49 protein-coding genes, 1 tRNA gene and 2 rRNA genes (1 of these 52 running past the window's edge) are annotated in these 57,671 nt (G+C 71.0%); 17 read left to right on the top strand and 35 right to left on the bottom strand.

Annotated elements, in window-relative coordinates; translation table 11 throughout:
- The 4 genes from ACFZDA_RS00260 to miaA all read right to left on the bottom strand — a co-directional run.
- Positions 1–648, bottom strand: the start of a protein-coding gene (locus tag ACFZDA_RS00260; protein ID WP_391072600.1) for an HD domain-containing protein. 1,545 nt of this gene lie to the left of the window's left edge; the window shows 648 of its 2,193 coding nt (coding positions 1–648); the start codon lies at positions 646–648; its stop codon lies off the left edge, out of view.
- Positions 649–968: 320 nt separating this feature from the next.
- Entirely contained in the window at positions 969–1,841 is an 873-nt protein-coding gene (gene dapF, locus ACFZDA_RS00255; RefSeq protein ID WP_391072597.1) for a diaminopimelate epimerase, read from the bottom strand.
- A gap of 153 nt (positions 1,842–1,994) precedes the next feature.
- Entirely contained in the window at positions 1,995–2,561 is a 567-nt protein-coding gene (locus tag ACFZDA_RS00250; protein WP_391074512.1) for a hypothetical protein, read from the bottom strand.
- 108 nt (positions 2,562–2,669) lie between these two features.
- Entirely contained in the window at positions 2,670–3,608 is a 939-nt protein-coding gene (gene miaA, locus ACFZDA_RS00245; protein ID WP_391072594.1) for a tRNA (adenosine(37)-N6)-dimethylallyltransferase MiaA, read from the bottom strand.
- Positions 3,609–4,089: 481 nt separating this feature from the next.
- On the opposite strand from miaA, the gene ACFZDA_RS00240 reads away from it, so the two are divergent.
- On the top strand, positions 4,090–4,437 hold the full coding sequence (locus ACFZDA_RS00240) for an Rv0909 family putative TA system antitoxin (protein WP_391072591.1): 348 nt from the start codon (positions 4,090–4,092) through the stop codon (positions 4,435–4,437).
- 106 nt (positions 4,438–4,543) lie between these two features.
- Here the strand turns inward: ACFZDA_RS00240 and ACFZDA_RS00235 are convergent, their stop codons facing one another.
- From ACFZDA_RS00235 to ACFZDA_RS00205, 7 genes are all read right to left on the bottom strand, one after another.
- Positions 4,544–5,257: a class III extradiol dioxygenase subunit B-like domain-containing protein gene (locus ACFZDA_RS00235; protein ID WP_391072589.1), complete on the bottom strand. Its 714-nt coding sequence runs from the start codon at positions 5,255–5,257 to the stop codon at positions 4,544–4,546.
- 320 nt (positions 5,258–5,577) lie between these two features.
- Positions 5,578–7,110, bottom strand: a complete 1,533-nt coding sequence (gene miaB / locus ACFZDA_RS00230) for a tRNA (N6-isopentenyl adenosine(37)-C2)-methylthiotransferase MiaB (RefSeq protein WP_391072586.1) — start codon at positions 7,108–7,110, stop codon at positions 5,578–5,580.
- Between the two features lie 175 nt (positions 7,111–7,285).
- Positions 7,286–7,765, bottom strand: coding sequence for a MarR family transcriptional regulator (locus tag ACFZDA_RS00225; RefSeq protein WP_391072583.1), 480 nt, complete (start codon positions 7,763–7,765; stop codon positions 7,286–7,288).
- Positions 7,766–7,776: 11 nt separating this feature from the next.
- On the bottom strand, positions 7,777–8,838 hold the full coding sequence (locus ACFZDA_RS00220; RefSeq protein ID WP_391072580.1) for an alkene reductase: 1,062 nt from the start codon (positions 8,836–8,838) through the stop codon (positions 7,777–7,779).
- A 63-nt stretch (positions 8,839–8,901) separates the two neighbouring features.
- Entirely contained in the window at positions 8,902–9,807 is a 906-nt protein-coding gene (locus ACFZDA_RS00215) for an alcohol dehydrogenase catalytic domain-containing protein (RefSeq protein WP_391072577.1), read from the bottom strand.
- A 267-nt stretch (positions 9,808–10,074) separates the two neighbouring features.
- Positions 10,075–10,728, bottom strand: coding sequence for a response regulator (locus tag ACFZDA_RS00210; RefSeq protein WP_391072573.1), 654 nt, complete (start codon positions 10,726–10,728; stop codon positions 10,075–10,077).
- On the bottom strand, positions 10,728–11,675 hold the full coding sequence (locus ACFZDA_RS00205; protein WP_391072571.1) for a histidine kinase: 948 nt from the start codon (positions 11,673–11,675) through the stop codon (positions 10,728–10,730). The genes ACFZDA_RS00210 and ACFZDA_RS00205 overlap by 1 nt, the downstream gene beginning before the upstream one ends.
- A gap of 217 nt (positions 11,676–11,892) precedes the next feature.
- Here ACFZDA_RS00205 and ACFZDA_RS00200 point away from each other — a divergent pair, with 217 nt between their 5' ends.
- Positions 11,893–12,378, top strand: coding sequence for a TrkA C-terminal domain-containing protein (locus ACFZDA_RS00200; protein ID WP_391072568.1), 486 nt, complete (start codon positions 11,893–11,895; stop codon positions 12,376–12,378).
- Between the two features lie 4 nt (positions 12,379–12,382).
- Positions 12,383–13,609 (top strand): cation:proton antiporter, encoded by a 1,227-nt coding sequence (locus tag ACFZDA_RS00195; protein ID WP_391072565.1) that lies wholly within the window; start codon positions 12,383–12,385, stop codon positions 13,607–13,609.
- Between the two features lie 256 nt (positions 13,610–13,865).
- On the opposite strand, the gene ACFZDA_RS00190 is transcribed toward ACFZDA_RS00195, so the two are convergent.
- Positions 13,866–14,273, bottom strand: a complete 408-nt coding sequence (locus ACFZDA_RS00190) for a MazG nucleotide pyrophosphohydrolase domain-containing protein (RefSeq protein WP_391072562.1) — start codon at positions 14,271–14,273, stop codon at positions 13,866–13,868.
- 98 nt (positions 14,274–14,371) lie between these two features.
- On the opposite strand from ACFZDA_RS00190, the gene ACFZDA_RS00185 reads away from it, so the two are divergent.
- Positions 14,372–15,373, top strand: a complete 1,002-nt coding sequence (locus ACFZDA_RS00185) for a TAXI family TRAP transporter solute-binding subunit (protein ID WP_391072560.1) — start codon at positions 14,372–14,374, stop codon at positions 15,371–15,373.
- 34 nt (positions 15,374–15,407) lie between these two features.
- On the opposite strand, the gene ACFZDA_RS00180 is transcribed toward ACFZDA_RS00185, so the two are convergent.
- Together ACFZDA_RS00180 and ACFZDA_RS00175 are read right to left on the bottom strand one after the other, a co-directional pair.
- Entirely contained in the window at positions 15,408–16,811 is a 1,404-nt protein-coding gene (locus tag ACFZDA_RS00180) for an ATP-binding protein (protein WP_391072557.1), read from the bottom strand.
- A gap of 9 nt (positions 16,812–16,820) precedes the next feature.
- Positions 16,821–17,507, bottom strand: coding sequence for a response regulator transcription factor (locus tag ACFZDA_RS00175; RefSeq protein WP_307177814.1), 687 nt, complete (start codon positions 17,505–17,507; stop codon positions 16,821–16,823).
- Between the two features lie 290 nt (positions 17,508–17,797).
- On the opposite strand from ACFZDA_RS00175, the gene ACFZDA_RS00170 reads away from it, so the two are divergent.
- The 8 genes from ACFZDA_RS00170 (at position 17,798) to ACFZDA_RS00135 (ending at position 24,421) form a co-directional block, all read left to right on the top strand.
- Positions 17,798–18,574, top strand: a complete 777-nt coding sequence (locus tag ACFZDA_RS00170; protein ID WP_391072553.1) for an ATP-binding cassette domain-containing protein — start codon at positions 17,798–17,800, stop codon at positions 18,572–18,574.
- A 77-nt stretch (positions 18,575–18,651) separates the two neighbouring features.
- Positions 18,652–19,491: a transporter substrate-binding domain-containing protein gene (locus tag ACFZDA_RS00165; RefSeq protein WP_391072550.1), complete on the top strand. Its 840-nt coding sequence runs from the start codon at positions 18,652–18,654 to the stop codon at positions 19,489–19,491.
- 116 nt (positions 19,492–19,607) lie between these two features.
- Positions 19,608–20,273: an ABC transporter permease subunit gene (locus ACFZDA_RS00160; RefSeq protein ID WP_391072547.1), complete on the top strand. Its 666-nt coding sequence runs from the start codon at positions 19,608–19,610 to the stop codon at positions 20,271–20,273.
- Complete coding sequence (locus tag ACFZDA_RS00155; protein ID WP_391072544.1) at positions 20,270–21,151, top strand: ABC transporter permease subunit; 882 nt, start codon at positions 20,270–20,272, stop codon at positions 21,149–21,151. Before ACFZDA_RS00160 ends, ACFZDA_RS00155 begins: the two co-directional genes overlap by 4 nt.
- A gap of 306 nt (positions 21,152–21,457) precedes the next feature.
- Positions 21,458–23,065 carry an FAD-dependent monooxygenase gene (locus ACFZDA_RS00150; protein WP_391072541.1) on the top strand — a complete coding sequence of 536 codons (1,608 nt, stop codon included), beginning with the start codon at positions 21,458–21,460 and terminating at the stop codon, positions 23,063–23,065.
- Positions 23,043–23,246, top strand: coding sequence for a putative leader peptide (locus tag ACFZDA_RS00145; RefSeq protein ID WP_391072539.1), 204 nt, complete (start codon positions 23,043–23,045; stop codon positions 23,244–23,246). The genes ACFZDA_RS00150 and ACFZDA_RS00145 overlap by 23 nt, the downstream gene beginning before the upstream one ends.
- A 99-nt stretch (positions 23,247–23,345) precedes the next feature.
- Positions 23,346–23,945: a cysteine dioxygenase gene (locus tag ACFZDA_RS00140; protein ID WP_391072536.1), complete on the top strand. Its 600-nt coding sequence runs from the start codon at positions 23,346–23,348 to the stop codon at positions 23,943–23,945.
- Positions 23,946–24,052: 107 nt separating this feature from the next.
- Positions 24,053–24,421, top strand: a complete 369-nt coding sequence (locus ACFZDA_RS00135) for a rhodanese-like domain-containing protein (protein WP_391074509.1) — start codon at positions 24,053–24,055, stop codon at positions 24,419–24,421.
- Positions 24,422–24,495: 74 nt separating this feature from the next.
- On the opposite strand, the gene recX is transcribed toward ACFZDA_RS00135, so the two are convergent.
- From recX to ACFZDA_RS00115, 4 genes are all read right to left on the bottom strand, one after another.
- Entirely contained in the window at positions 24,496–25,398 is a 903-nt protein-coding gene (gene recX, locus ACFZDA_RS00130; RefSeq protein ID WP_391072533.1) for a recombination regulator RecX, read from the bottom strand.
- A 3-nt stretch (positions 25,399–25,401) separates the two neighbouring features.
- Positions 25,402–26,526: a recombinase RecA gene (gene recA, locus ACFZDA_RS00125; protein WP_391072530.1), complete on the bottom strand. Its 1,125-nt coding sequence runs from the start codon at positions 26,524–26,526 to the stop codon at positions 25,402–25,404.
- A 230-nt stretch (positions 26,527–26,756) separates the two neighbouring features.
- Positions 26,757–28,052, bottom strand: coding sequence for an AI-2E family transporter (locus tag ACFZDA_RS00120; protein WP_391072527.1), 1,296 nt, complete (start codon positions 28,050–28,052; stop codon positions 26,757–26,759).
- Positions 28,053–28,136: 84 nt separating this feature from the next.
- Positions 28,137–28,331: a DUF3046 domain-containing protein gene (locus ACFZDA_RS00115; RefSeq protein ID WP_391072524.1), complete on the bottom strand. Its 195-nt coding sequence runs from the start codon at positions 28,329–28,331 to the stop codon at positions 28,137–28,139.
- Positions 28,332–28,411: 80 nt separating this feature from the next.
- On the opposite strand from ACFZDA_RS00115, the gene ACFZDA_RS00110 reads away from it, so the two are divergent.
- Positions 28,412–29,356 carry a hypothetical protein gene (locus ACFZDA_RS00110; protein WP_391072521.1) on the top strand — a complete coding sequence of 315 codons (945 nt, stop codon included), beginning with the start codon at positions 28,412–28,414 and terminating at the stop codon, positions 29,354–29,356.
- On the opposite strand, the gene ACFZDA_RS00105 is transcribed toward ACFZDA_RS00110, so the two are convergent.
- Genes ACFZDA_RS00105 through ACFZDA_RS00095 form a run of 3 tightly spaced genes read right to left on the bottom strand, consistent with a single transcriptional unit; the run spans position 29,357 to position 31,238 of the window.
- Entirely contained in the window at positions 29,357–29,665 is a 309-nt protein-coding gene (locus ACFZDA_RS00105) for an AzlD domain-containing protein (protein WP_391072519.1), read from the bottom strand. It abuts the gene before it with no gap.
- Positions 29,662–30,384, bottom strand: coding sequence for an AzlC family ABC transporter permease (locus ACFZDA_RS00100; protein WP_391072516.1), 723 nt, complete (start codon positions 30,382–30,384; stop codon positions 29,662–29,664). Before ACFZDA_RS00100 ends, ACFZDA_RS00105 begins: the two co-directional genes overlap by 4 nt.
- 23 nt (positions 30,385–30,407) lie before the next feature.
- On the bottom strand, positions 30,408–31,238 hold the full coding sequence (locus tag ACFZDA_RS00095) for an AraC family ligand binding domain-containing protein (RefSeq protein WP_391072513.1): 831 nt from the start codon (positions 31,236–31,238) through the stop codon (positions 30,408–30,410).
- 173 nt (positions 31,239–31,411) lie between these two features.
- Here ACFZDA_RS00095 and ACFZDA_RS00090 point away from each other — a divergent pair, with 173 nt between their 5' ends.
- The 3 genes from ACFZDA_RS00090 (at position 31,412) to ACFZDA_RS00080 (ending at position 38,063) form a co-directional block, all read left to right on the top strand.
- Positions 31,412–36,376, top strand: a complete 4,965-nt coding sequence (locus ACFZDA_RS00090; protein ID WP_391072510.1) for an ATP-dependent helicase — start codon at positions 31,412–31,414, stop codon at positions 36,374–36,376.
- Positions 36,377–36,438: 62 nt separating this feature from the next.
- Positions 36,439–37,266: a DNA-formamidopyrimidine glycosylase family protein gene (locus ACFZDA_RS00085; RefSeq protein ID WP_391072507.1), complete on the top strand. Its 828-nt coding sequence runs from the start codon at positions 36,439–36,441 to the stop codon at positions 37,264–37,266.
- Between the two features lie 32 nt (positions 37,267–37,298).
- Complete coding sequence (locus ACFZDA_RS00080; RefSeq protein WP_391072504.1) at positions 37,299–38,063, top strand: SDR family oxidoreductase; 765 nt, start codon at positions 37,299–37,301, stop codon at positions 38,061–38,063.
- 92 nt (positions 38,064–38,155) lie between these two features.
- On the opposite strand, the gene ACFZDA_RS00075 is transcribed toward ACFZDA_RS00080, so the two are convergent.
- The 10 genes from ACFZDA_RS00075 to ACFZDA_RS00030 all read right to left on the bottom strand — a co-directional run bounded on the left by ACFZDA_RS00075 (position 38,156) and on the right by ACFZDA_RS00030 (position 53,274).
- Positions 38,156–38,410, bottom strand: a complete 255-nt coding sequence (locus ACFZDA_RS00075) for a hypothetical protein (protein WP_391072501.1) — start codon at positions 38,408–38,410, stop codon at positions 38,156–38,158.
- A 235-nt stretch (positions 38,411–38,645) separates the two neighbouring features.
- Positions 38,646–39,116: a Dps family protein gene (locus ACFZDA_RS00070; protein WP_086561915.1), complete on the bottom strand. Its 471-nt coding sequence runs from the start codon at positions 39,114–39,116 to the stop codon at positions 38,646–38,648.
- Positions 39,117–39,339: 223 nt separating this feature from the next.
- On the bottom strand, positions 39,340–39,720 hold the full coding sequence (locus ACFZDA_RS00065; protein WP_020276318.1) for a helix-turn-helix domain-containing protein: 381 nt from the start codon (positions 39,718–39,720) through the stop codon (positions 39,340–39,342).
- Between the two features lie 109 nt (positions 39,721–39,829).
- Positions 39,830–40,375 (bottom strand): nicotinamide-nucleotide amidohydrolase family protein, encoded by a 546-nt coding sequence (locus ACFZDA_RS00060; RefSeq protein WP_391072496.1) that lies wholly within the window; start codon positions 40,373–40,375, stop codon positions 39,830–39,832.
- Entirely contained in the window at positions 40,372–41,265 is an 894-nt protein-coding gene (gene pgsA, locus ACFZDA_RS00055; RefSeq protein WP_391072493.1) for a CDP-diacylglycerol--glycerol-3-phosphate 3-phosphatidyltransferase, read from the bottom strand. The genes ACFZDA_RS00060 and pgsA overlap by 4 nt, the downstream gene beginning before the upstream one ends.
- A complete protein-coding gene (rimO, locus tag ACFZDA_RS00050) occupies positions 41,262–42,743 on the bottom strand; it encodes a 30S ribosomal protein S12 methylthiotransferase RimO (RefSeq protein WP_391072491.1) in 1,482 nt (493 codons plus the stop codon). The genes pgsA and rimO overlap by 4 nt, the downstream gene beginning before the upstream one ends.
- Before the next feature lie 93 nt (positions 42,744–42,836).
- Positions 42,837–43,691, bottom strand: coding sequence for a RodZ domain-containing protein (locus ACFZDA_RS00045; RefSeq protein WP_391072488.1), 855 nt, complete (start codon positions 43,689–43,691; stop codon positions 42,837–42,839).
- A 260-nt stretch (positions 43,692–43,951) separates the two neighbouring features.
- Complete coding sequence (locus ACFZDA_RS00040; protein ID WP_391072485.1) at positions 43,952–46,687, bottom strand: DNA translocase FtsK; 2,736 nt, start codon at positions 46,685–46,687, stop codon at positions 43,952–43,954.
- Positions 46,688–46,814: 127 nt separating this feature from the next.
- Complete coding sequence (locus tag ACFZDA_RS00035; protein WP_391072482.1) at positions 46,815–47,495, bottom strand: response regulator; 681 nt, start codon at positions 47,493–47,495, stop codon at positions 46,815–46,817.
- 307 nt (positions 47,496–47,802) lie between these two features.
- On the bottom strand, positions 47,803–53,274 hold the full coding sequence (locus ACFZDA_RS00030; RefSeq protein ID WP_391072479.1) for a HAMP domain-containing protein: 5,472 nt from the start codon (positions 53,272–53,274) through the stop codon (positions 47,803–47,805).
- A gap of 378 nt (positions 53,275–53,652) precedes the next feature.
- Here ACFZDA_RS00030 and ACFZDA_RS00025 point away from each other — a divergent pair, with 378 nt between their 5' ends.
- Positions 53,653–56,406 (top strand): SpoIIE family protein phosphatase, encoded by a 2,754-nt coding sequence (locus tag ACFZDA_RS00025; RefSeq protein WP_391072476.1) that lies wholly within the window; start codon positions 53,653–53,655, stop codon positions 56,404–56,406.
- A 53-nt stretch (positions 56,407–56,459) separates the two neighbouring features.
- On the opposite strand, the gene ACFZDA_RS00020 is transcribed toward ACFZDA_RS00025, so the two are convergent.
- From ACFZDA_RS00020 to ACFZDA_RS00005, 4 genes are all read right to left on the bottom strand, one after another.
- Positions 56,460–56,535: transfer RNA gene (locus ACFZDA_RS00020), tRNA-Thr, on the bottom strand.
- A 74-nt stretch (positions 56,536–56,609) separates the two neighbouring features.
- Positions 56,610–57,272 (bottom strand): DegT/DnrJ/EryC1/StrS family aminotransferase, encoded by a 663-nt coding sequence (locus ACFZDA_RS00015; protein WP_391074507.1) that lies wholly within the window; start codon positions 57,270–57,272, stop codon positions 56,610–56,612.
- 114 nt (positions 57,273–57,386) lie between these two features.
- Positions 57,387–57,503 (bottom strand): 5S ribosomal RNA (gene rrf / locus ACFZDA_RS00010).
- A gap of 95 nt (positions 57,504–57,598) precedes the next feature.
- Positions 57,599–57,671 (bottom strand): 23S ribosomal RNA (locus ACFZDA_RS00005); the annotation flags it as partial.

The following is a 57,671-nucleotide window of genomic DNA, read 5'->3' as shown; positions in this document are numbered from 1 at the left end:
GTCACGCGTCACCTTCGCGATGCGCTCCTGCTTCTCGGGGCGCATGACGCCGAGGGTGCGCATGTTGTGCAGCCGGTCGGCGAGTTTGATCGACATGACGCGGACGTCGTTGCCGGTGGCGACGAGCATCTTGCGGAAGGTCTCGGGCTCGGCGGCGGCGCCGTAGTCGACCTTCTCCAGTTTGGTGACGCCGTCGACGAGGTAGCGGACCTCCTCGCCGAACTGCTCGCCGACCTGTTCGAGCGTCACGTCCGTGTCCTCGACGGTGTCGTGGAGCAGGGACGCGGTCAACGTCGTGGTCTCGGCGCCGAGTTCGGCGAGGATCAGGGTCACGGCGAGCGGGTGCGTGATGTACGGCTCGCCGCTCTTGCGCATCTGGCCGCGGTGTGAGGACTCGGCCAGGACGTAGGCACGGCGCAGGGGTTCGAGGTCCGCGTCGGGATGGTGGGCGCGGTGCGCGTCGACGACGTGGCTGATGGCGTCGGGCAGCCGGTCGCGGGCGGCGGGGCCGAGCAGCGCGGCACGGCCGAGGCGGCGCAGGTCGATCCGGGGGCGGGACTTTCTGCGCGGGGCTGTCGGCGTCACGGGCCCTGACACCGCGCCCGGCATCGGGCCTGGGGTCACGGAATTCGTGGCCTCCGCACTCATGGGCACCTCCGGCTGCGTGGACCGGCGGACGGGGTGCCCCAGGGCGGACACGGCTCAGGGGGTGGCTTCGGTCCCCCGTCCGGGCCGGTGCTTGATGCTACCGAGCCCACCATGCGTGGCTGACCGCCTCTCGCCGAGCGTGAAACTGATCACCCATTCGAGGGATGAATGTGAGGTTTGCACCCTCGTGCATCGCGACCATGACGGTTCCGTTCCCGCCAAGTGGCCGGTTCCATACGGTGTTTTCCGGTTCCTTACGGTGCTTTCGAGTCGCATGGCCGGCCGCGCGCGGCGATGTCCGGCCGGCCGACCGCGACCGCTCACGCGCGCGTGGCGGTCCCCAGCCACTCCGCGTCGATCTCGCCCTCGGCCACGATCACCGCAGGGCCCGTCATCTCGATCTCGCCGTCGGGCCGCTCGGTGATCACCAGGGTTCCGCCGGGCACGTCCACGGTGTACGTCGCCGGGGTGCCGGTGACCGTAGGGTCGGCGCCGTCGCGGCGGGCGGCGGCCACGGCGACCGCGCACGCGCCCGTGCCGCACGAGCGGGTCTCGCCGGCGCCGCGCTCGTGCACGCGCAGCGCGACGTGCCCGGGGCCGCGGTCGACCACGAACTCGACGTTCACGCCGTCCGGATACGCGGCGGCCGGACTGAAGGGCGGCGGCGAGAGCAGGTCACCGGCGTGGGACAGGTCGTCCACGAAGGCGACCGCGTGCGGGTTGCCCATGTTCACGTTCCGCGCGGGCCAGCTGCGCTCGCCGACGCTCACCGTGACGTCGCCCTCGGGGAGCAGCGCCTTGCCCATGCCCACGGTGACATCACCGTCCTTGGCGATGTGCACGGTCTTCACGCCCCCGCGCGTGGCGACGGCGAGGTCCCCTTCGGCGACATGTCCGGCGCGCTGGAGGTAGCGCGCGAACACCCGCACGCCGTTGCCGCACATCTCCGCGATCGAGCCGTCCCCGTTGCGGTAATCCATGAACCACTCCGCCTCGGACGCCATCGCCTTCGCCTCGGGGTGCGCCGCGGATCGCACCACGTGCAGCAGTCCGTCACCGCCGATGCCCGCGCGCCGGTCGCAGAGGACGGCGACGGCGGCCGGGGACAGGTCGAAGGCGTTCTCGGGGTCCGGGACGATCACGAAGTCGTTCTCGGTGCCGTGGCCCTTGAGGAAGGGGATCCGCGTGCTCATTCCTCGATCGTACGGGGCGCTCCGCGGGAAGGGCCGTGCGGATTGGCCACGGGTATGCGACTGCGTCGTGGTGTGCGGGTGCATCGTGGCTGGTCGCGCCCGTGCGGCGGAGCCGCACATCGACACAGCCCCGCGCACCTCATGGGGCGCGCTTCAGCGGAGCCGTGCCACGCGCCAGACCGCCAGTACGACCACTGCTGCCACCATCACCGTGTACGCGAGGACGACCCGCCAGTCCGGTCTGCGGCCCGAGCCCTTGGCGGGCAGGCCAGGCAGGGCGTAGCCCACGCGGCGGGCGGCCATCATGCCCCAGCCGGCCGCGCACGAGCAGATCAGCAGCCCGAGCATGGCGATCACGGCCCCGCTGTCGCCGAAGTCGAAGGCGAGCGGGAACGCGAACATCAGGGAGCCGAGCGCGGCCAGGCTCACGATGGGCGCGAGCTGCCAGATGCGCAGCCTGCGCTGCGGGCGCAGCTCGACCTCGACCTCGCCCGCGAACATCTCCTCGGGCTCGGGGCCGTCGTCCGTCACACCCTGCGTCTCGTCGGGTCCGTCGGAGCTGAGACGGTCCGCCTCCTGCTCCGGTCCGTCCCGGTGCTCCGGTGCGTCCCCGTGTTCCGGGTCATCCGGGCGCCCGGGTTCATCGCGGCGCTCGGCTTCATCCCGGTCGGCGGTGATGTGATCAGTGCCTTGTGCGGTGTCGCGAGGGCCGGCCTCCATCGCCACGCGCCCTCCCAACTAGGACTCAACTCGGTCGATCGAAGCTCGATGATGGCACGCCGCCGAAGGCCCGGATGACGGCCTGGGCGTCCCGATGCCATGACGTGATCAGGCTGTAACCGGTCGTTCGACCAAAGACAGCGCGAGCTGCGGAAGTTCTGTGAGATCGGCCGCAGCCCCACTCAACCAGTGCACTCGGGGATCGCGCCTGAACCATGAATCCTGACGGCGCGCGAAGCGCTTGGTGGCACGTACGGTCTCGGCCCGCGCGTCCTCCAGGGTGCACTCCCCGGCGAGCGCCGCGAGCACCTGCTGGTAGCCGAGCGCGCGAGAGGCGGTACGCCCCTCACGCAACCCTTGCGCCTCCAGTGCGCGCACCTCGTCCACGAGGCCGGCCTCCCACATCCGGTCGACCCGGCGCGCGATGCGCTCGTCCAGCTCGGGCCGGGCCACGTCGACGCCGATCTGGATCGTGTCGTACACGGAGTCGTGGCCGGGGAGGCTGGCGGTGAAGGGCCTGCCGGTGATCTCGATCACCTCAAGGGCCCGGACGACCCGGCGGCCGTTGCTCGGCAGGATCGCCCGCGCGGCCTGCGGGTCGGCGGCGGCCAGCCGGGCGTGCAGCGCGCCCGAGCCGCGCAGCGTGAGTTCCTGCTCCAGGCGGGCGCGGACCTCGGGGTCGGTGCCGGGGAACTCCAGGTTGTCGACGGCCCCGCGCACATACAGCCCGGAGCCGCCCACCAGGATCGGCCAGCGACCCTCGGCGAGCAGGGCCTCGATCCGCTCGCGGGCCAGTCGCTGGTACTCGGCGACGGACGCCGTGACGGTCACGTCCCAGATGTCCAGCAGGTGGTGGGGCACGCCACCGCGCTCTTCGGGCGTCAGCTTGGCGGTGCCGATGTCCATCCCTCGGTAGAGCTGCATGGAGTCGGCGTTGACGACCTCACCGCCGAGACGCTGGGCCAGAAAGACGCCCAGATCGGACTTTCCGGCCGCAGTTGGTCCGACGACGGCGATGACGCGGGGGGCGGGGGGTGCACTGCTCACCGACCCAGTCTCGCAAACCTCGCACCCTGCTCTCGAACGAGTTACGTGACGCCGCGGCTCCGGGTTCGTTGCCCGTTGCGAGGTTCCTGCCGCCGGATCGCAGAGGCGGTGGCCCGGGTCGCGCAAACGGACGCACCGGGCGACACGGGATTTCGCCCGCACGAGTAATGTATGGAGTGAATATGGGCGTTTTGGCACGACTTCTCCGGCGGTCCAAGGCCACGGAGGAGGTGGCGCCTGCCGCCGTGGCTCAGGCCGATCAGGCGGCGGCCGGGGCCGAGGCGGAGGAAACCGCAGGGACAGAGGCGGCGAAGGGGGCTGAGGGGGCAGCGGAAGCGGCCGAGCCGGTGGCTGAGACTGCCGAGGTCACGGAGACCGAAGGCGTCGACATCCCCAGGCAGCAGTCCACCGCCAAGGCGGCCGACAACGAGGCCGGCGAGGGCGTCCGCACCTGACCGCCCCGCGCGAGGGAAGGTGAACCATGGGTCTCCTGGACAATGTGAAGGCCAGACTGGGCCCGGCCAAGGGCAAGGTCTCGGACCTCGCACAGCGGCACGAGGACAAGATCCAGCACGGCCTCGACAAGGCCGCGCAGGTCGTCGACAAGAGGACCAAGGGCAAGTACAGCGACAGGATCCAGTCGGGCACGGGCAAGGCCAAGGGCGCCATGGACCGACTCGCGCACAAGGGCGACGGCGGGCCGGACGCGGGCGGCACGACGCCGCCGCCGGGCCCGGCCCGCACCATGCCGCCGGACACGGGCCGCACGGCACCGCCGGCGGACGCCGAAGGCACCGCGCCGCCGGACACACCACCGCCCACTTCCTGAGCGCACATCGACGCAGCAGGTCCTGACCACACATCGGCACACCGAAGGGCACATCGGCGGACGGCCGCGGAGCACGAGGGCTCCCGGCCGTCCGCCGTTTCCCGCCCTAGGACCAGGTGGCCACGAGGTATCCCACCCCGTACGGCGCGTCCTCGTACAGCAGTGATCCGTCGAGGTCCTCGCCCTCGGCGGCGCCCGCCAGGACCTGCCAGGGCGCCCGGCCGGAGGACTTCAGTTCGCGCGCCAGCCCTGTGTCCAGGGCCATCAGCGCGGCCACGTCCGCCGCGGCGAGTGCGCGCGCGGCCTCCGCGTCGAAGGGTGCCGCCCGTTCGTCCAGATACCCCGGGGCCTTGAGCGTCCGGCAGGCGCTCGCGTCCCCCATCACCAACAGCGCGACCCGCTCGGCCCGTGCGGCGAGATCCCGTCCGATCCGGCCACACCGCTCGGGCTCGAGCCGGTCTCCCACGCCGAGTCCCTCGACGGGGGCGTCGGACCACCCGGTCCGCTCCAGCAGCCAGGCGGCCACGGCCAGCGCGTGCGGCAGCCGTTGGTCCGCGGGCGCGCCGGCGACCCGTCCCAGCCGTACGTCGAGATCGACGCCGAAGCCCCGGAACGAGCCTCGCGTGCCCTCCGGGTAGGTCTCGGGTCCGGCGCTCTCCACCGGCCCGACGACCACGAGCCGACCTGGCCGCGCGGCGGCGAGCACGCCCAGCGCGTCCGTGCAGGCGGCCCGTGCGGCGTCCAGCTCCGGAGCGGCACCCGCGGCGACGTCGGGCACCAGTAGGGGCGGGCAGGGGCAGACAGCGGCGGCGACAAGCATGATCGGCAGGGTAACCCAGCAGCACACACGCCCCGCCCGACCCAGCCCTGGCGGGAGCCCACCCCAGCCCGCGTCGGCCGGAACGGGGCCAGGCGCCGTCGGGTCCGGGCGCAGACCCCCGTCAGATCCGGCCGCGGCCGAGCCCCAGCGCAGTCAGGCCCGGCCACAGTGGGGACCAGCCAAGCCCCCAGTCAGGTCCGGCCGCGGCCGAGCTCAGCCCCAGTCAGCCCCCATCCACAGCGGACCCGGACCCCGCCAGGCGGCCCGGCCGCAGCCAGCCCAGCCCCGCCGGGCCCGGTCACAACACGCCGCAGCCCGGCTCAGTCGCAGCCGCAGCCGCTCGTCGCCGCCGGGAGGGGCTCGGGTACGCCGATCTTCGGCAGGCCCAGGAGGACGCCGGCCGGCTGAGCCGGCTTGCCCGCCTTCTCGGCGTTGCGCTTCTCCCAGGCGTCGCCCGCGCGCGTGCGGCGCACATCCAGCACGGGGCCCTCGGCGAGGAGGTGGTGCGGGGCGGCGTAGGTGATCTCGACCGTGACCACGTCGCCGGGGCGGACCTCCTGGTCCGGCTTGGTGAAGTGGACGAGGCGGTTGTCGGGGGCCCGGCCGGACAGGCGGTGGGTGCTGTCGTCCTTGCGGCCCTCGCCCTCGGCGACCATCAGCTCCAGCGTGCGGCCGACCTGCTTCTTGTTCTCCTCCCAGGAGATCTCCTCCTGGAGGGCGACCAGACGCTCGTAGCGCTCCTGGACGACCTTCTTGGGGATCTGGCCGTCCATCTCCGCGGCCGGGGTGCCCGGGCGCTTGGAGTACTGGAAGGTGAAGGCCTGGGCGAAGCGGGCCTCACGCACCACGTGCAGCGTCTGCTCGAAGTCCTCGTCGGTCTCGCCGGGGAAGCCCACGATGATGTCGGTGCTGATCGCCGCGTGCGGGATGGCGGCGCGGACCTTCTCGATGATCCCCAGGTAGCGCTCCTGGCGGTAGGAGCGGCGCATGGCCTTCAGAACCGTGTCCGAGCCGGACTGGAGCGGCATGTGCAGCTGGGGCATCACGTTCGGCGTCTCGGCCATGGCCGCGATGACATCGTCGGTGAAGTCGCGCGGGTGCGGGGAGGTGAAGCGGACGCGCTCCAGGCCCTCGATCCTGCCGCAGGCGCGCAGCAGCTTGCTGAAGGCCTCGCGGTCGCCGATGTCGGAGCCGTACGCGTTGACGTTCTGCCCGAGCAGCGTGATCTCGCTGACGCCCTCGGCGACCAGGGCCTCGATCTCGGCGAGGATGTCGCCGGGGCGGCGGTCCTTCTCCTTGCCGCGCAGGGCCGGGACGATGCAGAAGGTGCAGGTGTTGTTGCAGCCGACGGAGACGGAGACCCAGGCCGCGTACGCGCTCTCGCGGCGCGTCGGCAGGGTGGACGGGAACGCCTCCAGGGACTCGGCGATCTCGACCTGCGCCTCCTCCCGCACGCGCGCGCGTTCCAGCAGGACGGGCAGCTTGCCGATGTTGTGCGTGCCGAAGACGACGTCCACCCAGGGCGCCTTCTTCACGATGGTGTCGCGGTCCTTCTGCGCGAGGCAGCCGCCGACCGCGATCTGCATGCCCGGGCGGGCGGCCTTCTTCGGCGCGAGGTGGCCGAGGTTGCCGTACAGCTTGTTGTCGGCGTTCTCCCGCACGGCGCAGGTGTTGAAGACGACGACGTCGGCTACGTCGGCGCCCTCGGGGGCGCGGACGTAGCCGGCGTCCTCCAGCAGACCGGCCAATCGCTCGGAGTCGTGGACGTTCATCTGGCACCCGTAGGTTCGGATTGCGTAACTCTTCGTTCCTTGAACGTCCACTGCCGGGCTCCGGTCGCTGCTGCTGGTCATGCGTCAAGGGTAGGCGGTCTCAGGGATGGGCCGTCCTCGCCCGTGGGGGAGGGACCGAACAGCTGCTCCTGGCGGCGGAGGCGGCGACGACACCCCGGCCATCGAGCTTGCTCGCGTCGGTGGCCGGACGGACCAGGGCGCGGACGTCCTTACTTCCCTTGAGCGGTTGGCGGAGTTACTCGGAACCTTCCCGGGGAAGCGCGCGGCTGTTGATCGCGTCGGCGATGGCGTAGGCGGTGCGGACGAAGGACTCCGCCTGCTGCGCCGACAGGTTCAGCGCGGAGACCTCCTCCAGGGCCCGCCACATGGCGGCCAGGGGCTCGCGCAGGGCACGGCCCTTGTCGGTGAGGTGGACGACCATGACGCGCCGGTCGTGCTCGGCCGGCTCGCGCATGAGCAGGCCCGCGTCCTGCATGCGGCGCAGGGACTTGGAGACGGTGGAGTGGTCCAGGCCGACGCTGTCGAGCAGCTCGGACTGGGTCTGGCCGTCCCGGTCGAGGAGTTGCATCAGCAGCAGTTCCTGTCCGGGATGCAGGTCCATCTCGCGGAGCATGGCGGCGGCGCGGGCGCGATGAGCGCGGGCGAGCTGGAAGATCGCGTAGCTCATCGGCCCCTCGCCGGCCGTGCTGGGGATGCGAGGTGTGGGGGCGGGCATGGCTGGGTTCCTCAGACGGTGTGGGTGGGGTAGTCGGTGTAGCCGGCCACTCCGCCGCCGTAGAAGGTGGCCGGGTCGGGGGTGTTCAGCGGCGCGTCAGAGCGTAGCCGCTCCACCAGGTCCGGGTTGGCGAGCGCGAGGGCGCCGACGGAGACGAGGTCGGCCGTGCCCTGGTCGATGTCCTTGGCGCGGGTGGGCAGGTCGGTGCCGGCCCGGTTGAGGATCAGGGTGGTCGGCCACAGCTTGCGCAGGGTGCCCAGCAGTTCCTCGTCGCCGGAGTGAAGGATGTGGAGGTAGGCGAGGCCGAGCGGGCTGAGGGCGCGCAGGAGCGCCGGATACAGCTCGGCGGTGTCGGACTCGGCGATGTCGTTGTAGGTGTTGCCTGGGGAGATGCGCAGGCCGGTGCGGTCACCGCCGATCTCGTCGGCCACGGCAGCGGCGACCTCGACTGCGAAGCGGATGCGGCCCTGGAGGGAACCGCCGTAGCGGTCGGTGCGCCGGTTGCTGTGGTCGGACAGGAACTGGTGCACCAGGTAGCCGTTGGCGCCGTGGATCTCCACGCCGTCGGCGCCCGCCGCGACGGCGGCCGCTGCGGCGCGGCGGAAGTCGTCGACGGTCGCAGCGACCTCCTGCGTCGGCAGGGCACGGGGTGTGGGCATCTCCTGGGGCCCGGACGCGGTGAACATCGTGCCCTGCGGCCGGATCGCCGAGGGGGCGACGGGCGGGCGCCCATGCGGAGTGTTGTCGGGGTGGGAGATGCGTCCGGTGTGCATCAGCTGGATGACGATCCGGCCGTCGGCCGCGTGCACGGCGTCGGTGACCTTGCGCCATCCGGCGATCTGCTCGTCGTTGTGGATGCCGGGGGTGAGGAGGTAGCCCTGGCCGTCGGCGGAGGGCTGGGTTCCCTCGGTGATGATGAGCGCGTGCGAGGCCCGCTGGGCGTAGTACTCGGCGTTCAGTTCGGTCGGTACGCCTTCGGGTGTGGAGCGGTCACGGGTCATGGGGGCCATGACCAGGCGGTGCGGGAGGGCGATGTCGCCGACGGTGGTCGGTGTCCACAGGGCGTTCAGCATGGGTGGTCCTTCGGCGCGGTGGTGGCCAGGTGATGATCGGAACAAGCGGGGGTGCGGGCGTGATCAGTCGAGGGTGAGGACGAGCTTGCCGCGGACATGCCCGGCGTCGCTGACCTGCTGGGCCGTGGCGGCCTGGGCGAGCGGGTAGGCCGTGACGGTGGTGACGAGCTTGCCGGTCGCGGCGTCCTGAGCCAGCGCGGCCAGGCGGGCGGCCGAGCGTTCCTGGCCACCGCTGGAGAAGGTGATGCCGAGCTGGTGCGCGCGGAAGTCGGCGATGGTGACGATGCGTTCGGTACCGCCGCGCAGAGCGACGGAGTCCTCAAGGGCTCCTTTCCCGGCCACGTCGAACACCGCGTCCACGCCGTCGGGGGCCAGTGCCCGGACCCGCTCGACCAGGCCCTCGCCGTACACGGTCGCGGTGGCGCCGAGCGAGGCGAGGTAGTCCTGGTTGACGGGGCCGGCGGTGGCGATGACACGCGCTCCGCGGGCCGTGGCGAGCTGGACCGCCAGGGTGCCGACCGCTCCGGCCGCGCCGTGCAGCAGCAGGGTCTCCCCGGCGGTGACGCCGAGCAGGTCCAGGACCCGCTCGGCCGTCTCGCCCGCCACCGGCAGGGCGACCGCGTGCTGCCAGTCGAGGCCGGCGGGCTTAGGGGCCACGGTGGTGGCCAGCGCGTACTCGGCGTACGAGCCGGTGTCCGACCAGCCCACCACCTCGTCACCCACCTTCGCGTCCCGCACGCCCTCACCCAGCGCGTCCACCACGCCGGCGAGCTCGTGACCGGGGACGGAGGGCAGCGGTGTGGGGAACACGGCCTCCATCGCCCCGGAGCGGATCTTGCCGTCCAGCGCGTTCAGCCCGGCCGCCCCGACGCGGACGCGGATCTGCCCGGGACCGGGCCGCGGGACCTCGATGTCCGCCTCGTGCAGCACTTCTGTACCCCCGAAGCGGTCGAACAGGATGGCTTTCATGACGACTCCTCTCGCATCGCCACCCATTTAGGTGGCTAGACACATAACTAACGTAGCGGCAAACATGTGGCTAGCCAAGTAATGGGTTCTCTCGGGACGGCGGTCGAAGAGGGTGGCGCCGCCGGAGCACGCCCCGTCGGCCGATGCGGGGCATGCCGAGCATCACGCTCCGGCTGCGGCGCAGACGGCGACGGCCTCGCCGATCTGGGCATGTTCGTCAGCCGTGAGGCCCCCGAGACCGGCCTCGACCCGGTCGATCGGGCGCGCTCACGCCTCTATGAGACCGGCGCGGATCGCGTACCTGGTCAGCTCCAGACGGTCGCGCATGCCCAGCTTCTGGAGGAGGTTGGCGCGGTGGCGTTCGACCGTCTTGGCGCTGATGAAGAGGAGCTCGCCGATCTCCTTCGAGGTGTGGCCCTCGGCGACCAGCTTGAGGATCTCCTCCTCGCGTTCGGTGATGGCCCGTTCCGGCAGGCCGTCGCCCCGGTGCAGCCGCTCCAGGTGGGAGCGGACGAGGGCCCGCTCGGCGCCCGGGTAGATGAACGGCTCGTCGCGCACGGCCGCCCGGCAGGCCTCGACCAGGTCGCGGTCGGCGACGGACTTGAGGACGTAGCCGCTGGCTCCGGCCCTGAGCGCCTCGAAGAAGTACTCCTCGTTGTCGTACATCGTCAGGATCAGGATGTGCAGGCCGGGCAGCCGGCGGGAGAGTTCGCGGGCTGCCTGGAGGCCGGTCATACGGGGCATGGCGACGTCCAGGACGGCCAGGTCGACGGCGGTTTCCCGGGCTTTGGCGACGGCCTCGGCCCCGTCTGCGGCCTCTGCGACGACCGTCAGGTCGGGCTCCCCGTCCAGGATGAGGCGCACGCCCCGGCGCACGAGGGTGTGGTCGTCGGCGAGCAGGACACGGATCGGGGTCGGCATCAGCGTGCTCCTTCCACCACCGGCAGGAGCAGCCGCACGTCGGTGCCCCCGCCCGGGGCCGGTTCGAGAGTGAGGGCGGCGCCGATCAGGAGGGCGCGTTCGCGCATACTGGTGAGGCCGACGCCTTCCGGGGCGTCACCGAGGCCGGTGCCGTTGTCGCGTACGAGGAGTTCGACGCCGCCGGGGACCGGCCGGAGGCGGAGTTCGGCACGGTCGGCTGCGGCGTGCCGGGCGGTGTTGGTCAGGCCTTCCTGGGCCACGCGGTAGACGACGAGTTCCGATTCCGGGGTGAGGGCGGGGAGGTCGCCGGTGACGTGGTGGCGCACGGTCAGCCCGTGGGTCGTGAACTCGGCGGCGAGCGAGCGCAGGGCGCTGGCCAGGCCGAGTTCCTCCAGGACACCGGGGCGCAGCCGACGGGCGATACGGCGGATCTCGTCCAGGCCGGCCCGGGTCGCCTCCTGCGCCTGGCCGACCTCCTCGCGCAGGTCCTCGGGCGCCCGGTCCGCGACGCGCTTGAGCTGGAGGAGGACGGCGGTCAGGGTCTGCCCGACCTCGTCGTGGAGCTCCCGGGCGATCCGGTGCCGTTCGCTCTCCTGTGCGGACAGCGCCCGGGCGGCGCCCGCGGTCCGCTCGGCCTCCAGCCGGTCGAGCATCGCGTTGTACGTCGTGATCAGCCCGGCCGTCTCCGCCGGGCCGGCGACCACCGGGCGGGAGCCCGGACGCAGCAGGTCGACGGTGGCCATGGCCCGGTCGAGCCGTTGCAGGGGTCCGAGGCCGAAGCGCAGCACGAGCGCGTTGCCGGCGAGCAGCAGCACCAGGCCGCCCAGCAGGACGAGCGCCTCGCCCGCCAGGACGGGGGTCGACACGGTGACCGGGCCGAGCAGCAACGCGGTGGCCACGAGCAGGCCCGCCGCGTTGAGCGAGAAGATCCGCCAGAACAACGACACGTTCCTGGATCCGCTCCTTCCGGCTTTCCCCTGTGACCCGGCGTTCGCATATGACACCGCCCGCTCCACTCTCTCCGGCGACCGGCCACCGCGTATATCCGTCACGACACCCATGTCGTCACCGTACGGCTGGATGACAGCATGCGGAGTTGACCCATCCGTTGATCGATACCGTTCACCAGACCGACAAGAGCCGGACGAAACAAGGGGAAGAAACGTGTCAGCTCCGCGCCTGAGGGCGACACCGCTGCCGGGCATCGGGGTCCAGTACGACCTGGAGACCCGGGAACACCGCCATCTGTCGGTGGTGGCGCACCGCGACGGCACGCGCACGGTGAACGTGTACCGGGCCGACGATCCGGACTCCTGTGCGCAGTCACTGCGGCTGACCGGTTCGGAGGCGGGGTCGCTGATCGACGCGCTGAAGCCGTCCCACCACAGCCCGAGTCTGCTGTACACCACGGACCTGGGGCTGGTCGCCGAGCGGATCGAGGTGGCCGCGACCTCGCGCTGGAACGGGCGGGTGCTGGGCGACACGCGGATGCGTACGGAGACGGGCGCGTCGGTCGTGGCGGTGCTGCGGCGGGCCGAGGCCATCCCCTCCCCCGCGCCGGACTTCCGGCTGGCGGGCGGGGACACGCTGATCGTGGTCGGCACCCGTGAGGGCGTCGACGCCGCCGCGGCGATACTCGGTCGGGGGTGAGCCGGTGCACTCCGCGGTTCTGCTGATCGAGTTCGGTTCCATCATCCTCGGCCTCGGTCTGCTCGGCCGGTTCGCCGCCCGTTTCCGGCTCTCGCCGATACCGCTGTACCTGCTGGCCGGTCTGGCCTTCGGCGAGGGCGGTCTGCTGCCGCTGGGCGCGAGCGAGGAGTTCATCGCCACGGGCGCCGAGATCGGCGTCATCCTGCTGCTGCTGATGCTGGGCCTGGAGTACACGGCCAGCGATCTGGTCTCCAACCTCAAGACCCACTACCCGTCCGGTCTGGTCGACTGCGCGTTCAACGCGCTGCCGGGGGCTGCGGTGGCGCTGCTGCTCGGCTGGGGGCCGGTGGCCGCCGTCGTCCTGGCCGGTGTCACCTGGATCTCGTCCTCCGGCGTGATCGCGAAGGTGCTCGGTGATCTCGGGCGGGTCGGCAACCGGGAGACGCCGGTGATCCTCAGCGTGCTCGTGCTGGAGGATCTCGCGATGGCGGTGTATCTGCCCATCGTCACGGCGCTGGTGGCGGGGGCCGGGCTGCTGGCCGGCAGCCTGACCCTGGCGATCGCGCTGGGCGCGGCGGGACTCGTGCTGTTCCTGGCCCTGCGCTACGGCAGGGTGATCTCCCGCTTCGTCTCCAGCGACGACCCCGAGAAGCTGCTGCTGGTCGTGCTGGGTCTGACGATCCTGGTCGCGGGTGTGGCACAGCAGCTCCAGGTGTCGGCGGCTGTGGGGGCCTTCCTGGTGGGCATCGCGCTGTCGGGAGAGGTGGCGGAGGGTGCGCACACGCTCCTCAGCCCGCTGCGTGACCTGTTCGCGGCGGTCTTCTTCGTCTTCTTCGGCCTGCACACCGACCCGTCCAGCATCCCGCCCGTTCTGCTGCCCGCCCTGGGTCTGGCCGTCGTCACCGCCCTGACGAAGATCGCCACCGGATACTGGGCGGCGCGGCGGGCCGGGATCTCCGTCAAGGGCCGCTGGCGGGCGGGCGGCGCGCTGGTCGCCCGTGGCGAGTTCTCCATCGTCATCGCCGGTCTGGCCGTCTCGGCGGGCATCGAACCGTCCCTCGGCCCCCTGGCCACGGCCTACGTCCTGATCCTGGTCGTCCTGGGCCCGCTCACCGCGCGCTACACGGAGCCGGTGGCGACCTGGTGGACCCGTCGCCGCGAGTCACGCCGGGAAGACGCGACGGAGACGACACCGCGGGCCAAGGAGGCGGACGCGCAGGTGGCCGACTGAGGGAGGCGGCCTGGAGGGGGACAGTGGAGCCGCCCCAGGCCGGGGCGGCGGCCAGGAGCCGGACAGGGGAAGCCACCGCCCGCCCATCAGCCATCAGACACCGGACGGGGGAACCGCCGCCCGCCCGGGCAACCATCGGCCGACGGACCACAGATACCCGCCCGGGCAACCGCCGGCCGACGGACGACACCGCCCGCCCGGGCAACCGGCACCCGGCAACCGCCGGACCAGCTGAGCCGCAGGCCCGGGCGGCGGCTCAGGCTCCCGCCCCCGGTTCCCACCCCTGTCTCCGCAGCACCCCCGGCACATCCGGTGCCTCGTAGTGCTCCCCCTTGAGCACCTTGCCGTCCTCGCGGCGGGAGACGGTGCCATCGGGGCCGATCTTGGTCATGTTGGAACGGTGGATCTCGGCCAGGACCGCGTCGAGGTCGATGCCGTGGACGAGGGCCGTGCCGTACGCCACGTAGACGACGTCGGCGAGTTCGTGGGCGAGCCGGTCGAGCGGGCCCGTCACCGACACCTCGGCGACCTCCGCGGCCTCCTCCGCGAGGAGTTCGCCGCGGTGGGCGGCGAGCTCCGGGGGCACCTCCGTCGGGGTACTGCGAGCGTCCAGGCCGAAGGCGAGGTGGAATTCACGGACCAGGTCAGCGGGCGAGGAGCTCATGGGGCCGACTGTAGTGGCCGCCACTGACACTCCCCCCGGCCCCGCCGTGTGAACCCGCCCCTGGTCACCGGGGCACCACGGCTGGCAGGATCTCGCGCATGTCCACGATGTTCCCCCCGCTCGGCAGGCGCCGGGCCCTCCAGGGCGGCGGCGCCGCCCTCGTGGTCCTCGGGCTGCTGCTGTGGTGGCTGCGCCCCTGGGCCGAGGAACCTCCGGGCGGGACGATCCGGTTCAGCACGGGCACACGCGCGGGGGTGTACTACGAGTACGGCGACCTCCTGCGCAAAGCGATCGACAAGGACATGCCCGATCTGAAGGTGCGGTTGCTGACCAGCGCCGGTTCGCAGGAGAACGTCGCGGACGTGGCGACGGGCCAGGCCGACTTCGCGATCGCCGCCGCCGACGCGGTCGCCACGTACAAACTGGAGCACGGCACGGGCGCCGACCGCCTGCGCGGGGTCGCCCGCCTGTACGACGACTACGTCCAGCTCGTCGTACCGCCGGACTCGGACATCCGCTCCGTCGCGGATCTGCGGGGCAAGCGCGTGGCCATAGGACTGCCGGACTCCGGCGTGCGGCTGATCGCCAACGGCGTGCTCAAAGCGGCCGGGATCGACCCGGAGAAGGACATCAAGCCGTCGTCGGACGGCATCGACACCGGGCCGAAACGGCTGGGGCACGGCCTCGACGCGTTCTTCTGGTCGGGCGGGCTGCCCACGGACGGGCTCGGCCGGCTGGCCAAGAAGTCGGCGTCGGCCTTCCGCTTCGTGCCGGTCGACGCCGGCCTCGTGGCCAAGCTGCACGACCAGGGCGGTGCCACGCGCTACTACCGCGCCACCAAGATGCCGGAGTCGGCCTACCCCACCATCCAGCGCGGCGACCCGGTCCCCACCCTGGCGGTGTCCAACCTGCTGGTCACGCGCCAGGACATGGACCCCCGGCTCACCGAGTGGCTGACCCGTACGGTGCTCGACAGCCGGGACGGCATCGGCGCGACCGTCCACTCCGCCCAGCTGGTCGATGTCCGCACGGCGATCTACACCGACCCGCTCAAGCTGCACGACGGGGCCCGGCGCTACTACCGGGCGGTCAAGCCATAGCCCGTCCGCCCCTCCTCACCGGGCTTCGGCTTCGCTACGCCGGTCCGACCCTGGGCACCGTCACCGTCACCTTCAGCCCCTGCGGCTCGTGATGGTCGTACGCGATCGAACCGCCGCCCGCCGCGAGCAGCGCCCGCGCGATGGACAGTCCGAGGCCCGAACCCTTGATGTTCTGGTGGCGGCTGCTGCGCCAGAAGCGGTCGCCGATGCGGGCCAGTTCCTCGTCCGTCAGACCCGGTCCCTGGTCGGTGACGACGACGCTGGAGGTGTCGCCGTCACGCGCGACGGTCACCTCGACCGTCCGGCCCTCGGGCGTGAACTTCACCGCGTTGTCGATGATCCCGTCCAGCGCGCTGGACAGCGCCACCGGGTCGGCCCACCCGGTCGTCGGCGGGCAGTCGCTCACCAGGTGTACGCCCTTGGCCTCGGCGGTCGGGGACCAGGCCGCGACCCGTTCGGCGGCGAGCTCGCCGATGTCGGTGATCTTCAGATCGGCGTCGGTGTGCTCGGCCAGCGCCAGGTCGAGCAGATCGTCCAGGACCTGCGCGAGGCGCTTGCCCTCGGACTGGACCGAGGCGATCTCCTGGTTGCCCTCGGGCAGCTCGAAGGAGAGCAGCTCGATGCGCAGCAGCAGCGCCGCGAGCGGGTTGCGCAGCTGGTGCGAGGCATCGGCGACGAAGGCGCGCTGCTGCTCCAGCACGTCCTCCACGTTGTCCGCCATCTCGTTGAACGACCGGGCCAGGCGCCTGAGTTCCGGCGGACCTCCGGCGGCGGCGACCCGGGACTTCAGCCGCCCCGTGGCGATGTCGTGGGTGGTGGCGTCCAGCACCCGTACGGGCTTGAGCACCCAGCCGGTCAGCCGCAGGGCGGCACCGACGGCCAGCAGCATCGCGGCGAACTCCCCCGCGCCGATAACCAGCCAGCCGTGCAGCGTGCGCGAGCGCAGCTGCCCGGTGGGCGAGTCGGTGACGACGACCGCGACGACGTCGCCGTCCCGGATGACCGGTGAGGCCACCACCAGGTTGCGGCGCTGCCAGGGCCACACCTGCCGCGGGTCGTGGCTGCGGCGGCTGAGCAGCGCCTCGTCGAACGCGTCGCGTACCTCACCCTCCTTGGGCAGGGACCACCCGGCTGGCGCGTGGGCCATGGCACTGCCGCTGCGGTAGAAGACACCGGCCCGGATGCCGTAGACCGTGTAGTAGCTGTCGAGTTCGCGGCTGAGCGTGGCCAGGCGCTCGTTCTCGAACGCGCTGGCGGTCCCGGTGGGCGAGTCGGTCACGAACTGGGCGAGAGCCGCGAAGCGTGCCGTGTCGTCGATGCGGTCGACGACGACCTTCTGCTGCTGGGCGCCGGCCAGGCTGACGGCGAGCGGGACACCGAGCGCGAGCAGCACGGCCGCCATCAGGATGATCAGCAGCGGGAGCAGACGAGTGCGCACCCGGCCCCGCTATCCGGCAGGCGCGACGAGCCGGTAGCCGACTCCGCGTACGGTTTCGATGAGGGCCGGCATCCGCAGCTTGGCGCGCAGGGACGCCACATGCACCTCCAGGGTGCGCCCGGTCCCCTCCCAGCTCGTCTGCCACACCTCGCTGATGATCTGCTCCCGGCGGAAGACCACCCCGGGCCGCTGCGCGAGCAGGGCCAGGAGGTCGAACTCCTTGCGCGTCAGCTGGATCACGGTTCCCTCCACGCTGACCCGGCGTGTGGGCAGCTCGATGTGCACCGGGCCGAGGCGCAGTTCCGTCTCGATACCGCTGGAGGTGTCCTCGTGCGAGGTGCGCCGGCTGACCGCGTGGATACGGGCGAGCAGTTCCCCGGTGTCGTACGGCTTCACCACGTAGTCGTCGGCGCCGAGATTGAGGCCGTGGATGCGGGAGCGCACGTCGGAGCGCGCGGTGACCATGATCACCGGTGTGCTGGTGCGCTTGCGGATCTTGCCGCAGACCTCGTATCCGTCCTGGTCGGGCAGGCCGAGGTCGAGCAGGACGACACCGAAGCCGTCGACCTCGGGGACCAGTGCCTGAAGGGCCTCCTCGCCGCTGCGCGCGTGCGTGACGTCGAACCCGTGCCGCGCCAGGACCGCGGACAGAGCGGCGGCGACGTGGTTGTCGTCCTCGACGAGCAGCAGTCTCACCCGGGCCCCCTTCGGTTCACTGGCCGTACGATCTATCTGTGTACAAAAACGCGTGCACGCGCGCGCGTGCACCTTGTGCAGTCACGCTGATGGATGAGGACGGCGTCAAGAGGGTTCCGGTTGCGGCGAGCTTCCGTTACCCGGCCGATATGAGCGCTGCTCATAAGTGCTACGACATGTGTCCGATTGCTATCGGATCGTGATGCTCAGATTCCCCTCAGATGTAATGACGCAGGTCGTAGAGGGTTACTACTGTCCTCCGAAACCGAGGAGGACGGAGCCTGAGAGCGATGACCGAAGTATCGGTGGCCAAGGAAGATGTGGCCGCGACCGGAGAACTGGTCGTCCTGAAGAGCGTCAACAAGCACTTCGGCGCGTTGCACGTACTCCAGGACATCGACCTGACGATCGCCCGCGGTGAAGTCGTCGTGGTCATCGGGCCCTCCGGGTCCGGCAAGTCCACCCTGTGCCGCACCATCAACCGCCTGGAGACGACCGACTCCGGCACGATCACCATCGACGGCAAGCCGCTGCCCGCCGAGGGCAAGGCGCTGGCCAAGCTGCGCGCCGACGTCGGGATGGTCTTCCAGTCCTTCAATCTCTTCGCGCACAAGACCGTGCTCGAGAACGTGATGCTCGGCCAGATCAAGGTCCGCAAGAAGGACAAGAGCGCCGCCGAGGAGCGGGCCCGCGCCCTGCTCGACCGGGTCGGCGTCGCCGCGCAGGCCGAGAAATACCCGGCACAGCTCTCCGGCGGCCAGCAGCAACGCGTCGCGATCGCGCGGGCGCTGGCCATGGAGCCGAAGGTCATGCTCTTCGACGAGCCGACCTCCGCGCTCGACCCCGAGATGATCAACGAGGTGCTGGAGGTCATGCAGCAGCTCGCCCGGGACGGCATGACCATGATCGTCGTCACCCATGAGATGGGTTTCGCACGATCGGCCGCGAACCGCGTGGTGTTCATGGCGGACGGCCGAATCGTCGAGGAAGCTGCGCCCGACCAGTTCTTCAGCAACCCGCGCAGCGACCGTGCCAAGGACTTCCTTTCGAAGATCCTTCACCACTGACGGCGCGGGCAGCGCCCGGCGCGACCCGCGTCACCCTTGACGGCCCGCATCTCTTCTCAAGTCAAAGGATGTTCACCATGAAGCTCCGCAAGGTCACCGCCGCCTCGGTCACCGTCTTCGCCCTCGCCCTGACCGCCACCGCGTGCGGCGGCGACAGCAACGGCGGCGGCTCCAGCTCCGGCGGCGGCAAGACGATCAAGATCGGTATCAAGTACGACCAGCCGGGTCTCGGTCTGAAGAAGCCGGACGGATCCTTCTCCGGTTTCGACGTGGACGTGGCGACCTACGTCGCCAAGCAGCTCGGCTACAAGCCGAACCAGATCGAGTGGGTCGAGACCAAGAGCGCCGACCGTGAGAACGCGCTGCAGCGCGGCGACGTGAAGTTCATCGCGGCCACGTACTCGATCACGCCCGAGCGCCAGCAGAAGGTCGACTTCGCCGGCCCCTACCTTCTTGCCCACCAGGACCTGCTGGTCAAGAAGGACTCCGACATCACCAAGGGCACGGACCTCAACGGCAAGAACCTGTGCTCCGTGACCGGCTCCACCTCGGCGCAGAACGTCCACAAGACGATCGCCCCGAAGGCCAACCTCAAGGAGCTCAGCAGCTACTCCGAGTGCGTGTCCGCCCTGCAGAGCGGCCAAGTCGACGCGCTGACCACCGACGACTCGATCCTCGCCGGCTACGCCGCGCAGGACCAGTACAAGGGCCAGTTCAAGCTCGCGGGTCTGAAGCTCAGCAACGAGAACTACGGCATCGGGGTGAAGAAGGGCGACACCAAGCTCGTCGACCAGATCAACAAGGCGCTCGAGAAGATGGAGAGCGACGGCTCCTGGGAGGCCGCCGTCAAGAAGAACTTCGGCCCGGCCGACTACAAGAACGAGCCGGCCCCGAAGATCGGCCAGATCGTCAAGTAATCCCGGGTCACAGCCCGGCACGCGGGGTTCCCCGGGCGCGCCGCCGTCCGTCGCGATCACGGCGGCGGCGCGCCCCGCCCTCCACACACGCCAGCCACCCGGAAGCGCGGGAGATCGTGTTCGACTTTCTTGAAGGTTACGACGTCCTAGGGGCGTTCTGGATGACGGTGAAACTCACGGCCCTCTCCGCCGTGGGCTCCTTGATCTGGGGCACCCTGCTGGCCGCGATGCGCGTCAGCCCCGTCCCGCTCATGCGCGGTTTCGGCACCGCCTACGTCAACATCGTCCGGAACATCCCGCTGACGGTCATCATTCTGTTCAACTCGCTGGGCCTCGCCCCCATCTTCGGTATGACGCTGGGCTCCGAGAATTTCAAGATCCAGGGTTTCCGGCTGGCCGTGCTCGGTTTCGTCGTCTACACCGCGGCCTTCGTCTGCGAGGCGCTCCGCTCCGGCATCAACACGGTGCCGCTCGGCCAGGCGGAGGCGGCCCGGGCCATCGGGCTGAACTTCACCCAGACCCTGCGGCTGATCGTCCTGCCGCAGGCCTTCCGCTCGGTCATCGGGCCGCTGGCCAACGTGCTGATCGCGCTGACCAAGAACACCACGGTGGCCGCCGCCATCGGCGTCGCCGAGGCCGCTGCCCTGATGAAGACGATGATCGAGAACGAGGCCCAGACCCTGCTCATCGGCGCGGTCTTCGCCTTCGGGTTCGTGGTTCTGACCCTGCCGACCGGCCTCCTGCTCGGCTGGCTCAGCAAGCGACTGGCGGTGAAGCGATGAGTTCGGTCCTCTACGACACACCCGGCCCCCGCGCCAAACGGCGCAACGTGGTCCTCTCAGTGGTCTTCTTCGTCCTCCTCGCCCTGCTCCTGTGGTGGATGTGGAAGACCATGGACGACAAGAACCAGCTGACGTCCGCCCTGTGGAAACCGTTCACCCAGTCCGAGGCGTGGACGACGTACCTGCTGCCCGGCCTGGCCAACACCCTGAAGGCCGCAGCGCTGGCCATGGTGATCGCCCTTCCGCTCGGCGCGGTCTTCGGCATCTCACGCCTGTCCGACCACCGGTGGGTGCGAGGGGTGGCCAGCGTGGTGGTCGAGTTCTTCCGGGCCATCCCGGTGCTGCTGCTGATGCTGTTCGCCAACGAGTTCTACTCCCGCTATACGAACGTCACCAGCGAGAGCCGGCCCCTCTACGCGGTCGTCACCGGCCTGGTGCTCTACAACGCGGCCGTCCTCGCCGAGGTCGTCCGGGCGGGCATCCTCGCCCTGCCCAAGGGCCAGACGGAGGCCGCGTACGCGATCGGCCTGCGCAAGGGCCAGACGATGGCCAGCATCCTGCTCCCGCAGGCCGTGACGGCCATGCTGCCCGCCATCGTCAGCCAGCTGGTGGTGATCGTGAAGGACACTGCGCTGGGCGGTGTGATGATCGGCTTCACGGAGCTGCTCAACTCGCGCGGCACGCTGGCCGCCAACTACGCCAACGTCATCCCCAGCTTCATCGTGGTGGCGGTCATCTTCATCCTGCTGAACTTCATCCTCACCTCCTTCGCCTCCTGGCTGGAGGCAAGGCTGCGCCGCAGCAAGCGCAGCACGGGTGCTGTTCTCGGTGCCGACAAGGTCGACGACGTGAACGCGGCCGAAGTGGGCGGCACCTAGGGCACCGGTGCCGGCGGCTCGATCTGACGACCCGAACAACCCCTACGACGTGGCCCGCCGGGAATCCGGCGGGCCACAGTCGTGTCGAGCGCCGAGCCATTCGGCATGGCCGCCCCTGACACCCCATCACGTGACGAGCGTGTCGCCCGGCTACCCTTGATGCGACGCATGATCGCCACCGGCCGCCGGTCACTTGACGCAAGCACCGGCAATGGGTTGCATACGTTCTGTGATCGTGCACCCTGCTCCAAGCTCCTGTTCACCTACGTCTCTCAGGACAACACCACGGGCAGGGGGCGCCGCGTCGTGGACCCGGTGATCATCGTCGGAGCGGGGCCCGTCGGGCTGACGCTCGCCTTGGCCCTGGCGCGTCAGGAGGTGCCGTGCGTCGTCCTCGACGAGGGGCCGGGCAAGGACGAACCCCGTGCGGCGCGCACCGTCGTCCTGCGCGAGGACACCGCCGCTCTCGTGGAACGGCTGACCGGCGTGCCTCTGTCCCGGGCCGGCGCCCACTGGGCCGGATGGCGGTCGATGCGGCGCAAGCAGGTGATGCGCGAGATCGTTTTCGACGGCGCTGATCCCGCCCCCCTGCACATCGCCCAGCACGTGCTGACCGGCGCCCTGCGCGCGGCCCTTTCCGGCGAACGGCTCGTCAAGGTCGCGGTGGAGAGCCGGCTCGACGGCATCGAACAGGAGTCCTCGGGCGTCACGGCCCACACCCGCGGCCCCAAAGGCACCTGGTGGCGCGGCAGCTACCTGGTCGGCTGCGACGGCCCCCGCTCGACCGTGCGCAAACTCCTGGACATCCGCTTCCCGGGCCGTACGGCGGTGGAACGCCACGCCGTTGCCGCGCTGCGCACGGAACTGCCCTGGCACGACGAGGCGTTGCTGCACCGCATGCCGCCGTGGCGCATGTCGGGTCCCTCGGCCGGCGAGGTCACCGCGCGCCCGCTGCCGGACGGCGTCTGGCGTCTGGACTGGCTCCTGCCGCCCGGCAAGGACCTGGTCACCCCCGAACTGCTGCTGACCCGCATCCGGGAGACCCTGGCCGGCTGGGCGGGCGGCACGACCCCGCCGTACGAGCTGCTGGACACCGGCGTCCACACGGTCCATCACCGCCTGGCCCGCCGCTGGCGCGCCGACCGTGTCTTCCTCGCCGGGGACGCGGCCCACCTGCTCGGCGTGCTGGGCACGCACGGTCTCGACGAGGGCCTCAGGGACGCCGACAACCTCGCCTGGAAGCTGGCCGTGGCCTGGCACCACGGGCCGCACGACGCGCTCCTCGACAGCTACCAGACCGAGCGCCGCGCGGTCGTCGCCGCCCGGCTGCGCGCCGCCGACCAGGCACTGCCGTTGCTGCGCGGCGGCGGAGGCCTGCGCTCCTACGTCCCCGGCTCGTCCCGGGGCCACGACGCGCTCCTCACGGACGGTCACTTGGGGCACGGCCAACTGGGTGCGCCGGGGACGTACGCCGACTCGCCCCTCGCGCCCCCACGCCTCGAAGGCGAGACCCCCGTCGACACACCGCCCGGAGCGCCGGTCACGGACGTGCGGGTCACCGCGGAGGACGGCACCTTCGTACGGCTGCGGGACCGGCTCGGCCGCGGCGCGCTGCTCGTGGTGCTGATCGCGCCGGGCACGGGTGTGTGGGAGCGCAAGCACTGGGTCAGTGCCGGCATCATGCCCCGGCTCGCGGCCGCGGTCTCGGCACTGCCGCACCCCGCCGAGCTGCTGGTCGCCGAGCGCTATCCGGGTGCCGCCGCGCACACCGTGCTCCTGGTGCGCCCCGACGGGCACCTCGTCGCCGCCCTGAGCGGAGTGCGCCCGGACGACCTGTTCGCGGCGGCGGAGGCCGCGGTGGGCGGACCGGCGAAGACGCAGGCCGAGGCCGGTGCGTCGGCCGGGTCTCACTGACGTCGGCACCGAGGGTGATGTGTTCGCTGTCACCGTGCGTCCGCATGGTGACAGTGAGTTGACCGGTCCGGGCGGCCATGGTGTACTCCGGTGCGTGACCGACACCTGTGTGCGCCTGTGGCGGAGGGTCCATATGGACCTCGTCCGCTATGCGGGCTGCGTGTGTCGCCCGTCCTGCTGATTTCGCCTCCCTCTTCCTCCGGGCGCGCGCCGCGCTCTGTCTGCCGCGGCCGACGCGCCTGATTCGCGAACCCTCATCAGGACCTTCAGGACGGCACCCGTGTCTGTATCCCCTTCCCCATCCCCTGCTGTCTCCCCTTCCGGATCCGCCCCTGTATCCGTCCCCGGAGCCGCTTCCGGTTCCTCATCTGCCTCCTCCGCCGTTTCGGCGCCCACGCAGGCCGACCTCTTCGACTTCGTGCGGCGTACGGCCGTCGACACCGAGCTGATCGCCTCCCTGCCGCTCGATCCGGAGGGCCGCACCTGGGTGCGGCTGGACGGGCCCGGCGGCAGCGAGGCCTGGCTGATCGGCTGGCCGCCCGGCACGGGCACCGGCTGGCACGACCATGCCGACTCTGTCGGCGCCTTCCTGACCGCGTCGGGCGAGCTCAAGGAGAACTCGCTCGCCGCGCGGCTGCCCACCGACGGCTGGAAGACCCTGGAACTCACCGACGGCGTCGACCGCGAACGCCGGCTGTCGTCCGGCCAGGGCCGCGCCTTCGGCCGCCACCACGTCCACGAGGTGCTCAACGAGTCCCCCGACCGGCACGCGATCTCCGTCCACGCCTACTACCCGCCTCTGCCGCAGATCCGCCGCTACAGCCGCAGCGGGTCGATTCTGCGGCTCGAGGAAGTGGAGCGACCGGAGGACTGGCAGTGAGCGCGACCCACGAGCGGGTGAGCGACGGTAACAGCAGCGGCGGCAGTGGGGACACAGGTGACGGTGGTGGCGGTGATGGCCGTGGGGGCGTCCAGCGTCCCGTCGGCATCGACGCGTTGCTGGAGCGCGTACGGGCGGGCTACGAGCGGATCGAACCGCAGGAGGCGTACGAGGCCGCGCTGGCCGGTGACGCGCTGCTGGTGGACATCCGCTACGCGGCCCTGCGCGAACGGGACGGCCTGATCTCCGGCGCCCTCGTCGTCGAGCGCAACGAACTGGAGTGGCGCCTCGATCCGCAGGGCAGCCACCGTCTGCCCGAGGCCACGAGCCATGCCCTGCGCGTCGTCGTGATCTGCAACGAGGGGTACGCCTCCAGCCTGGCGGTCCAGTCCCTGCACCAGCTGGGACTGCGCCGGGCCACCGATCTGGTCGGCGGGTTCCAGGCTTGGCGGGCGGCGGGGCTTCCCGTGGTGTGACCCCGGGACTCTCGGGACTCCCGGGCTCCCGGGACTCGGCGTTGGGCGCGGCCCCGCGAGGGTCCCGCCTCGCCTCAGACCCCCTCGTCCCCGAGGAACTCCGTGCCCTCGCCCTCCTCCTCCAGCGCCTGCCGGACCACGCGCAGGGCCATGCCCTCCGAGTAGCCCTTGCGGGCGAGCATGCCCGCGAGGCGGCGCAGACGCTTGTCCCGGTCGAGTCCCCGGGTGGAGCGGAGCTTGCGCGCGACGAGTTCCCGTGCGGTCGCCTCCTCCTGCTCGGAGTCGAGCTGGGAGACGGCCTCGTCGATCAGCGTGGAGTCGACGCCCTTGGTCCGCAGCTCCCGGGCGAGCGCACGCCGGGCCAGACCTCGGCCGTGGTGCCGGGACTCCACCCAGGCGTCCGCGAAGGCGCTGTCGTTGATGAGGCCGACCTCCTCGAACCGCGACAGCACCTCCTCGGCGGCGTCGTCCGGGATCTGCCGCTTGCGCAGGGCGTCGGCGAGTTGCTTGCGGGTCCGCGGGGTCCCGGTGAGCAGGCGCAGGCAGATCGCCCGAGCCTGCTCGACCGGGTCCCCCGGAGGTTCCTCCTGCTCGGCCCTCGACGAGGAGAGGGAACCTCCGTCCTCGGCATCCACCGCGCCGAAGCCGCGCCGGCGACGCCCACGCCCTCCGGGCGACCCACCGCCACGCGAGCCGTCCCTGGAGGAGCCGCCGTCGCGTGCGCCTGCCGTCGATGAGCCCCCGCCGGATGAGCCGCTGCCCAGGGAGGCGTCCCCGTAGGGCCCGCCATCCCCATAGGGCCCGCCATCCCCGTACGGCCCGTCGTCCCCGTAGGGCCCGTCACCCCGGTACCGCCGGTCGTACCCGTGCCCGTCCTCCCCGTCCACGGCCGAGCCCGTCTCCCCTCCGGTGCCCCTCCCCCGTGGGGCACCGGAGGCGGCATACTCGTACTCCGCCCAGTCGGTTCGTCGTGTCACGGGTCAGCTCTTGGCTGCGGCGGCCTTGGACTTGGCCGTCTTGGCCGGTGCCGGGGCGGGGACCGCAGGCGCATCGGCCGGTGCCGGGGAGACCGCCGCGTCCGTGCCCGGCTCGGCGGCCGGCTCCTCGGGACGCACGCCGACGCCCAGCTTCTCCTTGATCTTCTTCTCGATCTCGTTGGCCAGGTCGGGGTTGTCCTTCAGGAAGTTGCGCGCGTTCTCCTTGCCCTGGCCGAGCTGGTCGCCCTCGTACGTGTACCAGGCGCCGGCCTTGCGGACGAAGCCGTGCTCCACGCCCATGTCGATCAGGCCGCCCTCGCGGCTGATGCCGTGGCCGTAGAGGATGTCGAACTCGGCCTGCTTGAAGGGCGGCGCGACCTTGTTCTTGACGACCTTGCAGCGGGTGCGGTTGCCGACCGCGTCCGTACCGTCCTTCAGGGTCTCGATGCGGCGGATGTCGATGCGCACCGAGGCGTAGAACTTCAGCGCCCGGCCACCGGTCGTGGTCTCCGGGGAGCCGAACATCACGCCGATCTTCTCGCGGAGCTGGTTGATGAAGATCGCGGTGGTCTTGGACTGGTTGAGCGCGCTGGTGATCTTCCGGAGGGCCTGGCTCATCAGGCGGGCCTGCAGACCCACGTGACTGTCGCCCATCTCGCCCTCGATCTCCGCGCGCGGGACGAGCGCCGCGACGGAGTCGATGACGATGAGGTCGAGGGCGCCGGAGCGGACCAGCATGTCCACGATCTCCAGGGCCTGCTCGCCGTTGTCCGGCTGGGAGAGGATGAGGTTGTCGATGTCGACGCCGAGCTTCTTCGCGTACTCGGGGTCGAGTGCGTGCTCCGCGTCGACGAACGCGACCTGGCCGCCGGCCTTCTGCGCGTTCGCCACCGCGTGCAGGGTCAGGGTGGTCTTACCGGAGGACTCCGGTCCGTAGATCTCCACGACACGGCCGCGGGGCAGGCCGCCCACGCCGAGGGCCACGTCGAGGGCGGTGGATCCGGTCGGGATGACCTCGATGGGCTCCTTGGTCCGGTCGCCCATGCGCATGACCGCGCCCTTGCCGAATTGCCGTTCAATCTGTGCGAGAGCGGCATCCAGGGCCTTCTCGCGGTCGGTACCTGCCATGGGTTCCACCCGATTTGCTTGAGTCGATCGCTTCACGTCAAAGACGCTAACGCCTGCCACTGACAATGCGCCCCGACGCACGTCCGGCCTGTGGATAACTCGGGCACTTCTCTACCCAAAGTACGTCGAACTGCCCGTCGTTGAGCTCCGCCGGAGACTCCATAAGAATGGATGTTCGATTTTCGTGTCAAGCGCACCACACGGCACCTCCGTGACAGGGGCGCGGTGACTCAGGCCGGGTTCTCCCCGGAGCCCTCGTCCCCGGGCCGCCCGCCCTCGGACCGCTCCCCCTCGGCCCGCTCCGTCCCGGCCCGCCGTGCCCACAGCTGCCTGGCGCGCGTGACGAGGCCCGGCCCCTCCCCGCGGCGGCGATGGCCGTGCACCCGGGGGTCGTCCGTGACGGCGTACCGCTTCACGTACGCCCCGAGGAAGGCCTGGAGCGTGGCGACGGCGGGAATGGCGATCAGCGCGCCGACGGCGCCCAGGAGCGCGGTGCCCGCGATGACCGAGCCGAAGGCGACCGCGGGGTGGATGTCGACGGTCTTGGACGTCAGCTTCGGCTGGAGCACGTAGTTCTCGAACTGCTGGTAGATCACCACGAAGATCAGCACCCACAGCGCGTACCAGGGGTTGACCGTGAACGCGATCAGCATGGGCAGCGCGCCCGCTAGATACGTGCCGATGGTGGGGATGAACTGCGACACCAGGCCCACCCACACGGCGAGCACAGGCGCGTAGGGCACGTCCAGGGCCTGAAGCAGGACGAAGTGGGCTATGCCGGAGATCAGTGCCATCAGGCCGCGCGAGTAGATGTAGCCGCCGGTCTTGTTCACGGCGATCTCCCAGGCGCGCAGCACCTCGGCCTGCCGGGCGGGCGGCAGGAGGGAGCAGATCGTGCGGCGCAGTCGCGGGCCGTCGGCCGCGAAGTAGAACGAGAACAGCGCGATCGTCAGCAGCTGGAAGAGACCCCCGATGACCTGGGCGGACACGTCCAGGACACCCGTGGCGCTGTTCTGCACGTAGGTGCGCAGCCAGTCGGAGCGGAGCAGGCCCTCCTGGATGTCCACGCGTTTCAGATCGGTCTTGAAATGCGTGTTGACCCAGTTGATGACGGAGTCGAGGTAGTTCGGGAAGCCCTCGATCATCTTGATGATCTGGTCCGCGAGGATGGAGCCGAGCAGTGTGACGAAGCCCGCAGCCCCGATCATCACGCCGATGAAGACGATGAACGTGGCCAGTCCTCTGCGCATGCCGCGCGAGGCCATCCAGCTCACCGCCGGTTCGATGGCGAGCGCCAGGAAGAACGCGATGAGGATGTTGATCAGCAGCCCGGTGAGCTGGTGGAAGGCCCAACTGCCCAGCTGGAAGGCGGCGACGAGGGCGAGTGCGAGCACCAGGGCGCGCGGCAGCCAGCGCGGCATGCGGCCGCTCGGCCCGGTGTCCCCGGCCGTGGGCGGCGCGGGCGGTGTCGTACCGAACGGGGAGGACTGCTGGGGTGCCTGCCCGGTCTCGTCAGTGGGTGCCACGCACCAAGTCTCACCTACGCCACCGACAGCCGTCTGCCCGCGTGCGATCTTCGTGGGCCGTCGGTCAGCGGTCTCCGCGACGGGTCAACGCTTCTCCCCCGGGACGTCCATCACCGCGCACACCACCTGCCAGACCTCCTTGGCGTCCCAGCCGGCGTCGAGCGCCTCGTGGACGGTGCGCCCGCCGAGCTCCGACATCACATGGTCGCGCGCGAAGGTGTCCGCGTACCCCGGACCGAAATACTCCGCCATCCGCTGCCAGAAGACCGTCAACCGCATGACTCCAGTATCCCGCCCCTGCGGGTGGGCCTGGGCCGGGACCGCCTGCCGGCAGCGTATTCGGGCCTACGGTCTGACCCATGGCCGAAACAGGAGCTCCCTCACTCCCCCAGTCGTCCCCGCCGCACACCCCGGTGGCGCGTGCGGAACGCTTCGTCTGGCTCACCGCGCGCGTGCTCGAGCAGCGCCTCTTCGCGCACCACTTCCGGGGCGGCGCCGCCGACCCGGTGGAGACCGCCCTGGACGCCTACCGCAACGAGGACGGCGGGTACGGCCACGCGCTGGAGCCCGATCTGCGCGGCCCGGTCAGCCAGCCGCTGCACACCGCCCACGCCCTGCGCGTCCTGGACGCCGTGGGACGCTGCGCCGGCCAGCGGGTGGAACGCATGTGCCGCTACCTGACGTCCGTCTCCACGGCGGACGGCGCCCTCCCGGCGGTCCACCCCAGCCAGCGCGGCTACCCGACGGCCCCCTTCGTGCCGGTCGTGGACGACCCGCCCAGCGCCCTCCTGGCCACAGGGCCGGTCGTGGGGCTGCTGCACCGCAACGAGGTGTGGCACGCCTGGCTGTTCCGGGCCACGGACTTCTGCTGGCAGGCGGTCGAGTCCCTGGAGACCTCCCACCCGTACGAGATCGAGGCCGCCGTGGCCTTCCTGGACTCCGCTCCGGACCGCCCGCGCGCGCAAGCGGCAGCCGACCGTCTGGGCCGCCTGGTCCGCGAACACCGTCTGGCGGCTGTGGACCCCGAGAACCTGGACGTGTACCCGGTCTCTCCCGGCTACGCCCCCGGCGAGCACCACTTCCCGTACGACTACGCGAGGACACCGCGCTCCCTCGCGCGCGCGTGGTTCACGGACGACGAGATGGCCCGCTCCCTGGACCACCTCGCGGCCCAGCAGCAGGAGGACGGCGGCTGGCCCGTCCGGTGGCGCCGCTGGGCCCCGGCCCCCGCTCTGGAGGCCCGCCCTGTGGTGACCATCGAGGCGCTGCGCACCCTCAGCGCGCACGGCCGCGGCATCGGCTGATCAGGCCCCCATGGCCCGCACTCCCGCGGTGACCACCACGGCGGCCGCGACGACCAGCAGGAACGGCGCCCGCAGCATCAGCGCCACAGCGGCGGCTCCGAGCCCGGCGGCCCGCGCGTCCAGCACCACCACCTGCCCGTCGGCGAAGGTCTGCTGGGCCGTGAGGGCCGCCAGCAGCGCGACGGGCAGCAGCGCGGCGAGCCGCTTCACGACGGGCCGCTCAAGCGCCCCCGCCGGTATCAGCAGTCCGGCCAGCTTGACGGCGTAGCAGCCGAGCACGGTCATGCCGATCGCGATCCAGACGTTCACCCCTGGTCCCCCTGTCCCCTGCGCCGGCCGTGCGCCCAGAGCACGACCGGCGCCGCCAGCGCGGCCAGCAGAACCGGGACACCGGCGGGCAGCACGGGCAGCAGCCCGAGCCCCAGCAGCACGGCGAGCCCGGCGACGGCCCGCTCGGTGCCGGTCTTCAGCATCGGCGCGAGCAGCGCCAGGAACACCGCGGGTCCTGCCGCGTCCAGCCCCCACGCGTCGGTGTCGCCGATGGCCTCGGCACCCAGGGCTCCGAGCAGCGTGCTGAGGTTCCACAGGATGTAGAGGCTCAGCCCCGTCACCAGGAAACCGATCCGCGCAGCGCGCCGCGTGGGCTGTGCGAGCGCGACGGCGGCCGTCTCGTCGATCACCCACTGGGCGGCGAACGGCCGCACCGCGCGCGGGAGGGCCAGCACCTGTGAAAGACGCAGGCCGTAGAAGGCGTTCCGCATGCCCAGGAAAAAGGCCCCGGCCGCCGCCGTGAACGGGCCCCCACCGGCGGCGAGGGCGCCCACCAGGGCGAACTGGGACGCCCCGGTGAACACCAGCAGACTGAGCGCGCACGTCTGCGCCAGCGTGAGTCCACTGCCTGCCGACGTCACCCCGAAGGCGAACCCGGAGAGCCCGACGGCCACCCCGACACCCAGGGCGTCCCGCACGACGGCACGGTCCGCCTTCCCACCGGTCTCCGTCTCTCTGAGAGCTGTCCGATCTGTCACGCCCCGCACGCTACGGGGATCCGCTACCGCGGGTCTTGTACGTTCTTGCGCTCGCGCTGATAGGCCCCGGGAGGCACACCGACGATCCGGCTGAAGTGCCGGTTGAGATGCGGCTGGTCGGTGAATCCCACGGTCACCGCGACGTCCGAGGGCGCCGTCCCGAGGTCCAGCAGCCGCCGCGCCCGCCGTACCCGCGCATCCGTGAGCCACGCGTGCGGCGGCATCCCGTAGGCGTCCCGGAAGGCCCGCAGCAAGGCGAAGGGACTGGTCCCGAGATCGGCCGCCAACCGCTCCAGGCTGGGCGGCCGGGCCATACGCTCCTCCAGCACCGCACGCGCGCGTGCGGCGATCCGGGCCCCCGCCGGCCGTACCTCCCGCCGCGGCATGGGTCCGCCGTTCAGCCGCAGCAACCTGGTCACGGCGATCCGCAGCAGTGTGTCCGCGGCCAGCGCGTTGCCCTCGTCGGCGGCCCGCAGCACCTGATGCACGAGCCCGACGGCGTACGGGTCGTCCACCACGGGGCTGACGAACCCCGGCGTGCCGCGCAGCGCCGTGGTCTCGGCCGCGATCTCCGCCACCACGTCGACGGGCGGGTACACGGCCCCGTACCGCCATCCCTCCGGCACACCGGCCCGCCCGGTGTGCGGGGTATCCGGATTCACCAGCGCGAGAGCCCCGGCCCCCGCGTACTGATCGCCCCCGCCGTGGTGAAAGACCTCCACCCCGTCGGCGATGGCGGCGATCACGAAGTTCTCGTGCGTGTGCCGCACGAACGTCTTCCGCACGTACCGGGCCCGCAGCAGGTCCACCCCGGGCAGCTCGTCGTACTGCCAGTGCCGCGCGCGCTCGCTCATACGGCCATTCTCCGATCCCCCGGCCCACGGCAAAACGGCGGGCGGAACCGCGGCGGCCTCCCGTCGATGGAGGCGGTGGCGGTTGGTGCGGCCGCTGGAGGCAGGCACGGGCGCGGCTCCGCGAAGAGCAGCGCAGGAGCATCGATGTCAGTGCCTGGGTGCACGATGGACGCATGCCCAGCAAAGCACCCGGACCCCTGGACGGCTTCTCCCCCGCGACCCGCGCCTGGTTCTCGGGCGCCTTCTCGGCGCCCACCACGGCCCAGTCCGGTGCCTGGCAGGCCATTCACCAGGGCTCGGATGTGCTGGTCGTCGCCCCCACGGGCTCCGGCAAGACCCTGGCCGCCTTCCTCGCCGCCCTGGACCAGCTCGCCTCGACCCCACCCCCCGCCGACCCGAGGAAGCGCTGCCGGGTCCTGTACATCTCCCCGCTGAAGGCCCTGGCCGTGGACGTCGAGCGCAACCTCCGCAGCCCTCTGACGGGCATCCGCCAGGAATCCGTGCGGATGGGCCTGCCCGAGCCCGAGGTCAAGGTGGGCATCCGCTCGGGCGACACCCCCGCCGCCGAGCGCCGCGCCCTGTCCACCCGCCCGCCGGACATCCTGATCACGACCCCCGAGTCGCTGTTCCTGATGCTGACGTCGGCCACGCGCGACGCGCTGACCGGTGTGGAGACGGTGATCCTCGACGAGGTGCACGCGGTCGCGGGCACCAAACGCGGCGCCCACCTCGCGCTCTCCCTGGAGCGGCTGGACGAGCTCCTCCCCAAGCCCGCCCGCCGCATCGGCCTCTCCGCGACGGTCCGCCCGGTCGACGAAGTGGCCCGTTTCCTCTCGCCCCGCCGCAAGGTGGAGATCGTCCAGCCCGAGTCGGGCAAGGAGTTCGACCTCTCCGTGGTGGTCCCGGTCGAAGATCTGGGCGAGTTGGGCGGCTCCCCGGTGGCGGACGGCTCGGAGGGCGCCGAGCGCCCGTCGATCTGGCCGCATGTGGAGGAGCGGATCACCGACCTCGTGCAGTCCCACCGCTCCACGATCGTCTTCGCGAACTCCCGCCGCCTCGCGGAGCGCCTGTGCAACCGCCTGAACGAGATCGCGTACGAACGGGCCACGGGCGAGACCCTCGACGAGCACCACTCCCCCGCCGAGCTCATGGGCGGTTCGGGAGCCGCCCAGGGCGCGCCCCAGGTCATCGCCCGTGCCCACCACGGCTCGGTGTCCAAGGAGCAGCGTGCCCTGGTGGAGGAGGACCTGAAGGCGGGCCGCCTCCCGGCGGTCGTGGCCACGTCCAGTCTCGAACTGGGCATCGACATGGGCGCGGTCGACCTGGTGGTCCAGGTCGAATCGCCCCCCTCGGTGGCCTCCGGTCTGCAACGCGTCGGACGGGCGGGCCACCAAGTGGGCGCGGTCTCCACCGGTGTGGTCTTCCCGAAGTACCGCGGCGACCTGGTCCAGGCGGCCGTGGTGACCGAGCGCATGCGGACCGGCTCCATCGAGTCCCTCAGGGTCCCCGCCAACCCGTTGGACGTCCTGGCCCAGCAGATCGTCGCCATGACGGCCATGGACACCTGGCAGTTCGACGACCTCCTCGCCGCCGTCCGCCGGGCCGCCCCCTTCGCCTCGCTCCCGGAGTCGGCGTTCACGGCGGTCCTCGACATGCTGGCCGGTCGCTACCCGTCCGACGCCTTCGCCGAGCTGCGCCCGCGCGTCGTGTGGGACCGCGTCACGGGCGAGATCACGGGCCGCCCCGGCGCGCAGCGCCTCGCCGTCACCTCCGGGGGCACGATCCCCGACCGCGGCCTCTTCGGCGTCTTCCTCGCGGGAGCCGATCCAAAGAAGGGCGGCGGCCGGGTCGGCGAGCTCGACGAGGAGATGGTCTACGAGTCCCGCGTCGGCGACGTCTTCACGCTCGGCACCAGCTCCTGGCGCATCGAGGACATCACCCGCGACCGCGTCCTGGTCTCCCCCGCCCCCGGCGTACCGGGCCGGCTGCCCTTCTGGAAGGGCGACCAGCTGGGCCGCCCGCTCGAACTGGGCCGGGCGGTGGGCGCGTTCCTGCGCGAGGTCGGCTCGCTGTCCAAGGACGACGCCCGGCTGCGCCTCCTCGCCGCCGGCCTGGACGCCTGGGCGGCGGACAACGTGCTCTCCTACCTGGACGAGCAGCGCGAGGCCTGCGGCCACGTCCCGGACGACCGGACGATCGTCGTGGAGCGCTTCCGCGACGAACTCGGCGACTGGCGCGTGGTCGTCCACTCCCCCTTCGGCGCCCAGGTGCACGCCCCCTGGGCCCTCGCGCTCGGCGCGAAACTCTCCGAGCGTTACGGCATGGACGCACAGGTCATGCACGCCGACGACGGGCTGGTGCTCCGCCTGCCGGACGCCGACCTGATGGGCCTGGACCTGCTGGACCAGGAGCCCGTGAAGCTGGGCCGGGAGTACGACGCCGAGCAGGCCCCCGTGGGCGCCGCGGACGTCGTCTTCGACAAGGGCGAGGTCGACCAGGTCGTCACCGACCAGGTGGGCAGCTCGGCGCTGTTCGCGGCCCGGTTCCGCGAGTGCGCCGCCCGCGCGCTGCTGCTCCCGCGCCGCAACCCGGGCAAGCGCACGCCGCTGTGGCAGCAGCGCCAGCGCGCCTCCCAGCTGCTCCAGGTGGCGAGCGAGTTCGGCTCGTTCCCGATCGTCCTGGAGGCGGTCCGCGAGTGCCTCCAGGACGTCTTCGACGTTCCCGGGCTCGTCGAGCTGATGGGCGACCTGGAGTCCCGCAAGGTGCGCCTCGTCGAGGTCACCACCCCCGAGCCGTCCCCCTTCGCGCGCTCCCTCCTCTTCGGCTACGTCGCCCAGTTCCTGTACGAGGGCGACTCGCCGCTCGCCGAGCGCCGCGCCGCGGCCCTGTCGCTGGACTCGCGGCTGCTGGCCGAGCTGCTGGGTCAGGCGGAGCTGCGCGAGCTGCTCGACGCGGAGGTGCTGACGGAGCTGGAGCGGGAGCTTCAGTGGCTCACCGAGGACCGCCGCGTCAAGGACGCCGAAGGCGTCGCGGACCTCCTCCGCCTCCTCGGCCCGCTCACGGACGCGGAACTGGCCGAGCGGGGCGCCGAACCCCAGTGGGCCCATGACCTGGCCGGCACCCGGCGGGCCATCAGGGTCCGGATCGCGGGCATTGACCACTGGGCGGCGATCGAGGACGCGGGCCGGCTGCGCGACGCACTGGGCACCGCGCTGCCGGTCGGCGTCCCGGAGGCCTTCACGGAGCCCGTCAAGGACCCGCTCGGCGACCTCCTCGCGCGCTACGCCCGCACCCACGGCCCGTTCACCTCGACCACGGCGGCGTCCCGCTTCGGCCTGGGCGTGGCCGTCACCGAGGGCGCCCTCCAGCGGCTGGCCGCTGCGGGCCGGGTCGTGCAGGGCGAGTTCCACCCGGCCGGGATCGGCCAGGAGTGGTGCGACGCGGCCGTGCTGCGCCGGCTGCGCCGCCGCTCCCTGGCCGCCCTGCGCCATGAGCTGGAGCCGGTGCCGCCGGCCGCACTCGCCCAGTTCCTTCCCCAGTGGCAGCACATCGGCAAGGGGCACTCCCTGCGCGGCATCGACGGCCTGGTGCGCGCCATCGAGCAGGTGCAGGGCGCGTCCGTGCCCGCCTCCGCCCTGGAGAAGCTGGTCCTGCCCTCCCGGGTCGTGAACTACAACCCGGCCATGCTGGACGAGCTCACCGCCGCCGGAGAGGTCGTCTGGGCCGGGGCGGGCTCCCTCCCCGGCAAGGACGGCTGGGTCTCCCTCTACCTGGCGGACGCGGCCCCCCTGCTCCTGCCGCCCCCGCACCCCCTGGAGCTGACCGCCCTGCACCAGTCCGTCCTGGACACCCTCTCCGGCGGCTACGGCCTGTTCTTCCGCCAGATCGCCGACCAGGTCCGGGCCACCACCCACCCCGACGCCACCGATCCCCAGCTGGCCGACGCGCTCTGGGACCTGGCCTGGTCCGGACGCCTGACCAACGACACACTCGCCCCCATGCGCTCCCTGCTCGGCTCGGGCCGCACCGCCGGCTCCACGGCCCACCGCGCCAAGCGCGCGGTCCCGCGCGGCCGCTACGGCTCCCTGACGGCAGCGGCCCGACCCGGCTCCCGCTCCGGCCCGCCGACCGTCGCCGGACGCTGGTCCCTGCTCCCGGCCCATGAGCCGGACCCGACGGTGCGGGCCCACGCCCTCGCCCGCACCCTCCTCGACCGGCACGGCGTGGTGACCAGGGGCGCGGTCTCGGCGGAGGGAGTCGAGGGCGGCTTCTCGGCGACGTACCGCGTCCTGTCCGCCTTCGAGGACAGCGGCCAGGCCCGCCGCGGCTACGTCGTGGAGGGACTCGGCGCCGCGCAGTTCGCGATGGACGGTGCCGTGGACCGGCTGCGCGCGGTGGCCAACGCCCGCGACCGCGGCGAGGACCTGCCCGGCCCCCCTCCGGGCCCCGACCTCGATCATCCGTTCCCCGCGCACGACTTCCCCGCGCATGACTTCCCGGCCCATGACTTCGCCGGACAGGACGACGGGCTCCCGCCCAACGACCACCCCGGCGACCCCGGCGACCCCGGCCCCGACGGCTTCCCCGGCCTCGGCCCCGCCTACGTCACCCCGGCCCCCCAGCCGTCCAGGGACGAGTACGTCTCGCCGCGGGACTACCCCCCGCAGGACCTCCCGCCCTGGCAGAACGGCGGACGCGCACTCCACGCCCCCGGACCGCCGGGCCGCCGCAACCGCCCGGACCCCGCCTCGCGGGCGGTCGTCCTCGCCGCCGCCGATCCGGCGAACGCGTACGGCGCCGCCCTGCCCTGGCCCGAGCCCCCGACCGGCGCCGGGCACAAGCCGGGCCGCAAGGCGGGCTCCCTGGTCGTGCTCGTCGACGGCGAGCTGACGCTCTACATGGAGCGCGGCGGCAAGACCCTGCTCGCCTGGGGCACGGACCCGGACGGCGACCCCACCGACGACCCCCGCCTGCGCACCGCGGCCGAGGCCCTGGCCGCAGCCGCCCGCGCGGGCTCCCTCGGCACGGTCACGGTGGAGCGCGTCAACGGAGCCCAGGCCCTGACCTCCCCCATCGGCACCCTCCTGGAAGGAGCGGGCTTCATCGCGACCCCCCGGGGCCTCCGCCTGCGCGCCTGATCGTCCCGGCAACCTGATCGTCCCGGCGACATGCCCGTCCCGGCGACATGCACACTTGAACCATGCCCGAAGGTGACACGGTCTGGCAGGCCGCGAGCCGACTGCACCACGCCCTCGCGGGCAAGGTGCTGACCCGCAGCGACCTCCGGGTGCCCCGGCTCGCCACGGCCGACCTCACGGGCCGTACGGTTCTCGACGTCACCCCGCGCGGCAAACACCTCCTGACCCGCGTCGAAGGCGGCCTGACCCTGCACTCCCACCTGCGGATGGACGGCTCCTGGAAGGTGTACGCGAACGGCATGCGCTGGGGCGGCGGCCCGGGCCACCAGATCCGCGCGATCCTGGGCAACGCCGACAGCACGGCCGTCGGCTACCGCCTCCCCGTTCTGGAACTCCTGCGCACCACCGACGAGCACCGCGTGGTCGGTCACCTCGGCCCCGACCTCCTGGGCCCGGACTGGGACCCCGACCGGGCCCTCGCCCGTCTCCTCCAGGACCCCGCCCGCCCCCTCGGCGAGGCCCTGCTCGACCAGCGCAACCTCGCCGGTATCGGCAATGTCTACAAGAGCGAGCTCTGCTTCCTGCTCGGCGTCACCCCCTGGCTCCCCGTCGGCGACCTGCCCGCAGAGCGCGCCGCCCAGCTTCCCGCACTCGCCAAGAGGCTGCTGGAGACCAACCGCGACCGCCTGATCCGCACGACGACGGGCCAACGCGGCCAGGACCTCTTCGTGTACGGCCGGGCGCCCCGCCCCTGCCTGCGCTGCCACACCTCCGTGCGTGTCGCCGACCAGGGCGACGGCTCCCGCGAACGCCCCACGTACTGGTGCCCGACCTGCCAGCGGGGCCCCGCCCCGGCCCCGTCCCGAAGCCGGCGCAGCCACACCAATTGACGACCCGTCAGAAACGCTCGTACGGTCCTCGTATGCCCCTCACGGCGTACGACCTCACCGGCCGCACCGCGTTCGTCACCGGAGCCGCGAGCGGCATCGGACGTGCCTCGGCGCTCCTGCTCGGGGAGGCCGGCGCCACCGTGCACTGCGCGGACCGCGACCCCGAGGGCCTGCACGAGACGGCGACCCTGATCAAGGACGGCGGCGGCACCGCCCACACCCACACCCTCGACGTCACCGACCGCGCCCGCCTGAGGCAGGCCATCACCTCCTGCGAACGCCTTGACGTCCTGGCCGCGATCGCCGGGATCATGCACAGCAGCCCCGTCCTGGAGACTCAGGACGAGGACCTCGACCGAGTACTCGACGTCAACTTCAAGGGTGTGCTGTACGCCTGCCAGGAGGCGGCCCGCCTGATGATCGCCCGGGACACCCGGGGAAGTATCGTCACCATGGCCTCGGGCGCCGTCGACAGCGGCGCCCCCGGGCTGCTCTGCTACGGCGCGGCCAAGGCGGCGGTGGTCCAGCTGACCAAGACCCTCGCGACCGAGGTGGGCCGGCACGGCATCCGCGTCAACGCGATCGCACCGGGCTGGGTCCGTACGCCCATGACCGACCGCCACGACAGCGAGACCCAGGCGAAGACAGAGGCCGTCATGGCCCGTATGTCACCCCTGCGCCGGGTCGGCGCCCCCGAGGACATCGCCCACGCGGTCCTCCACCTGGCATCCGACGCCTCCGCCTTCACAACGGGCCAGATCATCCGCCCGAACGGCGGCGTGGCGATGCCCTGGTAGGAAACAGCCACACCTGGCACAGCCCCGCCCACCCGAAGACGTCCCCCACGGCCCCGAAGCAACCCGAGCGACCCGAGCGACCCGCCAGGGCGTCACCCCCTCCGCGACACCACACCCCGGCCCCCCACTCCCAGCACCCTCCGCCACCGCCCCGCACCGACGGCCCCACTCGCCCGCCCCTTCGGCACGCAGTGCACCGGCAGCACGCTCAGCCCCCACCCCCCGGCCGCGACTGTCGCCTCCAGCACCCCCGCCCCGGGCGCGACCACCAGCCGCAGCACCGCCCACCACCACAGCGCCCCCAGCCCCAGTACAGCTCCGCGGGCCCCCCAGCGCCCTATCCCCATGGCCGCCACCTCCAGCCCGACGCTATGCGGCTGCCCAGGCCGGCGGACAGGGCGCACCAACGGCACACAGGCGCACCGCGCGCCCCACCGCGCCGAACTGCGAGACGGCGAGCCACGAGACCCCGAGCCACGAGACCGCGAGCCGCGAAGCCACGATTCCCGAAGGCACGAGCCGCGAAGCCACGCGCGGCGGACCCTCCGGCCGCCCCGTCGTCCGCTGCCGCGCCCGCTGCGGTCACCCGTTCTCGGCCTGGAACATCCAGTGATGCTTCTCCAGGTCCGCCGTGATCCCGATGAAGATGTCCTGACTCACCGGATCCGGCTCCCCGGTCGCCTCGACCCGCTCCCGCATCCGCGCGATCACCGCACCCAGCGCCTCGACGAGCGCCCCGACGGCGGTCATGTCGTCGACCCACCCCTCGGGGGTCACACCGATCCCGCTGCCGACGGCGACCGTCGCGGCACGCCCGTCGGGGGAGATCCCGAGCGCCGCGGCGCGCTCCGCCACGGTGTCGGAGTACTTCCGCGCGGTGTCGACGACCTCGTCGAGCTGGAGATGCACGGAACGGAAGCGCGGCCCCACCACGTTCCAGTGGATCTGCTTCGCCACGAGGGCGAGGTCCACCAGGTCGACGAGGGCACCCTGCAACGCCTCGGACACGGTCTTCAGGCTCGCGTCGGACAGCGGGCTCTTCACGACGTACATCCGCACCTCCGTTGGCTTCCCCCCACCATCCCCTCAACGATGACCGCCGCACGCCCTACCGGCAAACGCAAACAAATCGGGCACAATCCTGCCCGGCAGTCTGCGGGCAAGCGAAAACCCCGACCGACACCTCTCCGGATCTCCCGGAGAACCCCGGCCGGGGCCTCACCAGTCCTCGGCGCCTGATCAGCGCCGCTCGTTCATGCCACGCACGCGCGAAGCGTCACGCGGCGGTGGCGGCCACCGCCTCGGCGGGCGCCTTGATGGTCACCCGTTCCGGTGGCACACCGGTCACCGAAACGGAACCCAGCATCGGGCGAACCGGCGTGGGTACAGGTTCGCTGGGGGTGGCCGCAGCGGACTGGGCCAGCTCAGCGAGGGCGAGCTCATCGCTCACTTCCCGCATCAGCTCGGACATCCGTACGTCCAGCGCGTCGCAGATGGCGGAGAGCAGTTCGGAGGAAGCCTCCTTCTGCCCCCGCTCCACCTCGGAGAGATAGCCGAGTGAGACTCGGGCGGACGAGGAGACTTCGCGCAGAGTACGGCCCTGGCGCTGGCGCTGCCGACGCAGCACGTCACCCAGCAGGCGACGGAGCAGAATCATCGGTGGCTCCCTCCTCGGACCGCGTAGCCGCATCCATTACGCCCCACCGTACCGCCTTGCGCCGCGGCCGTGCGGGGAGCGATGTCGTGTTCACTCAGGGCTGCAAACATCAAAACCCCCCGTTCCGTTCCGTATCCTGTGCCCGCTCATTCCCAGTCTGTTCGCCCGCAAGCTCCTTCAGGAGCAGTGCGAGTACGCTCCGTACACTCTCTCTACGAATTTCCTCGCGGTCGCCGTTCAACCGCAGAGCCACCACTTTTCCGCCGCCGGCAGAACCGGAATCGACCCTCCGGGGTCCGTCCACGGCGACGAAGACCGTCCCGACGGCCTGTCCGTCCTGCGGCTCGGGGCCCGCGACACCGGTGGTCGCGATGCCCCAGTCCGTGCCGAGCGCTTTGCGCACTCCGGCCGCCATCTGGGCCGCGACCTGCGGATCCACGGCTCCTCGCGCCGCCAGCAGGGCGGCGTCGACACCCAGCAGTTCATGCTTCAGTTCGGTGGCGTAGGCCGTCACCGAACCTCGGAAGACCTTGGACGCCCCGGGGACGGATGTGATCTCCGCCGCAACGAGACCACCTGTCAGCGACTCCGCGACGGCGAGCGTCCCGCCCTTCACCGTGAGTAGTCGCACCACGTCGGTGGCCGTGGAACTCACGCTTCCGTCTCCTCCAACGCGGCCTTGCGCTCGGCGATTCCCTGCCTGCGCAGCACAATGGCCTGTTTCACATAGTCGAGCCCGGTCACCACGGTCAGAACGACCGCCGCGGCCATCACCCAGAACCTCAGGGTGGCCAGCCACCCCGTCAGCGCCAGCACATACATGCCCACGGCCACGCCCTGGGTGAGCGTCTTGAGCTTGCCTCCGCGGCTGGCGGGGATGACGCCGTACCGAATGACCAGAAAACGCAGCAGGGTGATCCCGAGTTCCCGGCCGAGGATGACGCCGGTCACCCACCACGGCAGATCGCCGAGCGCGGACAGACAGATCAGTGCCGCACCCATGATCGCCTTGTCGGCGATGGGATCGGCGATCTTCCCGAAGTCCGTGACCAGGTTGTACGTGCGCGCCAGGTGACCGTCGAAGAGGTCGGTGATCATGGCGATGGCGAAGGCCGCCCAGGCGAGGGCCCGCCACGCCGGGTCGTACCCGCCGTCCGCGAGCATCAGCGCGACGAAGGCCGGTACGAGGATCAGCCGGAGCATGGTCAGGAGGTTGGCGACGTTCCAGACGCTGGCCTGGTTGACGGCCGCGGCCGCCAGCTTCGCGCCCCGCGCCGGCTTCCCGTCGTCCTGCGCGCCGACGACGGCGCCCTCGGAGCCGTCACCGACAGCGGCACCACCGCCATCGGCACCGGCCGCCGCAGCCTGCCGCGCACCTGCCGCCTCGGCGGCACCGCCCTGCCCCGCACCGGCCGTGCCGCCCTCGGCCGACCGCGCGGCCGACCGGCCCGCGGAAGCCCCGAGAACCTTCCCCGGAGCCGCACCGGCCGCGGCTCTCCTCGCGCCGGAGGGGCCTCCCGCCGCGGATGCCGGAACACCGGTCATCTGCCCGCCTCCTCACTCCACGCCGGCGACGCGAACGAGCCCTGAAGCGGCTCGGCCACCAGGTCGACGCCCTCCGTACCGACCACCTTCGCCTCGACCATACGGCCGCTGCTCAGACCCGCGCCGCTCGTGAGCAGCACCTGGCCGTCCGTCTCGGGCGCCTGGTGCGCCGCGCGGCCGTACACGCCCTCCTCGTCGTCGACGGACTCGACGAGCACGTGCACCGTCTGGCCGACGCGCTCCTCGGCGCGCTGCGAGACGAGTTCCTCGGCCAGCCGCGAGACGCGGGCCAGCCTCTCGGTGACGACGTCCTCGTCGAGCTTGTTCTCGTAGGTCGCCGCCTCCGTGCCCTCCTCGTCGGAGTAGCCGAAGACGCCGATGGCGTCCAGCCGCGCGCCGTTCAGGAACCGCTCCAGCTCGGCGAGGTCGGCCTCGCTCTCGCCGGGGAAGCCGACGATGAAGTTGGAACGCACGCCGGCCTCGGGTGCCTTGCTGCGGATCGTGTCGAGCAGTTCCAGGAACCGGTCGGTGTCGCCGAAGCGGCGCATCGCGCGCAGCACGCCGGGCGCGGAGTGCTGGAAGGACAGGTCGAAGTAGGGCGCGACCTTCGGGGTCGAGGTCAGCACGTCGATCAGGCCCGGCCGCATCTCCGCGGGCTGCAGGTAGCTCACCCGGACCCGCTCGATGCCGTCCACCTCGGCGAGTTCGGGCAGCAGCGACTCCAGCAGGCGGATGTCGCCGAGGTCCTTGCCGTAGGAGGTGTTGTTCTCGGAGACCAGCATGATCTCCTTCACACCCTGCTCGGCCAGCCAGCGCGTCTCGTTCAGCACATCGCTGGGGCGGCGCGAGATGAACGAGCCGCGGAAGGAAGGGATGGCGCAGAAGGAGCACCGCCGGTCGCAGCCGGAGGCGAGCTTCACGGAGGCGACCGGAGAGCCGTCCAGACGGCGGCGCAGGGGCGCGCGCGGCCCGGAGGCCGGGGCGAGGCCCTCCGGGAGGTCGGCCGGGGCGTGCCCGGGCAGGGAGACCGAGGTGGCCGACTCCTGCCGCTCGGCCGGGCTGATGGGCAGCAGCTTGCGACGGTCGCGCGGGGTGTGCGAGGCGTGGATGCCGCCGTTGAGGATGGTCTGCAGCCGGTCCGAGATGTCCGAGTAGTCGTCGAACCCGAGCACACCGTCGGCCTCGGGGAGGGCCTCGGCGAGTTCCTTGCCGTACCGCTCGGCCATGCAGCCCACCGCCACGACGGCCTGGGTTCTGCCATGTCCCTTGAGGTCGCCCGCCTCCAGGAGGGCGTCGACGGAGTCCTTCTTGGCGGCCTCGACGAAGCCACAGGTGTTCACGACGGCGACGTCCGCGTCCTCGGCGTCCTCCACGAGCTGCCAGCCGTCCGCCTCCAAACGGCCTGCGAGCTCCTCCGAGTCCACCTCGTTACGGGCGCAGCCAAGGGTGACGAGTGCGACGGTACGGCGTTCAGGCATGGGCTCAAGAGTACTTCGTCCCGCTGACACCCCGCGTCGACGGGGTTGGCCGTTTCCAGGCCAACCCCGTAGTGACTGCGCCCTTCGGGCCGGTCATCCGGCCTCGGGGTCGCCCTTCGTGTACGTCAGGCGCTCCACGGCGCCCGGCTGGAAGTCATCCTTGATCTTCTTGCCGTTGACGAAGAGGTCGATCGCGCCGGCGTCCCCGAGGACGAGGTGCACCTTCGAGCTGTCCTGGAAGGTCTTGGTCTCACCCTGCTTGAGGACCCCGTCGAAGATCAACCGGCCGTTGTGGTCCTTGGCGGCGATCCAGCTGCGGCCGTCGGCGGCGGCCACCTGGACCGTCACCTTGTCCTGAGGCGCGGCCGCGATGGCACTGTCGGACGCCTCGGGCTTGGGGTCGGTGGGCTTCTTGGTCTTGGTGGTCGGGGAGGCGGAGCCACCGGTCGTGGGCGTGGAGCCCTCGGCCACGTTCCCCTCGCCGGCGCTGTCGCCGCCGCCCTGGAACATGGTGAACCCGACGAATCCGATCACGGCGACGATCGCGGCGACCATGGCGGCGGTCCAGTTGGGCCCCCGCCGCTCCGGGCGGATGCGTTCCGCCTCGAAGAGGGGAGCTGCCGGGGTCGGAGCCGGGCGCCCGCCGTGCTCGTCGCCGTACTGGGCGAGCAGCGGCTCCGGGTCGAGGTTGACGGCCTTGGCGAGGGTCCTGATGTGCCCTCGGGCATAGACGTCCCCACCGCAGACGGTGAAGTCGTCCGCCTCGATGGCGTGCACGATGTTCATGCGGACCCGGGTGGCGCTGCTGATGTCGTCGACGGTCAGCCCAGCGGCGATACGCGCCTGCCGAAGGGCACGGCCGATGGAGGGGCGGGCTTCCTCGCGGTCTTCTTCGACGCGGTCGTCTTCGAACGGACGCTCGTCTTCAGGGGAGTTGCCGATGGACACGGGGGCGCCTTTCGAGCGTGTAGCCGCCTGTGCTGGAGGTTCAGTCTAGGGGGGGTACAAAAGGGTGGGGCAACCGGGCGGTGGCACTTTGTACGCCATCGGAATGGCCCGACATTCCGATGGTGGGGAAGCTGTTCCTCGCTTCCCTCAACTTGACGTATGCCGAAGGGAAACGGTTGCTCAAGGAACCCTTACGGGTGAGTCACGATCCGGACACCCGAATGCAGTACGACTCGGCGTGGCGGCCGTGACCAGCTTCCCTACCCTTCAGACTCCCCACGGATCAGCGCCAGCACGCCATCCAGCTCATCAGGCTTCACAAGAACGTCACGAGCCTTGGAACCCTCGCTCGGCCCCACGATGTTCCGGGACTCCATGAGGTCCATCAGCCGCCCGGCCTTGGCGAAGCCGACGCGCAGTTTGCGCTGGAGCATGGACGTCGACCCGAACTGCGTGGAGACGACCAGTTCGGCCGCCTGGCACAGCAGGTCGAGGTCGTCGCCGATGTCCTCGTCGATCTCCTTCTTCTGCTTGGTCCCGACGGTGACGTCGTCCCGGAAGACGGGCGCCATCTGGTCCTTGCAGTGCTGGACGACTCCCGCGATCTCCTCCTCGGTGACGAAGGCGCCCTGCATACGGGTGGGCTTGTTGGCGCCCATCGGCAGGAACAGCCCGTCGCCCTTGCCGATGAGCTTCTCGGCGCCCGGCTGGTCGAGGATGACCCGCGAGTCGGCGAGCGAGGACGTGGCGAAGGCCAGCCGCGACGGCACGTTCGCCTTGATCAGGCCGGTGACGACGTCGACCGACGGCCGCTGCGTGGCGAGCACCAGATGGATGCCGGCCGCGCGCGCGAGCTGCGTGATGCGCACGATCGCGTCCTCGACGTCCCGCGGGGCGACCATCATCAGGTCGGCGAGCTCGTCGACGATGACCAGCAGGTACGGGTACGGCTGGAGCTCGCGCTCGCTGCCCTCGGGCGGTTTGACCTTGCCCTCGCGCACGGCCCGGTTGAAGTCGTCGATGTGCCGGTAGCCGTAGGCGGCCAGGTCGTCGTAGCGCAGGTCCATCTCGCGTACGACCCACTGGAGCGCCTCGGCGGCCCGCTTGGGGTTGGTGATGATCGGTGTGATCAGGTGCGGGATGCCCTCGTAGGCGGTCAGCTCGACCCGCTTGGGGTCGACGAGGATCATCCGGACGTCCTCGGGGGTCGCCCGCATCATGATCGAGGTGATCAGGCAGTTGATGCAGGACGACTTGCCGGAGCCGGTGGCGCCGGCGACCAGCATGTGCGGCATCTTCGCCAGCGAGTGCATGACGTAGCCGCCCTCGACGTCCTTGCCGAAGGCGACCAGCATCGGGTCGTCGTCCTCCGCGGACTCCGCGAGCCGCAGTACGTCACCGAGGTTGACCATCTCCCGGTCGGTGTTCGGGATCTCGATGCCGACCGCGGACTTGCCGGGGATGGGGCTGATGATCCGCACGTCCGGGCTGGCGACGGCGTAGGCGATGTTCTTGGCCAGCGCGGTGATCCGCTCGACCTTCACGGCGGGGCCGAGCTCGATCTCGTAGCGCGTCACCGTCGGCCCGCGGGTGAAGCCGGTGACGTTGGCGTCCACCTTGAACTCGGTGAACACGTTGGTCAGTGCGGCGACTATGGCGTCGTTGGCGGCGCTGCGCGCCTTTCCGGGGCCTCCGCGCGTGAGGAGGTCGAGGGACGGCAGCGCGTACGTGATGTCCCCGGACAGCTGGAGTTGTTCCGCACGCGGGGGCAGGTCGCGGGGCTTGGCGGGCGGCGACTTGGTGAGGTCGCGGACGCCCGCCTTCGGCCTCTGCTGCTCGGGCTCGTCCTGCTTCAGCTTCTCCTGCTGGGGCCGCGCGGCCGGGACGGGCGTCGGCGTGGTCGCCTCGCGGTCTCCGACGGTCACGCCCTGGGTGAGGTCCGCGACGATCGGCGAGGGCGGCATGCCGTGCAGCACGGCCCCGTCGAGCGCGGCGGCCGCCGCGGCGGCGACGTCCACGGCGTCCATGGGCCGGTCCATGTCGGGCTGCGGCACGGCGGACCGCCGGGGGCGGCCGCGGCGCCGGGCGAGCGCCTCCTGCTCGGCGCTGTCGGGGTCATAGGCCGCGGGCCCCGGCGCACGCCGGCCGCGGGGGCGCGCGGGCAGCGCCTCACGCCACTGCTCGTCGTAGCGCTCGTCGTCGTCCCCGAACTCGTCCTCGGCGGGGTCACGGAGGATGCCGAGCCGCACCCCGGCCTGCCGCAGCCGCTGCGGAATGGCGTTGACCGGGGTGGCCGTGACGACCAGCAGTCCGAAGACCGTCAGCAGCACCAGCAGCGGCACGGCGAGCATCTCGCCCATGGCGTACGACAGCGGAGTCGCCATGGCCCAGCCGATGAGGCCGCCGGCGTCCCTTATGGCCTGCATGCCGTCGCCGCGCGCGGGTGCGCCGCAGGCGATGTGGACCTGGCCGAGCACGCCGATGACGAGCGCGGACAGGCCGATGACGATGCGTCCGTTGGCCTCGGGCTTCTCCGGGTGGCGGATGAAGCGCACGGCGATGACGGCGAGCAGGATCGGCACGAGCAGGTCGAGTCGGCCGAAGGCACCGGTCACCAGGATCTCGACCAGGTCGCCCACGGGGCCCTTCAGGTCGGCCCAGGTACCCGCGGCGACGATCAGGGCGATGCCGAGCAGCAGCAGGGCGACGCCGTCCTTGCGGTGCGCCGGGTCCAGGTTCTTGGCGCCCTGCCCTATGCCGCGGAACACGGCGCCGACGGCGTGTGCGACGCCGAGCCACAGGGCGCGCACGAGCCGGTAGATGCCCCCGGTCGGGCTGGGAGCCGGCTTGGGCGCGGCTTTCTTCGCCGCGGCCTTCTTGGCGGGCGCCTTCTTCGCGGGAGCCTTTTTGGCAGCGGCCTTCTTCGCCGGAGCCTTCGCCGAACCGGCCGCCTTCTTCGCGGGCGGCTTCTTGGCTGCGGAGGGACGTGAGGCCATGGATGTGAGGTTACCGGGGGAGACGACAAGGGACACGTGTGCCTACGGCTTCACCCGTTCGTGTCGCTTCGGGAGAGGCACAGAACTGACGCGGGCTCATGTGCGCACAACCGCGCCTGCCCAGGCGTCAGTTCTGCGAGGACACCGACGAAGTGCTCCCGGTGCCCGGCTCCAGCGCGTCCAGCGCCCGCCGCAACCCCGTGAGCTTGCGCTCCAGATGAGCCGCCGTGGCCACCGCCGCCGCGTCCGTCGAGTCGTCGTTGAGCTGCTTGGTCAGCGCCTCGGCCTGCTCCTCGACGGCCGCGAGCCGCGCGGAGAGCTCGGCGAGCAGCCCGGCCGACTCCTTGGCCTCGCCGTCCGCGTCCTTGCCGTTGCCCTCCAACTGGAGCCGCAGCAGCGCCGCCTGCTCACGCAGCTGGCAGTTCTTCATGTACAGCTCGACGAAGACGGAGACCTTCGCGCGCAGCACCCACGGGTCGAACGGCTTGGAGATGTAGTCGACCGCTCCCGCCGCGTACCCCCGGAAGGTGTGGTGCGGCCCGTGGTTGATCGCGGTCAGGAAGATGATCGGGATGTCCCGGGTCCGCTCCCGCCGCTTGATGTGCGCGGCTGTTTCGAAGCCGTCCATGCCCGGCATCTGGACGTCCAGCAGGATGACCGCGAAGTCGTCCGTGAGCAGCGCTTTGAGCGCTTCCTCCCCGGACGATGCCCGCACCAGCGTCTGATCGAGCGCAGAGAGGATCGCCTCCAGCGCAAGCAGATTCTCCGGCCGGTCATCGACCAGGAGGATCTTGGCCTTCTGCACCATGGCCCGCCCTCCTCGCCCCGGCGTGGGGCCTCCCCTGTCCGCAGGACCTGGGGTCGCACCGGTGGGTGCCGCCCCAGGGGACGACTCCCTTGCGCCGCCCGTCCTTGTGCCGGTCATCGTAGCCGCACCCCGCCTGTCGCCACACCCTGTCACCGTGATGTCACTGTGCTCGTAGCAGAAACGCAGCAGGAGACCAGAAGGTTCCCCAGATCTCGTACTTCTACACGACTATGCGCACTCCGAGTTCGCAACTCCGTGTGAACATCGAACCTTCCCGCCAACGTTGCGTAACGGTCCAACGTTCCCCTCACTCCCCTCGCATCCACTGATCCATCACCGTCAGCAGGTGATCGGGGTCCACCGGCTTCGTGACGTAGTCGGAGGCACCCGACTCGATCGCCTTCTCCCGGTCGCCCTTCATCGCCTTCGCGGTCAGGGCGATGATCGGCAGTCCGGCGAACTGCGGCATCCTGCGGATCGCCGTGGTCGTCGCGTACCCGTCCATCTCGGGCATCATGATGTCCATCAGGACGACCGCCACGTCGTCGTGCTGCTCCAGCACCTCGATGCCCTCACGGCCGTTCTCCGCGTACAGCACGGACAGGCCGTGCTGCTCCAGGACACTGGTCAGCGCGAAGACGTTGCGGATGTCGTCGTCGACGATCAGGACCTTCTGGCCGCCGAACCGGATGCCGCGCTGCGTCTTCGGCGCCGCCTGCTGCTCCTCGGCCGTCCACTGCTCCTGCTGCGCCGGGCGCGGTGCCAGCTCCGGCATCCTGCGCCGCCGCCGGAACAGGGCGGCCGGCCCGTTCTGCGTTTCGCGGTACGACTTCACCTCGGCCGGGGTCTCGGCCTCGACCTCGGACAGCTCGGACAGGTCCGACGTCGACGCCATCAGGCCACCGGGCTCCAGGGACGGCAGCTGCTGCTGATAGCCCTGCGGCGGCAGTTCGCTGGGGTGCAGCGGCAGGTACAGCGTGAACGTCGAGCCGCGGCCCGGCTCGCTCTGCGCGTGGATCTCACCGCCGAGCAGCTGGGCGATCTCCCGCGAGATGGACAGCCCGAGACCCGTACCGCCGTACTTGCGGCTGGTCGTGCCGTCGGCCTGCTTGAACGCCTCGAAGATCACCCGCATCTTGCTGGACGCGATGCCGATCCCGGTGTCGGTCACGGAGAACGCGATCAGCTCGGCCTCCGGATCGGTCAGCGACCCCGTCTCCAGCAGCTGCTCCCGGATCTTCTGCGGCACGTCGTCCCGCGCCGGCCTGATGACCAGCTCCACCGACCCGGAGTCGGTGAACTTCACCGCGTTCGACAACAGGTTCCGCAGCACCTGGAGCAGCCGCTGCTCGTCGGTGTGCAGGGTCGCGGGCAGCTCCGGCGACACCCGTACGGACAGGTCCAGGCCCTTCTCCGCGGTCAGCGGCCGGAAGGTGGCCTCCACGTAGTCCACGAGCTGGACGAGCGCGATCCGCGTCGGGGAGACGTCCATCTTGCCCGCCTCGACCTTCGACAGGTCGAGGATGTCGTTGATGAGCTGGAGCAGGTCGGAACCGGCCCCGTGGATCGTCTCGGCGAACTCGACCTGCTTCGGGGAGAGGTTCCCCTCGGCGTTGTCGGCGAGCAGCTTGGCCAGGATCAGCAGCGAGTTGAGCGGCGTCCGCAGTTCGTGCGACATGTTCGCCAGGAACTCGCTCTTGTAGCGCATCGACACGGCGAGCTGCTCGGCGCGCTCCTCCAGGACCTGCCGCGCCTCCTCGATCTCCGTGTTCTTGACCTCGATGTCGCGGTTCTGCTGGGCCAGCAGCTCGGCCTTCTCCTCCAGTTCGGCGTTGGACGCCTGGAGGGCCTTCTGCCGCTGTTCCAACTCCGCGGAGCGCTCGCGCAGTTGCTCGGTCAGCTCCTGCGACTGCGCCAGCAGCAGCTCGGTCTTGGTGTTGACGGAGATGGTGTTGACGCTGGTGGCGATCATCTCCGCGATCTGGTTGAGGAAGTCCTTCTGGATCTGCGTGAACGGCGTGAAGGACGCCAGCTCGATGACGCCGAGCACCTTCCCCTCGAACAGCACCGGCAGCACGATCACCTGCGCGGGCGGCGCCTCGCCGAGCCCCGAGGAGATCCTCAGGTAGCCGCTGGGCGCGTTCTCCACCAGGATCGTGCGCTTCTCCGTCGCGGCCGTGCCGATCAGCGCCTCACCGGGCTGGAACGACGTCGGCATGGAGCCCATCGAGTAGCCGTACGAGCCGAGCATGCGCAGCTCGTACTGGTCGTCGTCGGCGGCGTTCATGTCCTCGCCGTCGACCAGCGGCATCGCCAGGAAGAACGCGCCGTGCTGCGCGGACACCACGGGCGTCAGCTCGCTCATGATCAGCGAGGCCACGTCCTCCAGGTCGCGGCGGCCCTGCATCAGCGCGGAGATCCGGGCCAGGTTGCCCTTGAGCCAGTCCTGCTCCTTGTTGGCGATCGTGGTGTCGCGCAGGTTGGCGATCATCTTGTTGATGTAGTCCTGGAGCTCCTGGATCTCCCCGGACGCGTCCACGTCGATCTTCAGGTTCAGATCGCCGCGGGTCACCGCGGTCGCCACGCGCGCGATGGCCCGCACCTGCCGGGTCAGGTTCCCGGCCATCTCGTTCACGGACTCGGTCAGGTCCCGCCACGTGCCGTCGACGTCACGCACGCGTGCCTGCCCGCCGAGCTGCCCCTCCGTGCCCACCTCGCGGGCGACCCGGGTGACCTCCTCGGCGAAGGACGACAGCTGGTCGACCATCGTGTTGATGGTCGTCTTCAGCTCCAGGATCTCCCCGCGCGCGTCGATGTCGATCTTCTTCGTCAGGTCACCCTTGGCGATGGCCGTGGTCACCATCGCGATGTTGCGCACCTGACCGGTCAGGTTGGACGCCATCTGGTTCACGGACTCGGTGAGGTCCTTCCACGTACCGGCCACACCCGGCACGTGCGCCTGCCCGCCCAGGATGCCGTCCGTGCCCACCTCACGGGCCACCTTGGTGACCTGCTCGGCGAACGAACTCAGCGTCTTCACCATCGTGTTGATGGTGTCGGCGAGCTGCGCGACCTCACCGCGCGCCTCGATGGTGACCTGCCGCGTCAGGTCACCGTTGGCCACCGCCGCCGAGACCTGGGAGATGTTCCGCACCTGTGTGGTGAGGTTCTTGGCCATCAGGTTGACGTTGTCGCTCAGGTCCTTCCAGATGCCCGTGACACCCGGCACATGCGCCTGACCGCCCAGGATGCCCTCGGTGCCCACCTCACGGGCCACCCGGGTGACCTGCTCGGCGAAGGAGGACAGCTGGTCCACCATCGTGTTGACGGTCGTGACGAGTTCGAGGATCTCGCCCTTGGCGTCGACGGTGATCTTCTTCGACAGATCGCCCCGGGCCACCGCGGTCGTGACCTCGGCGATGTTGCGCACCTGGATGGTCAGGTTGTTGGCCATGCCGTTCACGGACTGGGTGAGGTCCTTCCAGGTGCCGGAGACGCCCTGCACCTCGGCCTGGCCGCCCAGGATGCCCTCCGTACCCACCTCACGGGCCACCCGCGTGACCTCCTGGGCGAACGACGACAGCTGGTCCACCATCGTGTTCAGGGTGTTCTTCAGCTCCAGGATCTCGCCGCGCGCGTCCACGTCGATCTTCTGCGACAGATCACCCCGGGCCACCGCGGTCGCCACCTGCGCGATGTTGCGCACCTGCGCCGTGAGGTTGCCGGCCATGCCGTTCACGGAGTCCGTCAGGTCGCGCCACACACCGGCGACCCCGGGCACCTGCGCCTGACCGCCCAGCCGCCCGTCCGTCCCCACCTCGCGGGCGACCCGGGTCACCTGGTCGGCGAAGGCCGAGAGCTGGTCGACCATCGTGTTGATGGTGTTCTTCAGCTCCAGGATCTCGCCGCGCGCGTCCACGTCGATCTTCTGCGACAGATCACCCCGGGCCACCGCCGTCGTCACCTGCGCGATGTTGCGCACCTGGGAGGTGAGGTTCCCGGCCATGGAGTTGACGGAGTCGGTGAGCTCCTTCCACGTCCCGGACACGCCGTCCACCTGGGCCTGACCGCCGAGACGGCCCTCGGTGCCCACGTCCCGGGCCATCCGGGTCACCTGGTCGGCGAAGCTCGACAGCTGGTCCACCATGGTGTTCACGGTGTTCTTCATCTTGAGCATCTCGCCGGAGACGTCGACCGTGACCTTCTGCGACAGGTCACCGTTGGCCACAGCCGTCGTCACCTGCGCGATGTTGCGCACCTGTCCGGTGAGGTTCCGGAACGCCGTGTTGACGGAGTCCGTCAGGTCCTTCCAGGTCCCCGCCACACCCGGCACCTGCGCCTGACCGCCCAGCTCGCCTTCGACACCGATCTCTCGGGCCACACGGGTCACTTCGGCACCGAAGGCGGACAGCTGGTCCACCATCGTGTTGACGGTGTTCTTCAGCTCCAGCATCTCGCCGGCCACATCCACCGTGACCTTCTGCGACAGGTCACCATTGGCCACCGCCGTCGTCACGGCGGCGATGTCCCGCACCTGAGTGGTCAGATTCCGGAAGACCGTGTTCACCGAATCGGTGAGGTCCTTCCACGTCCCCGCCGCACCCGGCACATTCGCCTGACCGCCGAGCCGCCCCTCGGCCCCGACCTCGTTGGCCACCCGCGTGACCTCGTCCGCGAAGATCCGCAGCGTCTCGGTCATCTGGTTGATCGTCTCGGCGAGTTGCGCGACCTCGCCCCGCGCCTGCACCGTGACCTTCCGCGACAGGTCACCGTTGGCGACGGCCGTCGTCACCTCCGCGATCCCCCGCACCTGGGCGGTGAGGTTCCCCGCCATGGTGTTGACGGAGTCCGTGAGCTCCTTCCAGACACCGTCCACCCCGGGCACCTGCGCCTGCCCGCCCAGCGCACCCTCGGTGCCCACCTCACGGGCCACCCGGGTCACCTCGGACGAGAACGCCGACAACTGGTCCACCATTGTGTTGACGGTGTTCTTCAGCTCCAGCATCTCGCCGGCGACCTGAACCGTGACCTTCCGGGACAGATCACCCTTGGCGACCGCCGTCGTCACCAGCGCGATATCCCGCACCTGAGCGGTGAGCCGGTACGCCATCGTGTTGACGGAGTCCGTGAGATCCCGCCATGAACCCGACATACCGCGCACACGGGCCTGCCCGCCCAGCTTGCCCTCCGTGCCCACCTCACTGGCCACACGCGTGACCTCGTCGGTGAACGTCGACAGCTGGTCGACCAGGTTGTTGACGGTCCGCCCGACCTTCAGGAACTCACCGCGCAACGGCTGCCCGTTCCCGTCCGGCACCTGCGTCCGCAGCTCCATGCGCGGCGACAGATCACCCTCGGCCACCGCGGACAGCACCCGGCTGACCTCGGAAACCGGCCGCACCAGGTCGTCCACCAGGGCGTTCGAGTTGTCGATCGCGGTCGCCCAGGAGCCCTCGCAGGCCCCCGTCTCCAGCCGCTCGGTGAGCTTGCCCTCCCGGCCCACCATCCGCCGCACCCGCGAGAGCTCACCCGTCAGATGCAGATTGCGGTCGGCCACCTCGTTGAAAACCGCCGCGATCTCGGCCATCACGCCGTCCCCGGACACCGTGAGCCGCTTTCGGAAGTTGCCGTCCCGCATCGCCACCAGGGCGACCATCAGCCGGTTCAGGGCTGCCGTGTCCACCTCAGTCGTGCCGCTGCGCACTTTTCCCTGGTTGCTCGGGGACTGTCCGCCTTTCGCGCGCGTCCTCTTGCCACGCGTCGCTGCGCCAGACTCCACTGTGTCCCTCCCGCAGGGGTCGACCGTCTCTGTCGTGCCGGGGTACCGCGCTCGCCGTACCGGTTACTACTGCGTATTCTGTGCCCTGCATACCAGGCCGTGCCCAGGGGGCTGCTGCCCCCCGTACGCAGAAGACATTCAGCCTGCCCGGACTTTCACAAGAAGCTTGCCCAGTGTTTCACCCTGCCCGAACCAGGCCATAACAGTTCGGCAGCTTCGCACATCGTCCGCACACCCTCAGGACGGAAACACTGCAGACCGGCATCCGCATGGACCGCGAAGGTAAGTAACCTTGCATCCGGCTGTCCAGCCGCGCCGGTTCGTCCGGCCTGGGCGGTGGCACGAAGACGAGCGGGCATCGGAGGGGCGGCCGCACACATGACCACCGGACTGATCCCTGGGGGACAGCCCCCGGACCCCGGGCCGACGGGCGGCCTGCCGCAACAGCGGCGCGAGCCGGTCGGCCCCGCAGCCCAGCACGTCGAGAACCGGTCGAGGAGTTCTGTGATCACCGCGCGCGCGGCCGCCAGCTTCGAGCCCGTCGGGCGATCTGTCGCGAGCGCCCGCTCCTTCGTCCGCGACACCCTCCAGGGCTGGGGTTTCGCGGACATCGTCGACGACGCCGTCGTTCTCACCAGCGAACTGGTGACCAACGCCGTGGTCCACGCGGGCACCTCCGCCGACCTGCTCTGCCTGCGCACCGACGAGGGCGTGCGCATCGAGGTGGCCGACCGGTACCCCGAGCGTGAGATCCCGCTCCAGGGCTCGGCCATCAACATGGGCAGTCCCGACCGGGAGGGCGGACGCGGCCTCCAGCTGTGCGCGGCCCTCGCCGGCCGCTGGGGCGTCGAGTACACCCCCACCCACAAGACCGTCTGGTTCCAACTCGACCTCCCGGCCAGGGTGGTGGGCACCCGCGCGGCCGGCCCCGCCCTCCCCGCCGACCTCCTCCCCCTCGCCGACGGCCGGGTCCGCGTGGCCGTCATCCAGATCGACCGCACCGGCCACATCACCGCCTGGAACGAGGACGCCGAGGACCTCTTCGGCTACCCGGCCGAGCAGGTCACCGGCAAGCCCCTGACCGACCTCGCGGCCTGGCCGCACACCCCGGGCACCAGCACCGGCATCGCGGAGGCACTCCAGCTCTCCCGCTGGGAAGGCAGCTACGGCATCCGCGCCGCCGACGGCCGCGTGACTCCCGTCTACGCCTCCCACCTGCGCGTCCGCGACACCGGCGGCGAACCGTCAACCGTGTGCCTCCTGGTACGGGACCACGAACGGGCCGTTCTCCAGACACCCCTGCGCGTCCCCGCCTCCGACACCTCCACCACCTCCGAGGGCCAGAGCACCGACCCCTTCGAGGTATTCATCGGCTACCCCGCCCCGGACGACCTCGACGGCCTCCTCCAGCGCACGGTCGAACGCGCCCGCGACATGCTCGACGGCGACTCCGCGTTCCTCCTCCTGGCCACCGACGACGAGACGGAACTGGAGGTCCGCGCCTCCACGGGCCTGCCCTCCGCCCGCCAGCGCTTCGCCCGCGTCCCCGTGGAGGCGGGCTCCGGCCGCTACGGCTCCGCCCGCATGCCGGCCGTCCACGACGACCTGACGGCGGTCCCCGGCGCGGTGCCGCTGCTGAACGGCACGGGCATGCGCTCGGTCGTCACCGTCCCGCTGAAGGTCGAGGGCCGCCTCACCGGCTCCCTCGGCGTCGCCGCCGAGGCCCCCGGCAGATACTCCAACGAGGAAGCCCTGCGCCTCCAGTTCGCCGCCGACCGCATCGCGCTCGCCGTCGAATCGGCCCGCCTCGGCGAACTGGAACGGCTGCGCCGCGGCTCCCTGAACTTCCTGGTCGAGGCCTCCGACCTGCTCGCCGGCACCCTGGACCGCGACCAGACCCTGGCCCTGATGGCCCAGATGACCGTCCCCACCCTCGCCACCTGGTGCGCCGTCTACACGATCGCCCACCAGGCCTCGGAGCCCTACCTGTCGTACGTCCTGCACGAGGACGAGGAACTCATCGACGGCATCAAGTCCCTGCTGTCGAAGGTCCCCCCGCCCGACCCGGTCCCCACCCCGGGCGCCCGCGTCTGGACGGCCCCCGCCGAGGTGGCCCACCAGGCGGCCCTCCGCAGCTCCATGCGCAGCCTCGGCCTCAGCGGCGGCCCGACACACCAGGTCACCCCCGGCATCGGCCCGACCCTCGCCACGGCATCGGCGGTGGGCGGCGAGACGGTCGTCCTCCCCCTGGTCGCCCGCAACCGCGTCATCGGCATGCTCACCCTCGGCAAGCCGACCGACGAGCACTTCCGCCAGGAGATCCTGGAACTCGCCGAAGACCTGTCCCGCCGGGCCGCCCTGGCCCTGGACAACGCCCGCCTCTACTCCGAGCGCACGGCCATCAGCCAGTCCCTCCAGCGCAGCCTCCTCCCCCCGGAACTTCCCGCGATCGAGGGAGTCGAGGTCGAGGTCATCTACCGCGCCGCCGGCGAGGGCAACGAGGTCGGCGGCGACTTCTACGACGTCTTCCCCATCCGCGACGGCGCCTACGGCTTCGCCATCGGCGACGTCTGCGGTACGGGCCCCAACGCGGCAGCGGTCACGGGCCTGGCACGCCACGCCCTGCGCCTCCTGGCCCGCGAGGGACTCAGCGGCCCGGCGGTCCTGGAACGCCTGAACTCCGCCATCCTCGACGAAGGCGCCCGCAGCCGCTTCCTCACGCTCCTCTACGGCGAGATGCGCCCCCAGGAGGACGGCAGTGCCGAACTGAAGGTCGTCTGCGCCGGCCACCCGCTCCCGCTGCGCCTGCGCCAGGACGGCTCGGTGGAACCGGCAGCCGAACCCCAGCCGCTCCTCGGGGTCATCGACGACCTGGAGCTCTATGAGCAGACGGTCACCCTCGATCCGGGCGACGTCCTCCTGTGCGTCACGGACGGCGTCACCGAACGCCGCGAAGGCGCCCGCATGTTGGGCGACGACGGCCTCGCCGACGTCCTGACGACCTGCACGGGCCTTACGGCCGGCGCGGTCGCGGCCCGCATCATGCGCGCGGTGGAACGCTTCGCGTCGGACGCCCCGTCCGACGACATGGCGATCCTGGCGATGCGCGTCCCGGGCCTCCACAAGGACTAGGACACACGGGAACACGAAAAAGGCCCCACCCGTGAGGGTGGGGCCTTTTGTGCTGGAGCCCCCAAACGGAATCGAACCGTTGACCTTCTCCTTACCATGGAGACGCTCTACCGACTGAGCTATAGGGGCCTGTCGCTTTGCGGGGTTTCCCGCGCGGCAACGGAATAGAGCATACCCCGAACAGACCCGTGCTCCCAACCACGTCAGAAAGCGGGCTGGAGAAGCCCTCCGAGGGCATTACAGGCGGACACGATCCGCTGCATGTCCCGCTTGGTCAGGGTGGCGTCCACCGGCAGTGCCAGCGTCTCGTCGGAAGCACGCTCCGTCTCCGGGAGAGAAACACACCGACGGAATTCGGGCAGTCGATGCACCGGGGTCTTCACCGGCACACGGCACTCGACTCCCCGGCCCCGCACAGCCCTGGCGAAAGCGTCCCGATCGGGCCGTCCATTGCCCGGTACGCGCACGACGTACTGCTGATAGGTGTGCCCGTCGCCGTCGTCCGGCGTCCGCACACCCCTCAGCTTCGCGTGGAGATAGGCCGCCCGCTCCCTGCGCTGGGCTATCTCGTCGTACGGCGCCTCGGACTCCCCGTGCTCCAGCACGAGCAGCCCGTGCCGTGCTCCCAGCGCGTGCAGCCGCGCGATGTCGGCGAGCCGGCCGAAGCGGTGGACGACCACAACGGCGGCGGTCCTCGGGGTCACCGTGGCCTCCACAGCGGAGGCATCGAGGCAGTAGCTGACCGGATCTATGTCGGCGAACACCGGCAGCGCCCCGGCCTTGGCCACGGCCTCGGCGACCTCGACGTTCCCGAAGGCCGGCACGACGACTTCGTCACCGAGTCCGACACCGGCGGCCCTGAGCATTGCAGCAGTACCCATGCTCTGGATGCTGATCGCGCAACGTGAACTTCAAGTGACGGAGAACAAAAAAGGGCTGGACCCGTAACCGAAGTTACGGGTCCAGCCCTGTCAATGATTGTTCGGCGGCGTCCTACTCTCCCACAGGGTCCCCCCTGCAGTACCATCGGCGCTGTAAGGCTTAGCTTCCGGGTTCGGAATGTAACCGGGCGTTTCCCCTACGCTATAACCACCGAAACACTATGAAACTGTCGAACCATGCCGCACCATGCCGTGACCATGGCATGGGGCCGTTCGTGGTTTCAGAACCAACACAGTGGACGCGAGCAACTGAGGACAAGCCCTCGGCCTATTAGTACCGGTCAACTCCACACGTTACCGTGCTTCCATATCCGGCCTATCAAC

This window comes from Streptomyces sp. NPDC007991, assembly GCF_042958445.1.
Lineage (GTDB): Bacteria > Actinomycetota > Actinomycetes > Streptomycetales > Streptomycetaceae > Streptomyces.
Note: the sequence above shows the minus strand (reverse complement) of the source record. Positions and strands in the feature narration are given on the sequence as shown.

What these genes read in the sequence shown, in the direction of transcription:
- ACFZDA_RS00080 (WP_391072504.1), top strand. Translation starts at nt 37,299, where the DNA reads ATGCCCCTCACGGCGTACGACCTCACCGGCCGCACCGCGTTCGTCACC.
- ACFZDA_RS00110 (WP_391072521.1), top strand. Translation starts at nt 28,412, where the DNA reads ATGGCCGAAACAGGAGCTCCCTCACTCCCCCAGTCGTCCCCGCCGCAC.
- ACFZDA_RS00190 (WP_391072562.1), bottom strand. Translation starts at nt 14,273, where the DNA reads ATGAGCTCCTCGCCCGCTGACCTGGTCCGTGAATTCCACCTCGCCTTC.
- ACFZDA_RS00170 (WP_391072553.1), top strand. Translation starts at nt 17,798, where the DNA reads ATGACCGAAGTATCGGTGGCCAAGGAAGATGTGGCCGCGACCGGAGAA.
- ACFZDA_RS00240 (WP_391072591.1), top strand. Translation starts at nt 4,090, where the DNA reads ATGGGTCTCCTGGACAATGTGAAGGCCAGACTGGGCCCGGCCAAGGGC.
- ACFZDA_RS00210 (WP_391072573.1), bottom strand. Translation starts at nt 10,728, where the DNA reads ATGCCGACCCCGATCCGTGTCCTGCTCGCCGACGACCACACCCTCGTG.
- ACFZDA_RS00070 (WP_086561915.1), bottom strand. Translation starts at nt 39,116, where the DNA reads ATGTACGTCGTGAAGAGCCCGCTGTCCGACGCGAGCCTGAAGACCGTG.
- pgsA (WP_391072493.1), bottom strand. Translation starts at nt 41,265, where the DNA reads ATGACCGGTGTTCCGGCATCCGCGGCGGGAGGCCCCTCCGGCGCGAGG.
- ACFZDA_RS00235 (WP_391072589.1), bottom strand. Translation starts at nt 5,257, where the DNA reads ATGCTTGTCGCCGCCGCTGTCTGCCCCTGCCCGCCCCTACTGGTGCCC.
- dapF (WP_391072597.1), bottom strand. Translation starts at nt 1,841, where the DNA reads ATGAGCACGCGGATCCCCTTCCTCAAGGGCCACGGCACCGAGAACGAC.
- ACFZDA_RS00220 (WP_391072580.1), bottom strand. Translation starts at nt 8,838, where the DNA reads ATGCTGAACGCCCTGTGGACACCGACCACCGTCGGCGACATCGCCCTC.
- ACFZDA_RS00025 (WP_391072476.1), top strand. Translation starts at nt 53,653, where the DNA reads ATGACCACCGGACTGATCCCTGGGGGACAGCCCCCGGACCCCGGGCCG.
- ACFZDA_RS00215 (WP_391072577.1), bottom strand. Translation starts at nt 9,807, where the DNA reads ATGAAAGCCATCCTGTTCGACCGCTTCGGGGGTACAGAAGTGCTGCAC.
- ACFZDA_RS00225 (WP_391072583.1), bottom strand. Translation starts at nt 7,765, where the DNA reads ATGCCCGCCCCCACACCTCGCATCCCCAGCACGGCCGGCGAGGGGCCG.
- ACFZDA_RS00115 (WP_391072524.1), bottom strand. Translation starts at nt 28,331, where the DNA reads ATGCGGTTGACGGTCTTCTGGCAGCGGATGGCGGAGTATTTCGGTCCG.
- ACFZDA_RS00015 (WP_391074507.1), bottom strand. Translation starts at nt 57,272, where the DNA reads ATGCTCAGGGCCGCCGGTGTCGGACTCGGTGACGAAGTCGTCGTGCCG.
- ACFZDA_RS00085 (WP_391072507.1), top strand. Translation starts at nt 36,439, where the DNA reads ATGCCCGAAGGTGACACGGTCTGGCAGGCCGCGAGCCGACTGCACCAC.
- ACFZDA_RS00090 (WP_391072510.1), top strand. Translation starts at nt 31,412, where the DNA reads ATGCCCAGCAAAGCACCCGGACCCCTGGACGGCTTCTCCCCCGCGACC.
- ACFZDA_RS00185 (WP_391072560.1), top strand. Translation starts at nt 14,372, where the DNA reads ATGTCCACGATGTTCCCCCCGCTCGGCAGGCGCCGGGCCCTCCAGGGC.
- ACFZDA_RS00155 (WP_391072544.1), top strand. Translation starts at nt 20,270, where the DNA reads ATGAGTTCGGTCCTCTACGACACACCCGGCCCCCGCGCCAAACGGCGC.
- rimO (WP_391072491.1), bottom strand. Translation starts at nt 42,743, where the DNA reads ATGCCTGAACGCCGTACCGTCGCACTCGTCACCCTTGGCTGCGCCCGT.
- miaB (WP_391072586.1), bottom strand. Translation starts at nt 7,110, where the DNA reads ATGACCAGCAGCAGCGACCGGAGCCCGGCAGTGGACGTTCAAGGAACG.
- ACFZDA_RS00075 (WP_391072501.1), bottom strand. Translation starts at nt 38,410, where the DNA reads ATGGGGATAGGGCGCTGGGGGGCCCGCGGAGCTGTACTGGGGCTGGGG.
- ACFZDA_RS00250 (WP_391074512.1), bottom strand. Translation starts at nt 2,561, where the DNA reads ATGGAGGCCGGCCCTCGCGACACCGCACAAGGCACTGATCACATCACC.
- ACFZDA_RS00040 (WP_391072485.1), bottom strand. Translation starts at nt 46,687, where the DNA reads ATGGCCTCACGTCCCTCCGCAGCCAAGAAGCCGCCCGCGAAGAAGGCG.
- ACFZDA_RS00065 (WP_020276318.1), bottom strand. Translation starts at nt 39,720, where the DNA reads ATGATTCTGCTCCGTCGCCTGCTGGGTGACGTGCTGCGTCGGCAGCGC.
- ACFZDA_RS00165 (WP_391072550.1), top strand. Translation starts at nt 18,652, where the DNA reads ATGAAGCTCCGCAAGGTCACCGCCGCCTCGGTCACCGTCTTCGCCCTC.
- ACFZDA_RS00035 (WP_391072482.1), bottom strand. Translation starts at nt 47,495, where the DNA reads ATGGTGCAGAAGGCCAAGATCCTCCTGGTCGATGACCGGCCGGAGAAT.
- recA (WP_391072530.1), bottom strand. Translation starts at nt 26,526, where the DNA reads ATGGCAGGTACCGACCGCGAGAAGGCCCTGGATGCCGCTCTCGCACAG.
- ACFZDA_RS00095 (WP_391072513.1), bottom strand. Translation starts at nt 31,238, where the DNA reads ATGAGCGAGCGCGCGCGGCACTGGCAGTACGACGAGCTGCCCGGGGTG.